We start from the raw sequence: 57671 nt of genomic DNA, 5'->3' as shown, positions 1-57671 counted from the left end.
CACGACCTGGCGGCCTCCACGCTGGCCGCCCGCGTCGCCGCCTCCGCACGGGCCCACCCGTACGCCGTCGTCTCGGCCGGCCTCGGCGTGCTGGAGGGGCCGCTGCACGGCGCGGCGAGCGGCCTGGCGCACCGCATGCTCCAGGAAGCGGTGGATCGAGGCAGCGCGGTCCCCGTGGTCGCCGACCATCTGCGGACCGGGCGGCAGGTGCCCGGCCTGGGCCACCGGCTCTACCGGGGCGAGGACCCCCGGGCGACGCTCCTGTTCGAGCTGCTGGGCCGGGCACCGCAGGCCGCCGGGGCGCTGGCGACCGCCCGCGAGGTGGTGGCCACGGCAGCGCGGCACACCCCGCTGCACGCCAACATCGACCTGGCCCTGGCCGTTCTGTCGGTCTCCCACGGGATGGCGGCGGACGCGGGCGAGACCGTGTTCGCGGTGGCCCGGACCGCGGGCTGGATCGCCCACGCACTGGAGGAGTACGGGGAGCGTCCGCTCCGCATCAGGCCGAGCGGGCAGTACACGGGGCCGCGCCCCCCGCAGCCGCTGCCCACCGCCCCGCAGTAGCCGAGAGCCGTACGCGGTCCGGGTCCCGGCCCCGCAGCCGTACACGGCGCCCCGACCGCCGGTGCCGGACGGCCGCATTTCCGCCCCGCCCCGCCCGACCCTTACCGTTCGTACGATGAACGCCCCACCGAACCCCGGCAGGGGGACCCGCCGGTTCGGCTGGCCCCGGCGGGTCTTCTCCCAGGTCCTGCTGATGCAGCTGGCCATCATCACCGGTGTGACGATCCTGGTCACCGGGCTGTTCCTGGCGCCCCTCAGCGACCAGCTCGACGACCAGGCGATGCGCCGCGCCCTCGCCATCGCCCAGTCCACCGCCGCCCAGCCGGGCATCGTCCGGGACCTGAGCAGCACGGACCCGTCGGACCGCGGGCCCGTCCAGTCGGCCGCGGAACGGGTCAGGCGGGCGACCGGAGCGGAGTACGTCGTCGTCATGGACGGGCGCGGGGTGCGCTGGTCCCATCCCTCGCCCGACCGGATCGGCGCGGTCGTCTCCACCGACCCCGGTGAGGCGCTGCGCGGTCGTGAGGTCATGGAGATCGACAGCGGGACCCTCGGGCGTTCCGCGCGCGGCAAGGTGCCGTTGGTGGACGACTCCGGCGAGGTGATCGGCGCGGTCTCGGTCGGCATCGAGTACGACAGCGTCCGCGCCCGCCTTCTCGAGGCGATTCCGGGGCTGTTCGCGTACGCGGGCGGGGCCCTGGCCGTCGGGGCGCTCGCCGCTTACCTGATCTCGCGTCGTTTGCAGCGGCAGACCCACGACCTGGCGTTCTCCGACATCTCCGCGCTGCTGACCGAGCGCGAGGCCATGTTGCACGGCATCCGGGAAGGGGTCGTCGCCCTGGACGGCGGCGGCCGGGTCCGACTGCTGAACGACGAGGCGCAGCGGCTGCTGGGGCTGGGCCCGGAGGCGGCGGGCAGGCCGCTGGCGGAGGTGCTGGGCGAGGGCCGGACCACGGACGTGCTGTCCGGGCGCGTGGTCGGCGACGACCTGCTGGCGGTGCGCGGCGGCAGGGTCCTGCTGGCCAACCGGATGCCCACGGACGACGGCGGCGCCGTGGTGACGCTGCGCGACCGGACCGAGCTGGAGCACCTGGGCCGCGAGCTCGACTCCACCACGGGGCTGATCGACGCGCTGCGCGCCCAGGACCACGAGCACGCGAACCGGCTGCACACCTTGCTGGGCCTGCTGGAGCTGGAGATGCACGAGGACGCGATGGAGTTCGTCACGGAGGTGGTGGGCGTCCACCGGGCGACGGCCGAGCAGGTCACGGAGAAGGTCCGGGACCCGCTGCTGGCCGCCCTCCTCGTCGGCAAGGCGACGGTCGCCGCCGAGCGCGGCGTCGCACTGCGGCTGACCCCCGGCACCCTGCTGCCGGACCGGGTGGTCGATCCCCGCGGTCTGGTCACCGTGGTCGGCAACCTCGTCGACAACGCCACGGACGCGGCGGCCGGATCGGACGGAGCGCGGATCGAGGTCGAGCTGCGGGCGGAGGACCGTACGGTGGTGCTGGGGGTACGCGACAGCGGCCCCGGCGTGGCCCCGGACCGGCACGAGTCGATCTTCACGGAGGGCTGGTCCACCAAGGACGTCCCGGCCCACGGCAAGCGGGGCCTCGGACTCGCCCTCGTACGGAGGCTCGCGGAGCGCCAGGGAGGCGGGGTCACGGTGTCCGACGCGGACGGCGGCGGTGCGGTGTTCACGGTCGTGCTCCCGGACGCCCTCGCCGAAGCCGAGCCGCACGACGCGGCAGGTCCCGCGCCCGGACGCGCCGCGGACGGACCTTCCGGCGGCCCGCGGTCCTCCACCCATCCGGCCCCGACGGGAGAACAGTGGTGATCCAGGTCCTGATCGTGGACGACGACGTGCGCGTGGCGCAGATCAACGCGGCGTACGTCGCCAAGGTCTCCGGGTTCCGGGTGGCCGCCCTGGCGCACTCGGCCGCCGCCGCCCTGGAGGCCGTCGAGGAGATCCCGGTGGACCTGGTCCTGCTGGACCACTATCTGCCCGACCGCAACGGCCTCGCCGTCGTACAGGAGCTGCGCCGCCTCGGCCGCCGGGTCGATGTGATCATGGTGACGGCCGCGCGGGACGTGGCGACCGTGCAGGACGCGATGCGGCACGGCGCGCTCCAGTACCTGGTCAAGCCCTTCACGTACGCCGGTCTGCGCTCGAAGCTGGAGGCGTACGCGGCCCTGCGGCAGACGCTCGACGGAGGCGGCGAGGCGGAGCAGGCGGAGGTGGACCGGCTCTTCGGCGCGCTGTGGGCGGCGAGCGAACCGACCCTCCCCAAGGGCCACTCCCCCACCACCGCCGAACTGGTCCGCCAGGCACTGCGCGGGGCACAGGGCCCGCTCTCCGCCCAGGAGATCGCGGACAGCGCGGGGATGAGCCGGCAGACGGCACAGCGCTATCTGAAGCTGCTGGAGCGCACGGGCAAGGTCCGGCTGACGCTGCGGTACGGCGAGACGGGCCGCCCGGAACACCGGTACGCCTGGGCCTCGGGCTGAGCCCTTCCTCCGGGGCTCCCGCAGGCCGCTACGCCGCTCCGGCCCCCGTCAGCGCGCGGACCTCGGTCTCCGCGTGCTTGGCCTCGTCGGGTGGTTCGGGCGAGGTGAGCGTACCGATCCAGCCGGCCAGGAAGCCGAGCGGGATGGAGACCAGGCCCGGATTCTCCAGGGGAAACAGCTGGAAGTCGACGCCCGGGAACAGGGACGTCGGGCTGCCCGAGACGACGGGCGAGACCAGCACGAGGACCACTGCGGGGACCAGCCCCCCGTACACCGCCCAGACCGCGCCCCGCGTGGTGAAGCCGCGCCAGAACAGTGAGTACAGCAGGGCCGGAAGGTTGGCCGACGCGGCCACGGCGAAGGCGAGGCCCACCAGGAAGGCGACGTTGAGGTCCTGCGCCAGCAGTCCCAGACCGATCGCGACCACGCCGATCCCGGCGGCGGCGACCCGTGCCACGGTGACCTCCCCGTGCTTCCGGCGGCCGGGGCGGCGGAGCGACGCGTAGAGGTCGTGGGCGACGGAGGCGGAGGAGGCGAGCGTGATGCCCGCGACGACGGCCAGGATGGTGGCGAAGGCGATGGCCGCGACCACGGCGAAGAGAATCGTTCCACCGGTGGAGCCCTCCCCGCCGCCGAGTTCGAGGGCCAGCAGCGGGATCGCGGTGTTGCCCGCCGCGTTCGACGCGCGGACCTCGGCGGAGCCGACGAGGGCGGCGGCGCCGAACCCGAGCACGATCGTCATCAGGTAGAAGCCGCCGATCAGTCCGATGGACCAGACGACGGAACGGCGGGCCGCGCGGGCGGTGGGCACGGTGTAGAAGCGCGACAGGATGTGCGGCAGCCCCGCCGTGCCCAGGACCAGGGCCACGCCCAGGCTGATGAAGTCGAGGCGGGAGGTCAGGTCGCCGCCGTAGCGGAGGCCGGGGGCGAGGAAGTCCTTGCCGTGGCCGCTGCGTTCGGCCGCGGTGGTCAGCAGGTTGTCGACGTTCCCGTGGAAGTCCACCAGGACGAGCACGGTGAGGACCACGGCCCCGGCCATCAGCAGGACGGACTTGACGATCTGGATCCAGGTCGTGGCGCGCATCCCGCCGAACGACACGTAGATCACCATGAGCGCGCCGACCCCGACGATGGTCCAGGACCGGGCGGCGTCGCTCGTACCGCCGAGCAGCAGGGCCACCAGGCTGCCCGCGCCGACCATCTGCGCGACCAGGTACAGCACGGAGACGGTGACGGACGAGGTGCCGAGCGCGGTGCGCACCGGGCGCTCCGCCATCCGCGCGGCGACCACGTCGGCCAGGGTGAACCGGCCGCAGTTGCGCACGAGTTCGGCGACGAACAGCAGGACGACCAGCCAGGCGACGAGGAAGCCGACCGAGTAGAGCATGCCGTCGTAGCCGAAGAGGGCGATCAGCCCGGAGATTCCCAGGAAGGAGGCCGCGGACATGTAGTCGCCGGCGATGGCGAATCCGTTCTCCATGGGCGAGAACAGCCGGCCCCCGGCGTAGAACTCCTCGGCGGAGCCCTGCCGGTCGCGGCCGACCCAGGTCGTGATGAACAGCGTCACCGCGACGAACGCGCTGAACAGCAGCAGGGCGAGGGTCTGGTGGTCGCCTCTCACCGTACGGCCCCTCGCGTCATCTCCTGGGTGTCCCAGCGCAGATCGAGCGCCGCCCGGTCCCTGCGCAGCCGCGCGTGCCGTGCGTACGCCCAGGTGAGCAGGAACGTGGTGAGGAACTGACCGAGCCCCGCCGCCATGGCGACGTTGACCGCCCCGGCGACCGGGCGGGCCATCAGCCCGGGCGCGGTGGTCGCGGCGACGACGTAGGCGAGGTACCAGAGGAGGAAGGCGAGGGCGGCGGGGAACACGAAGCGGCGGTAGCGGCGGCGCACCTCGCGGAAGGCGGCGCTGCCGTGCACCTCGCGGTAGATCTCTGCCGCGCTGGGTACGGGCCGCTCCGCCCCCTTCGCACCGGCCGTCTCGGGTGCCATGGGGGCGCCCGCCCCGTCCTGCTCGCCCCGGCCGGGGGCCGGTACGTCGTCCCACGGGTCGTCGAGCCGCGCGCCCGCGGACATCGGCCCTGCTTCCTTCTCCACCGAACAACTCCCCTGATCCGCCGGCCTCTTTCGGCCGCACGGCCCACCATGGGTGGTTCGGGAAGCCACCGGGCGTGTCATTCGCCCGACTTCACCCCTTCAGGTGACATGAGCCCGGACGGCTGCGCGGTTTCCCGGTTCCGTCCCCGGAAAACGCACCCGGCCCCCGCTCCGGCGGACGGAGGCGGGGGCCGGGCGGACGTACGGGTCGGGAGGACGTACAGGTCGGGACTGCGGGGCCGGTCCTGCGGGATCGGACGGTACGGAGCCGGGCGTGCGGGGTCAGGCGTCGATGCGCGAGCGGTCCAGGGTGGCCGCGGAGCTGGTGATGAACTCCTTGCGGGGGGCGACCTCGTTGCCCATCAGCAGGTCGAAGACCTGCTCGGAGGATTCCAGGTCCCCGATGTTGATGCGCCGCAGCGTGCGGTGGCGGGGGTCCATCGTCGTCTCGGCCAACTGGTCGGCGTCCATCTCGCCGAGGCCCTTGTAACGCTGGATCGACTCCTTGATCCGGACGTTCTTGCGCTGGAACTCCAGGAGGGTCTGGCGCAGCTCGTTGTCGGAGTAGGTGTACACGTACTTGTCCTGGCCCTTCTTGGGCTGGACCAGCTCGATCCGGTGCAGCGGCGGCACCGCGGCGAAGACCCGTCCCGCCTCGACCATCGGGCGCATGTAGCGCTGGAAGAGGGTCAGCAGCAGGGTGCGGATGTGGGAGCCGTCGACGTCGGCGTCGGTCATCATGATGACCTTGCCGTACCGGGCGGCGTCGATGTCGAAGGTCCGCCCGGACCCGGCTCCTATGACCTGGATGATCGCGCCGCACTCGGCGTTCTTCAGCATGTCGGAGACGGAGGACTTCTGGACGTTGAGGATCTTGCCGCGGATCGGCAGCAGCGCCTGGAACTCGCTGTTCCGGGCCAGCTTCGCGGTGCCGAGCGCCGAGTCGCCCTCGACGATGAACAACTCGCTGCGGTCGACGTCGTCGCTGCGGCAGTCGGCTAGCTTGGCGGGCAGCGAGGAGGACTCCAGCGCGGTCTTGCGGCGCTGTGCGTCCTTGTGCTGACGGGCCGCGATCCGGGTGCGGGCGGCGGCCACGGCCTTCTCCAGCACTGCCCTGGCCTGGGCCTTGGCGTCCCGCTTCGTGGAGGTCAGGAACGCCTTGAGCTCCTTGGCGACCACCGCTGCGACGATCCGGTTGGCCGCCGAGGTGCCGAGCACCTCCTTGGTCTGTCCCTCGAACTGCGGCTCCGCGAGCCGTACGGTGACGACGGCGGTGAGCCCTTCGAGCGCGTCGTCCTTGACGACGTCGTCCTCGGCGACGCGCAGCATCTTGGCGGAGCGCAGCGCCTCGTTGACCGTCTTGGTCAGCGAGCGCTCGAACCCGGCGACGTGGGTGCCGCCCTTGGGGGTGGCGATGATGTTCACGAACGACTTGACGGTCGTGTCGTAGCCGGTGCCCCAGCGCAGGGCGATGTCGACGCCGAGTTCGCGGGTGACCTCCGTGGGGGTCATGTGACCGCGGTCGTCGAGGACCGGAACGGTTTCCTTGAAGGTTCCCGTACCGCTCAGCCGCTGGACGTCGCAGACGGCCTTGTCCTGGGCCAGGTACTCGCAGAACTCGCTGATGCCGCCGTCGAAGCGGAACGTCTCCTCCGTCTTGCCCGCGCCGTCGACGCCGCGCTCGTCGCGGACGATGATCGTGAGGCCGGGGACGAGGAAGGCGGTCTGGCGGGCCCGCTGGTAGAGCGTGTCCAGGTTGAGCTTGGCGTCCTTGAGGAAGATCTGCCGGTCCGCCCAGTACCGCACCCGGGTACCGGTACGGGTCTTGGGGACGCGCTTGCCCTTGCGCAGACCGTTGGCCGGATCGAACGGGCTGTCCGGCCCCTGCTCGGTGAACATGCCGGGCACGCCTCGCCGGAAGCTGATGGAGTGGGTCGCGCTGTTCCGGTCGACCTCGACGTCCAGGCGGGCGGAGAGGGCGTTGACGACGGAGGCGCCGACGCCGTGGAGGCCGCCCGAGGCCGCGTAGGAGCCGCCGCCGAACTTGCCGCCGGCGTGCAGCTTGGTCATGACGACCTCGATGCCGGAGAGACCCGTCTTGGGCTCGACGTCGACCGGGATGCCACGGCCGTTGTCCCGGACCTCGACGGAGGCGTCGTCGTGGAGGATGACCTCGATCCGGTCGCAGTACCCGCCCAGGGCCTCGTCGACCGAGTTGTCGATGATCTCCCAGAGGCAGTGCATCAGACCACGGCTGTCGGTGGACCCGATGTACATTCCAGGACGTTTGCGGACCGCCTCCAGCCCCTCGAGGACGAGGAGGTGCCGCGCGGTGTAGTTGGAGCTGTCCCGGTCGCCGCCTGCACCGGTCAGCATCGCGGTGGACGGCACGGACGTTTCGGCGGTCACGCGGTTCGCTCCTCGCTGAATTTCATCTGGGGCCCCCGTGGGTACAGGGCTCGGCTTCGGTTGCCGCTGAGAGCCTACAGAGGCCTGGTAGAGCGGTTGTAACGCCACCCTCGGGGAATCCTCATGCTAGTCGAGCCTCATCCAGGCTCGCATGGATGTTCGATCATTCGTTGGAGTGACGTGCACATCACGTTCCCTTCGACGCATGAACCATTTAGGCTCCGGGCACGTCCTCATGAACAAACCGGCAAGCCGGCCGGCGGGACCCACCCCCCTGACAAGCAATGCGAAACCGTAGCGCTTCCGCATACGGCACATTCGCCGCCAACCGGCAACAGACAGCCACACCGAGAAGAAGTTTCGAAGAAAAGCCACGAGCGGGAACGTTTTCGGCCTGGTTGGATGTTGACCCTGGTACGACAGCTCGTCGAGCTAGAGAAGAGGCGACGTGACTACTGTTCTGACCCCCGCGAGCCCGCTGACCGCGGCTGACCGCTGTGACCGTTGCGGCGCCCAGGCATATCTGCGCGTCGTTCTGATCAGCGGCGGTGAACTGCTCTTCTGCGCCCACCACGGGCGCAAGTTCGAGCCGGAACTCAAGAAGATCGCCGCGGAAATACAGGATGAGACGGATCGGCTCACCGCCGTGCAGACGGCGTCCGCCGACGAGGAACACTGACACCTCGCACCATCCACGACGAGCCAAGGGCCGGTCCAGGACCGGCCGACGGGCGGTTTCCCCACCTCGGGGGCGCCGCCCGTTCTCGTATGCGGGCTCCGGGGGCACGTCCGGCGGGCCTCGGAGCCCGGACGGAGGCCACGGGATCGTGCCGGGCCTGCCGCCGGCCCGGCGCACGGATCCCGGTCGGCTCGGCGGACAGGCTCGTCCTCACGCGGGGCGGTCGCGCAGGCACACCGCCCCGCGTACCGGCCCGTCCCGCCTCAGATGCGGCCCTCGGCCCATCGCAGGGCGGCGGAGATCCGTGTGTACACGCCGGGGCTGCCCGGACGCCCGCAGCCGCTGCCCCAGGACACCAGGCCGATGAGCCGCCCACGGGCCACCAGCGGCCCGCCGCTGTCACCCTGGCACGCGTCCCGGCCACCCGCCGGATCGCCCGCACAGAGCATCGCGGAGGCCCTGTACGTGCCCTCCCGGCCCCCCGGATAGGCCCGCGCGCAGTCGGCGTCGGGGAGGACCCGGACGCGCGCGGAGCGCAGCACGGAGGCGTACGTGCCGCTTCCCGTCGTATCGCCCCAGCCGTAGACGTCCGCGGCGGTCCCCGCCCGGTAGGCGGCGTCCCCTCTCCGTGCCATCGGAATGGTCCCGCCCTTCGGCAGGGCGCGGGCCAGGGTGAGCACCGCGAGGTCGCCGGCGTTGGAGACGGGGTCGTACGCCGGGTTCACCCAGATGGCCCGGACCGGGATCTCCCGGCCGTCGGAATCGCCCAGCCGCTCCCGGCCGGCGATGACGCGCAGGTCCTTCACCCTGCTCACCGGTGAGCCGAGCGCCTCGTCACTCAGACAGTGGGCGGCCGTCAGGACCTTCGTGGGAGCCACGGCGACTCCGCCGCAGAACTGGCCCGAGCGGGCTCCGCCGAACCGGTCCCGGCTCGACAGCGCCACGGCCCAGGGACTGTCCGCCACGGGGGCGGGCCGGCCGCCGACGACGATGCTCTCCGCGACCGCCTCGGAGGGCGAGGCGAGTGGCACGGTCGCGGCTGCGGTCAGGGCGAGCACCCCGGTCAGGGCACGGACGAGGGAACGGGGCATGGAGGCTCCTGACGCTGAGGCGGTAACGTTTCACCCAGCGTGATCCAGCAGATGCGCGTCCACCCCCGAGGACACGCCGGAGGGCCCGGATCCCCTGGGGATTCCGGGCCCTCGGCCGGTGATTCTTCCGCGATCCGGTATGCGCTCCGGACCTCCTCGGTCTAGTCGAGGTAGTCGCGCAGCACCTGGGACCGCGACGGGTGGCGGAGCTTCGACATGGTCTTCGACTCGATCTGACGGATGCGCTCACGCGTCACCCCGTAGACCTTGCCGATCTCGTCGAGCGTCTTCGGCTGGCCGTCGGTGAGGCCGAAGCGCATCGAGACCACACCGGCCTCACGCTCGGAGAGGGTGTCGAGCACCGAGTGCAGCTGCTCCTGGAGGAGCGTGAAGCTGACCGCGTCCGCCGGGACGACGGCCTCGGAGTCCTCGATCAGGTCACCGAACTCGCTGTCGCCGTCCTCGCCGAGCGGGGTGTGCAGCGAGATCGGCTCGCGGCCGTACTTCTGGACCTCGATGACCTTCTCGGGGGTCATGTCGAGCTCCTTGGCCAGCTCCTCCGGGGTGGGCTCGCGGCCCAGGTCCTGGAGCATCTGACGCTGGACGCGCGCGAGCTTGTTGATGACCTCGACCATGTGCACCGGGATACGGATGGTGCGGGCCTGGTCGGCCATGGCGCGGGTGATCGCCTGACGGATCCACCAGGTGGCGTACGTGGAGAACTTGTAGCCCTTGGTGTAGTCGAACTTCTCGACCGCACGGATCAGACCGAGGTTGCCCTCCTGGATCAGGTCCAGGAAGAGCATGCCGCGACCGGTGTAGCGCTTGGCCAGGGAGACCACCAGGCGGAGGTTGGCCTCCAGGAGGTGGTTCTTGGCCCGCCGGCCGTCCTCGGCGATGATCTCCAGCTCGCGCTTGAGCTTCGGCGCGAGCTTGTCGGCGTTGGCCAGCTTGTCCTCGGCGAAGAGGCCGGCCTCGATGCGCTTGGCGAGCTCGACCTCCTGCTCGGCGTTGAGGAGGGGGACCTTGCCGATCTGCTTCAGGTAGTCCTTGACCGGGTCGGCGGTGGCGCCGGCGACGGCGACCTGCTGAGCGGGTGCGTCGTCCTCGTCGTCGTCGGAGAGGACGAAGCCCTTGTTCTCGCCCTCGCCCTCCTCTTCCTCGCCCTTGCCGGCCTTGACTTCCTCGGCCGGCTCGTCGCCGTCGAGCAGTTCGTCGTCCTGCTTGCCGGCCTTCTTGGCGGCGGTCTTCTTGGCCGCCGTCTTCTTCGCGGCGGTCTTCTTGGCGGTGGTCTTCTTGGCCGCCGCCTTCTTGGCGGGCGGGGCCGCGACGGCGTCGTCGGCCACCGCGTCCGCGCTCTCGGCCGCCGGGGCGGCGGAGGCGGCGACGGTCCGGGTCACGGTGGTCTTCGCCGCGACGCTCTTGGTGGCGGTGCGCTTGACCGGGCTCTTCGCTGCGACGCTCTTGCGGGCGCGCTTCGGCGACTCCGCTGCACTGACCATCAGCGTCACACCCTCTTCCTCGAGGATCTGGTTGAGGCTGCGCAGAACGTTCTTCCACTGGGTTGGCGGAATCTGGTCAGCCTCGAAGGCCCGACGCACGTCATCGCCGGCGATCTGCCCATCAGCCTTTCCCCGCTCGATGAGCGCCATCACAGATGCGGACTCGGCGATCTCCGGCGGGAGCGTACGGGATGTGCTGGCCGACACGAACAACCTCTCGGAACAATGGAAACGGCTTCCGGCCCTGCCCTGGAGAGGGCTGGAACCGACGACCGTCGGCTGGGGATGTCGCCGACGGCGCGGGCTTGGTCTCAGAACTGCACAGCGCGCCCCGAGGGCTGCTGTATTCCTTCCGCGACGCTCACCTCTTAAGTCATCGCGCTGCTTCGAGGAGCGTTACGGCCAATCCGCGTGGCCCGAGTCACACCCCATAAGCGACGAACCGCACCAAGGGTGACATCCCTCCACAATTATGCCGCCGGACCGGTGCGGTCCGGCGGCACCGGGCCCACACGCCCGGCCGCGCTCCTCCGTCAGTGCTCGCGCGGCGCGGGAACCACACGCTCGACGTCGGGATGGACGATCAGCAGCTGCCGCATGGCCGCTTCGGCCGCTCCGGCGTCGCCCGACGCCAGGGCGTCGACGATCCGCGCGTGATGGGCCAGCGAACTCTCGCCCGGCCGGTCACAGCCCGTGACGGGGCCGCCGGAGACATGGAGGGCCGCAGAGACGATGCCGGAGAGATGCTCAAGCATCCGGTTGCCCGCCGCCTGGATGAGCAGGGCGTGGAACTCCGCGTCGGCGCGGGAGAAGGTGATCGCGTCCCCCTGCCCCATCGCGTGCCCCATGATCTCCATCATGTCGCCGAGCCGCTGCTGGATGTCGTCCCGGCCGTGCCCGGCCGCGAGGCGGGCGGCGAGCGGTTCGATGGTCCAGCGGAGCTCGGCCAGCTCGCGGCGCTGGTCGTCGCGCTGCGGACCGAAGGCCCGCCATTCGATGATGTCGGGATCCAGCAGATTCCAGTCGCTGACCGGGCGAACCCTCGTCCCCACGTTGGGGCGCGCGCTGACCAGCCCCTTGGCTTCGAGGACGCGCAGGGATTCGCGTACGACGGTGCGGGAGACCTCGAACCGCTGACCGATCTCCTCGGGGACGAGGGGGCGGTCCGCGCCGAGGTCGCCGGAGACGATCATCTGGCCCAACTGCTGGACGAGTTGGCCGTGGAGACCGCGCCCCCGGCTGGCGGACCCCCGCCGGCTCGCCCGCCCCAGCTCGGAGTCGGACCCGCCCCAGGTGCGGGACGCGGCGCGCTCGCCGGCCGGCGTCTCCGTATAGGGGTAGCGGTCGAGTTCGCCCGAGCCGGCCAGGCCGGAATCGGTGGTGCGGGCGGCGGTCATCATGGTGTGCGCAAGGGTACTCACGCATCCTTTGTCGGCGCGGCTCACTCACCCCTTGAGGTCTTTGGTGAAAAGCACACGAAAGGGTGATCGGCGCTCGCTCCGCAATTGACGCCACATCAGCGCAAAACGGTCATTTCTCAGGGAGTTACGACCTCCCGGCCTCGATACGGACGCGCGGCGATCACCAACGCGCCCTTCCGCGAAGGCTGGTGAACACATAAGCGCAGATCAGGGCTGACAACGACAGGGCGAGCGCGGTGCCGACCGGTTGCGCCACCACCCGCGCGACGGCCAGGACCCAGTGGTCCGCCTCCTGCGGCAGCTGCCAGCCGGCCAGTTCGCGCAGTCTCTCCGGGAGCCCGGCGACCGAACGCGCGGAGGGTGCCGCGAAGACCTTTCGCACCAGCGGGACGACGAGCACCGGAACGGCCAGTACCGCGGCGACACCTGCCCCCGCCGCCCGGAAGACACCGGCTGCCAGCAGTCCCGCCCAGGCGCAGCCGACGGTCAGCCCCGCCCAACTCGCGCCCAGAGCTACGGCGTTGGACGGCATCTCGATCAAGTCCGGCCCGTACACCAGCCGGAGGCTCTGCGCTCCGCCGGCCACGGCGAGACCCGCGAGGAGGAGCGCGAAGCCAGCGGTCACGGTGAGCTTGGCCAGCAGCAGCCCAATCCGCCGGGGTACCGTGCCGCGCGCCGCGGCGAGCGCGGGATAGCGGAACTCGTCCCCGAAGGACAGCGCCCCGAGCAGGCCCGCGCCGAGCGCGGCGGGAGGGAGCGGCAGCAGGGCGGGCCACGCGGCGAGAACGCGGGGCAGCGCCGTGCCGTCGGTGCGGGCGAGCAGGACGGACACCATGGCCGACACCAGCAGAACGGCCGCCATGATCACGGTCGTTGTCCTCACGCCGAGCGAGCGCCGCAGTTCGTACCGGAGGGGCCGCAGGGGGCCGCGCGCGGGGCGCACCCGGATCGGGGGCGGCAGTTCGGACAGAGCGACGGCCGATTCGGCCCGCCGCGGACTCCCGCCCTCCGCCGGGTCGGCGGGTCCGGTGTCGCCGATCTCGTCGGCGAGCCGGTGCACGGGGACGCCGTGCCGGTAGGCGGTGTCGCCGATCTCCGCGCAGTCGCTGCCGTACACCGTCAGTCGGCCGCCCGCCTCCTCGACCACCTCGACGGAGCGCTGCGCGGCGCGGGCCTCCCTGGTGACCACGGCCGCCAGCCGGGCCGCGTGCGGGGTGCGGACGGCGACCCTGGCGCGGAGCCGGGTGCGGGCGAAGTCGGTGACGTCCTGGTCGGCGAGGAGGCGGCCGGCGCCGATGGTGACGACCCGGTCGGCGGTGCGGGCCGCCTCCTTGGGATCGTCGGTGGCGTAGAGGACCGTGCCGCCCTGGGCCGCGTGGGCGCGGAGCAGCCCGTGGAGCCAGCTGTTCTCCCGCGGGGAGAGCCCTTCCGCCGGCTGGTCCAGGATCAGCGTGTGCGGGTCTCCGAGCAGGGCGGCGGCAAGACCGAGGCGACGGTCCATCCCGGTCGAGAGGGTGCCCAGACGCTGGTCCCCGAGTCCGGCCAGACCGACGACTTCGAGCACCTCGTCGGCGCGGGAGGCGGGCACGCCGGTGGCGGCGCAGAGCATCCGGAGCTGACCCCGAGCGGTCCGGGAGGGGTGACCCGGTACGTCGCCGAGCAGAACCCCCACTTCCCGCGCCGGGTGGGCGATACGGTGCAGCGGCCTCCCCCGGAAGTAGGCGACGCCCCTGCCGGCGTCCAGTTCGAGCATCAGGCGCAAGGCCGTGGTCTTGCCCGAGCGCGGAGCCCCGAGCAGGGCCGTGACCCGGCCGGGGGGAGCCTCGAAGGTCAGATCGTTGACGGCGGGCGGGGCGTCGCGACGGGGGGTGCTGGTGAGTCCGATGGCCTGGAGCATCGCTTCTCTCGCGTCTCTCGCGGAAGGTGAGACCGCTCGGCGGCATGGGGGTACCGCAGCAACATAACGCGACATTTCCGACTTTTGGTGCAGGGTGGAGCGACAGGCGTACCGCGGGACCGACGCGGTGGAGCGCCCGGAGGCTCAGACCTCGGGTCGCAGCATCGGCGGATTGAGCACCGTCGCGGCCCCGGCACGGAACAACTGCGCGGGGCGTCCGCCCTGGCGCGTGGTCGTGCCCCCGGAAGGCACCAGGAACCCCGGCGTGCCGGTGACCTTGCGGTGGAAGTTGCGGGGGTCGAGCACCACCCCCCACACCGCCTCGTACACCCGGCGCAGCTCGCCGACCGTGAACTCCGGCGGGCAGAACGCCGTGGCCAGCGAGGAGTATTCGATCTTGGAGCGGGCCCGCTCCACTCCGTCGGCCAGAATCCGCGCGTGATCGAAGGCCAGCGGAGCCGCCTGCTCGCCCTCCCGTCCGGTGCCGGGGTGCAGCAGGTCCTCGACCGGTGCCCAGCGGGCACTGTTGGCGTCGCCGCCCGCCCGCGGCGCGGGCAGGTCCGGAGCGAGGGCGAGGTGGGCGACGCTGACCACCCGCATCCGGGGGTCGCGCGCCGGATCGCCGTAGGTGGCCAGCTGCTCCAGGTGTGCGCCGTTGCCCGCGGTCGGCTGCGCCGGATCGTGCGCGCAGAGGCCGGTCTCCTCGACGAGCTCGCGCGCCGCCGCGGACCCCAGATCCTCGTCCATCCTGACGAAGCCGCCGGGCAGCGCCCAGCGCCCCTGGAACGGTGACTCTCCGCGGCGGACGACCAGCGCGCAGAGCGCATGGCGGCGCACCGTGAGCACGACCAGGTCGACGGTGACAGCGAAGGGCGGGAAGGTCGAGGGGTCGTAGGGCGGCATGCCGTGATCATAGTCGTCTGCCTGACGATAAACACTCCCTTGGGCATGCTCGTGATCAGTCCGGGCTCTCCGGCCGGGGACGCGTCGTCACCTGTGCCCTCCTCGCCACGCCACGCCCCCTTCAGGCCCGCCCTCCTCACCGCGCCCCCCTTCAGGCCCGCCCTCCTCACCGCTCCACGCCCCGCCTCCCTTCAGGTCCGGGTCATCGCCGGGTCCTGCCGGTGCGACTGCCGTAACGGCGGGCCTCGCCCGGCCGCCGGGGCGCGGCGGTCCGCGGGCGGAGCGGGCCGGGTGACGCCTTGCCCCGCTCGACGGCCGCGTGCCGGGCAGGCCGCCCGGCACGCCGGCCCCTGCCGGGCAGCGGGCGGACCTTGCGCACGTGCAGCGGGGCGGCGGCCCGATCATCGGTGGAGTCCACCGTGGCCTCCACCGCTTCGGCGCCGGAGCCCGGCTCCTCGCCGGCCGCCTCCCGCAGGCAGCGGCGCAGGGCCTCCGGATCGAGCCCCTCGTTACAGGCCCGATGCAGCAGTTGCGCGAACGTGTAGCCGGGGTCGGCGCGCAGCGCCAGCGACAGGGCGACCCGCGCGCCCGGCTCGTCGCCCGTGGACCAGGAGACCCAGCCCGCCAGAGTGAGGGGCGCGGCGGCGTGCTCCCCGTACGGTCCGACGCAGCGCCGGGCCAGGGTCCGCCACAGCCGCAGGGCCGACTGTGCCTTCGGGCCCTCCATCCAGGCGGCGGCCCTGTCGCGCGTGTCGCGGTCCTGGAGGCCGAGAATGAGGGCTGCGGCCTCGTCGGAACCGATCAGCTGGTCGTCCGCGGCGTCCGCGAGCGCCGGCGGTGCGGGCCGAGCCTTCTCGATACGGTCCATGAGGGTGCGAGCCAGCCGGAGGGTCTCCGCCCCGACCTCCCGCCTGGCCTGCCCGTCGAGGAGCCTCGGCAGCAGCACCGGCCCCGCCCTGTCCAGGGCCTGCTCCTGCGCCGCCACGGCCGCCGGGACCTGCCAGGGCCGCAGCCGGCCCTCCATCTCGCGCAGCGTGCCCCGGACGTGGACGCCCGCATAGGTGGCTGCGGCGGCCATCACCGTGGTGCCCGGCAGGGCCAGGGGCTTTCCCTCCTCGGGACAGCACCGGGTGTCGGGGCAGCAGTAGGACCAGTAACGACCGTCGGAGATGCAGAGCGCTTCGAGGACGGGTACGTCGAGTGCTCCGCACGCCGTGCGCAGGCGTTGCGCGAACGGCCTGAGCCGCTCCATGGTCGACCGGCCGCCCGAACCGTCCGGCGGGTCCTGACAGAGGAAGATCACGATCGCGTCGGGCTTGCCCTCACGGCGCTCGCTCCCCGACACCAGGCACTCCGCGAGCTGGTCGGCGACCGCTCCCCATTCGCCGGGCGACTGCGGAATGCCGAGGCGAAGCCGTCCGCCGAAGCGGCCCCGGCCGCCGTGCAGCGCGACCATCACCACGCTGTCGTCGGGGTGGAATCCCATCAGATACGGGAGGGCGTCGGCGAGGTCGGCGGGGCCGCGCAGGGTGATCTGCTGCTCCCCGGACGGACCGGTGGATTCGTGGTGCTTGTTCATGGCTCGACGGTCCCGCAGCCCGCCGAATCCCGCGACCCCTGTGGATAACGTTATCCACAGGCGGGCGCCGCCGTTCGCGGTTTGTCGTAGCCATCGGGTTGCATGGGGGGATGACCAACGCAGATCGTGCAGCGCTCAGGGCTTCGGCCGACTCCGTCCTCGCCCGCCTGGTGGGCGACCCCACCGGTCGGGCCGTGCTGCGCGAGGACCAGTGGGTGGCCATCGAAGCACTCGTCGCCGACAAGCGCAGGGCTCTGGTCGTGCAGCGCACCGGTTGGGGCAAGTCCGCCGTCTATTTCGTGGCGACCTCGCTGCTCCGCGCACAGGGCAGCGGTCCTACGGTGATCGTCTCGCCGCTGCTGGCCCTGATGCGCAACCAGGTCGCCGCGGCGGCACGGGCCGGGATCAGCGCCCGCACGATCAACTCGTCCAACACGGAGGAGTGGGACAGCGTCCAGGCCGAGGTGGCGGCCGGTGAGGTCGACGTCCTGCTGGTGAGTCCCGAGCGGCTCAACAACCCCGACTTCCGTGACCAGGTCCTGCCGAAGCTGGCGGCGGCGACCGGGCTCCTGGTGGTCGACGAAGCCCACTGCATCTCCGACTGGGGACACGATTTCAGGCCCGACTACCGACGGCTGCGGACGATGCTCGCCGATCTGCCGTCGGGTGTCCCGGTGCTCGCCACCACCGCCACGGCCAACGCCCGTGTGACGGCGGACGTCGCGGAGCAGCTGGGCACCGGTGCGGGCACCGACGCGCTGGTCCTGCGGGGGCCGCTGGACCGGGAGAGTCTGAGCCTGAACGTGCTGCGGCTGCCCGACGCGGCCCACCGGCTGGCCTGGCTGGGTGACCATCTCGGCGAACTTCCTGGCTCCGGGATCATCTACACACTGACCGTGGCGGCCGCCGAGGAGGTCACCGCCTATCTGCGTCAGAACGGCCATACGGTGGCCTCGTACACGGGGCGGACCGAGAACGCCGACCGGCAGCAGGCCGAGGACGACCTGCTGGCGAACCGGGTCAAGGCGCTGGTCGCCACATCGGCGCTGGGCATGGGGTTCGACAAGCCGGACCTCGGCTTCGTCGTGCACCTGGGTTCGCCCTCCTCCCCCATCGCCTACTACCAGCAGGTCGGCCGTGCCGGGCGTGGGGTGGAGCACGCGGAGGTGCTGCTGCTGCCGGGCAAGGAGGACGAGGCGATCTGGCAGTATTTCGCCTCCGTCGCCTTCCCTCCCGAGGAGCAGGTGCGGCGCACCCTGGACGTCCTGGCCCGAGCGGAGCGACCGGTCTCCCTCCCCGCGCTGGAACCCCTGGTCGATCTGCGGCGGACCCGCCTGGAGACGATGCTGAAGGTGCTGGACGTCGACGGTGCGGTGAAGCGGGTCAAGGGCGGCTGGACCGCCACGGGGGCCCCTTGGGTGTACGACGCCGAGCGCTACGCATGGGTGGCCCGGCAGCGGGAGGCCGAGCAACAGGCCATGCGCGACTACGCCTCGACCACGGCGTGCCGGATGGAGTTCCTGCGGCTGCGCCTGGACGACGAGGCGGCCGCCCCGTGCGGGCGCTGCGACAACTGCGCCGGCGCCCGCTTCGACGACAAGGTCTCGACCGCCGCCCTGGACGGAGCGCGCCACGAGCTGGGCCGGCCCGGTGTCGAGGTGGAGCCCCGCAAGATGTGGCCCACCGGACTGCCCGCGGTGGGCGTCGATCTCAAGGGGCGTATCCCCGCGGGCGAACTGTCCTTCGCCGGCCGGGCGCTGGGGCGGCTCTCCGACATCGGCTGGGGCAACCGGCTGCGTCCCCTGCTCGCGGCGCAGGCTCCGGACGGCCCGGTGCCGGACGATGTCGCGGAGGCCGTCGTCACCGTGCTCACGGACTGGGCGAAGGGGCCGGGTGGTTGGGCCTCCGGAACGGCCGACGCGGCTTCGCGGCCGGTCGGTGTGGTGACCGTGGCATCGCGCCGCAGGCCGCGGTTGGTCCAGTCCCTCGGCCATCGCATCTCCGACATCGGCCGGATGCCCTTCCTCGGGACGGTCTCCTACGCGCCGGGCGCCGAGGGGGTACGGATGTCCCGGACCAACAGCGCGCAGCGGGTGCGGGCGCTGCACGAGACTCTGGTCGTGGAGCCGGATCTGGCGGGCGCGTTGGCGTCCGCGGGCGGGCCCGTGCTGCTGGTGGACGATCTGTCGGACACCGGCTGGACCCTGGCCGTGGCGGCGCGGCTGTTGCGCCGGGCCGGAGCACAGGGGGTGTTTCCGCTGGTCCTCGCGGTTCAAGGGTGACGGAAGGAGTCATGCCGGGCGGGTCTGGGCAGGGATATCAGTGTCATTCCGGCTGATTCCCGTCAGCCTCGGCAATTGCTCGTTGCCGCCCGCCGGTAGGCCGGGGAGAATTGGAACTGCCCCCGCGCACTTCCTGATCGGGCCCGGAAGGGCTGTGTCGCGGCGCGCCCTCACTCGACCCTGCCCGCACCGTGGGCGCGTAGCGAAGGGAGGAACGTGACCTTCGGATTCGCCCCGTCCGCAGCCACTTCGCCATCCCCGTCCCCGGTTTCCGCGGACTCCGCCAACCGCCTTGCCCGGATGCTCGAACCGGCGGAGTGGGCCTCGGCGGGCATCCCCCTGCTGCGCAGCCCGCGGGAGGTCGTCGGCGGACTGCACTCACGGCACCGGCCGACGCCGGCCACGGCCGTGGTCGCCGTTCTCGACCATGAGGAACGCCTCACGGCGAGCGCCTCGTTCGCGCGGCGGGCTTCGGTGCCCGCGGACGGCTGGGAGTTCCGCAACGCCCTGCTGGCGCAGCTGCGGCGGGTGATCCCGCACGATCTGCGCCGCCGCACCCCGGTCCGTACGGCCGTCCTTCTGTACTGCCGTGACGGCGACGAGCGGTGGACGGAGGAGGACGGCGCGTGGATGTGGGGCCTCCGGGACGCCTGCACCCTGCACGGGCTGCGCTGCGGCGCCTACATCACGCTGACTCGCGGGGGCTGGCAGGTGCTCGGCGAGGGGAGGGGTGGGCGGCGGCCCAGTTCGCTGTCGGAGCCCGTGCTCCTGGCCGACACCGTCCCCGGCCCTCCGACCGCGCCGACCCGGTCGGGCGGCGGAGCCGTGGAGGCGCTGCGGCGGGCCGCGGCCCGCTGACCCTCCGTCCCCGCCTGCCGGACGACACCGGTCGTCCGCCGGTCGGCCGCCGAACGGGACGGGTGGGCCGCAGGGCGGCGGTGAGTCCTGCGGCGGGCGGCCCACGTTCGGGGCGGCGGTCGCCCGTCGGGGCGGCTTCGCCGTCGGCCGTGAGAACCGGACACGGTCTCTCCGGCCGCCCGTGCGGGCGGCCGGAGAGACCGGCGTGATGGGTTCAGACCCCGGCGCCGAGCGCGGAGTTGATCGTCTGCGGGTCGCCGCAGACGATCAACAGCGCGGCAGCGCGGTCACGGGCGACGGGCAGGGCGTCGGCCACGGTCCGCTGGGCGTCGTCGTTGTTGACCGCGACGACGACCACGGGACGGGGGCGGGCCCGGTCCAGTGCGGAGACGCCGGCGAAGAAGACGTCGTCACCCGCGTCGTGCTGGGCCCAGTAGGCGGCTTCGCCGAAGGACAGCTCATGTGCGGCCCACGGGTGCGGCTCGCCGGTGGTGAGCACGAGGATGTCGCCCGGCGTCCGGCCGGACTCCAACAGCAGATCGACGGCTTCCTCGGCCGCGTCGAGCGCACCGGCCGCAGAGGCGGGGATCAGCTGGATCTGCGGTGCGGAACGATTCTCCGCCGGCTGCGGACGGGCAGGAGCCACGGGGGCCGGGTGGGCGCGCTGCGCCGGGGGCGCGGGACGCGCGGGGCCGGGACCCGGACGGCCGGGTCGCGGGGTGGCCGCTGTACGCGGGCCGGGTACGGGACGGGGGGTCGGCGCAGTACGGCCGGTGGCCGGAGTGACGCGGGGACCCTGGACGCTCTCGGGAATCTGAGGCTCCTCGGAGATCAGAGGCATGACGGTGGTCTGGTGCGGACGCCGGTGTCGACCGGCGTCGGTAGGAGGGGCGCGTGCGCGCGATCAGAATTCGAAGCCGAGCTGGCCCCCGCTTTCGAGTGCGGCCGCCTCGGCGGAAATACGGACCTTCTTCAGGTGCTGCCACCGGGGCAGCGCGTCGAGGTACGCCCAGGAGAGGCGGTGGTGGGCGCTCGGCCCCCGCTCCTCCAGCGCGGCGCGGTGCACGGGCGAGGGATAGCCCGCGTTGGCATCGAAGGCGAAGTGCGCGCAGTCCTCGGAGGCGGCGCCCAGCTCGGCCATCATCCGGTCCCGGTGCACCTTGGCGATCACCGAGGCCGCCGCGACCGCGACGCAGGACTGATCGCCCTTGATCACGGTGCGAACCTTCCAGGGAACGCCCAGGTAGTCGTGTTTGCCGTCGAGGATCACCGCGTCGGGACGTACCGGCAGTCCCTCCAGGGCCCGCACGGCGGCGAGCCGGAGAGCCGCCGTCATGCCGAGGTCGTCGATCTCCTGCGGGGACGCCTCGCCCAGCGCGTAGGCGGTGACCCAGCTCCGCAGCACGGGTTCGAGCTCGGCACGCCGTCGCGGGGTCAACAGCTTGGAATCGGTGAGCCCTTCGGGCGGACGGCGCAGGCCGGTGACCGCCGCGCATACGGTGACGGGTCCGGCCCACGCACCGCGTCCGACCTCGTCGACACCGGCGACGGTCCTGGCACCGGTGGTAGCGCGAAGCGAGCGCTCGACGGTGTGCGTGGGTGGTTCGTACGGCATGGCGCCAGCCAGCGTACGCCGAGAGCCACGGCGGCAACACCCCGGGGGCGCCCTGCGGACCGCGAATCGGCCATCGAGGAGGGCACCGGCCCGACGCAGGCGCTCCGAACCCGCGGGCATGGAGGGCTTGTCGCCGCCGAGAGGCCGGTCGGGTCCGGAGCCCGTGCCGGATCGGGAGAGCACGGCGGGCCGGGGCCGGGGAGCGGCAGCCGGGTCAGAGGCCGGCCGACCGGATCAGGGTCAGTACGGGTCGTAGCCGTCGCCGTGCGGCTCGAAACCGTCGCGGGTCCCGTCCCGGCCCAGGCGGTAGCAGTCGCGCCCGTCGCCCCGCACCGGGCGCTTCTCCAGGATCTCCTGCGCCCGCGCCTCGCCCCAGCTGGTCGCGTACCAGGGGGTGTCGGCGGCGAGGACCTCACGCTGGATGATCCTCAGCGCACAGGAGCGTTGCGGTTCGGGCAGCCGGTCCAGAGCCGGGACGGCATCGGCGGAGAGGTCCTTGAGGTAGTCGATGTCGATGCCGGCCTCCTCACGGGACGCGAAACGCTGGACGTTCTGCTCGGCGATCAGGCTGTCCGGCGAGAGCAGCCCGAAGGCCAGGACCCCGACCGCCGCGCTCGCCGCGACGGCCCGCGGCAGGAACCGGGAGCCGAAGACCCCGGCGGCCAGGATCAGGACCAGCACCACGCCGAGCCAGAGTTCCATCGCGGCGACGGATATCCGCAGCCGGGTCAACCCGTACTCGTCGACGTACAGGTCCATGCGGCGCAGCGCGGAGGCGACCACGACGAGGGTGAGGACGCAGAGGGGGCCGAGGACGGCGCGGACCAGCGTCCGGTCCCGGCTGCCGCCGCGCGGGGCCCAGCGCAGGGCCAGGGCGATCACGAGAAGGGTCAGCAGGGTGGCCCACAGGAGCTGCCAGAAGCCCTGGCGGGCGTACTCGGCGTGGTCGAGCCCCGTCTCGGCCCGCACCCTCTCGTAGCCCCCGAGGAGGACGACGAGCTGGAGGGTGATGAAGACGGCGAAGAGCAGGTTGAGCACGATCAGCGGAAGGGCCCATTCGGCCCGCCCTCGGGGTTTGCCGGGCCGGACGGTGATCCCGTCCCAGCGCACCGGGGCCGCCGCGGCGTACGCGGCGGCGAGCGCTCCGGCCAGACCGAGCGCGAACAGGAAGATCCGCCACGGTGCTTCGCCCACCGGGGCGTCGGGCAGGAGGTCGCCCAGCAACTCGGCGAAGGCCGCGTCCGCGCCGGCGAAGAGCGCGCCGAACACCACCAGCAGCACCAGGGCCACGGCCGCGGTGCGCAGGGCGGCGCCCCAGCGTGCCCGCGAGCCGTCGGCCCGCGCGCGTATTCCCCGTACGCCCCAGATGATGCCGGGGACGACCGAGTCGAACAGGCCGACGGAGCCGATGATCGTCCCCGGCCAGCTACGGCTGCCGTGCAGCGTCAGCGAGCCGAGCGCGAACGCCGACACCATGGCGAGGAAGGTGGGCCAGCCCGCGTCCCGGAGCGCGGGCACGGCGAGCAGGGCGAGCCCTCCCACCGCCCAGGTCGCGGTCCAGGGACGCAGCCGGCGGCCCGCCGAACGCGCGGCGAAGAACGCGGCCAGCGCGGCGGGCACCGCCACGATCAGGAGGTTCGCCCCGATTCCGTCGCCCAGGAAGCAGGCGCTCAGGACGGCCGTGGCCAGGACGGACCAGAGCACGGCGGGTGGGATCAGGGGCGGAACGGGTGGCCGGAGCCGGGCGACCGGGCCGTCGTGCGCGCCGCTCCGGGGGCGGGGAGCGCCTGCGGCGTACTGCCAGGGGTTGGCGGGCCCGCCAACCGGTGTGCCGGTGGTCCCGAGCGTCCCGGTGGGCCCAGGAGCGCCGGTGGCCTCGACCGTGGCTGCGGCCCGGCCCGTTTCCGCAGGGCCGGCGGGGGCCGGGGCCCCGGTGGCGGCCCGGCCGGACTCCGCCGGTTCCGGCGGCCGGGGCGTACCGATCCCCGGTGACGGCTCGGACTTCGGCGGTCCGGAATCCTGGGACGGCTGATCGGACATGGGACCCCTCCCCCACCGGCCCCCGCACGGCCCACAGCCGCACGCCGGGCCCGGTGTCTCGGTCGGCGCTCGCCCTCAAGATCAACCAGGGGCGGCGTGGCCGAAAGAGTAGCCCCGAACTCGCGTTCGCCGACACACAGAGTGATCCTGTGGCAGGACCGTGACAGACCGCCGCCTCTCCGGAGGCCGCGGTCGGCGTCACCGGAGAGCGGAAGACGTCAGCGGTGCGGAAGATCCAGCCACGCGGGCGGTTCCTCCGTCTGCGCGAGCCACGCGGCGGGCGGGGCTCCGGTCTCGCGCGACGCGACGACACCGCCGACGATGGCGCACGTCGTGTCGACGTCGCCGCCCGCCTGCGCCGTGACCCAGAACGCCTCCTCGTAGTCCCCGAGACTCCTCGCGGCCGACCACAGTGCGAACGGCACCGTGTCGTGGGCGCTCGTGCGGCGGCCGTTGCCGAGGACCGCCGCGACCGTTCCCGCGTCCTGGTAGTCCAGCATGTCGCGGGCCCGGCGCAGCCCCGCGCCGACCGCGCTGCGCGGGACGAGCGCGACGACGCCGTCGAGCAGGTCCTCGGGGCTCGGCGGCCCGCCGGGAGCGGCGGCGAGCGACGCGGCGGCGGCCACGGCCATCGCGCCGACGACCGCCTCGCGGTGCTGGTGCGTGGGGTACGAGGAGATCTCGGCCTGATGCGTGGCCTGCTCCGGATCGTCCGCGTACCAGGCGCCGAGGGGGGCGATGCGCATCGCGGAACCGTTGCCCCAGGAGCCCTGGCCGTTGAAGAGCGCGGAGGACAGTTCCCGCCAGTCCCCGCCCTCCCGTACGAGCCGGAGCATCCGGTTGACGGCGGGGCCGTACCCCCGGTCGAAGTCGTGGTGCTCGGCGAAGGAGCGCGCCAGCGCGTCCTGGTCGACACGGCCGTGCGAGGCGAGCACGGCGAGGACCGAGCAGGCCATCTCGGTGTCGTCGGTCCACTGCCAGGGGCCGGGGGGCAGGGCGCGCTGTTTCAGGAGGGGGTAGTTGGCCGGGACGAAGAACTGGGAGCCCAGGGCGTCTCCCACGGACAGCCCACGCAGGCTGGCCAGGGCGCGTTCGAAGCGCCGCTCGGAAGCAGAATCAACGGTCATCGACCAGTCACTCTATCCGGTACGGCCGTACGGCTCGGGGGTGCGCCAGCGCTGGAAGGGCCGGTCGAGGGTGTACCGGCCGTTCTCGCCCAGCAGCAGGGTCCGCGTCTCGCCGTTGCCCGGATTGGAGAGCGACTCGAACTCCGCCACCGACCAGTGGAACCAGCGCATGCAGAACAGCCGCATGGTCAGCCCGTGGGTGACCAGCAGGACGTTCTCCGGGTGGTCCGGCTCCTCGAAGCTGCGGTGCAGGCTCTCCAGGAACGACCCGACCCGGTCGTAGACGTCGGCGCCGGACTCCCCCTGGGCGAACCGGTAGAAGAAGTGCCCGTAGGCGTCGCGGTACGCCTTCTGCAGCCGTACGTCGTCCCGGTCCTGCCAGTTGCCCCAGTCCTGCTCGCGCAGCCGGGGCTCCTCACGCACCCGGACCCGCTCCTGGTCGAGGCCGAAGGAACGGAACGTCTCGTGGGTGCGGCGGTACGGCGAGATGTAGACGCTCACCCGCTCGTCGCCGAACAGGTCCCGCAGGCCCTCACCGGTCTCGCGGGCCTGCCGCAGACCGGTCGGGGTGAGGCGGAGCGCGTGATCGGGCTCCCGCTCGTACACCGTGTCGTCGGCGTTGCCCTCGGACTCGCCGTGCCGGACCAGGACGATGCGCTGAGGTCGTGCCATGGGGCCGAGCCTAGGCCCTGTCGTCGAACAACCGCCTGTCGGCCGGTCAGACCGTCCAGGACGGTTCCAGCTCCACGACGTCCCCGGTCAGCTCGATCACGTCCGTCTCGGTCTGCGCGCGGGCCGCCAGCCGTTCGGCCCCCGCCGCGCGGTACTTGCCGCGCTCGGCGCTCGACTGCCACAGGGACAGCGCCAGGAACTCGTTGCCCGGCGCCTCCGCGAACACGCCGCGCAGCATGCCGGGCGATCCAGCCATCGCGGGGTTCCACACCTGCTGCTGCATCAGGACGAAGTGCTCGGCGCGCTCCTCGTGCACCCTGCTGTGCGCGACCCGCGCGACATCGGCCCCCGCGAAGTGCGGTTCGAAGCCCGTCTTCACGTCGAAGCGGCGCTCGAAAAGCGTGACCCGCATGTCGCGGAACATGCCCGGCCGCCCTCCCGCCAACCGGTCGTGGCCGCGGGCCATGAAGGAGTCGTAGAAGACGCGGTTGTCCCAGAAGGCGAAGACATGGGCGACATCGGGGCGCGTTCGGCTCCACCCGCCGCTCTGCCCTCTGAACCCCGGCTCGCCGACCAGCCCCGCCCGCTCCCGCTGCCCCCGGTCGAAGCCTTTACGGTCCACGACGGAACAGCGAATCCACTTCACCAGCACCGCGCCATCGTACGGCGCGGAACGTGGCGCGCGTCACGATCCCGCGAAGCACTCTCCGGCAGGGGCCTCGGTGCGGTATTCCGCAGACGGAAGCGGACGACCGCGGGGGCGTCGGATGGCCCGAATGCGCCGTCCCGGAACCGGGCAGTTGGTTCCGCGCCCAGTTGCGTACATGATCGGGTGATCGTGTGTCGGGTGATGAGCACGGCCCACGGGCCGTCGGCCGGGAGGGGAGTCCCTTGAGCACTCCGAGCAAGGACATCGAGAAGGTCGAGGTACGGGTCAAATGGGACCCGAGCCCGCACGGGGCTGCCGCCAACGACCTCGACATCATCGCGGCGACCTATCCGGCCGACGAGCCGTACGGCGCCCCCGCCTACCTGGTCCACTTCGACAGCCGCTCCCCGGACGGCACGATCACGCTGAACCGGGACAGCCGGACCGGTCAGGGGTTCGGGTTCGACGAGGTCATGACCATCGAGCTGTACCGGCTGGCCGAGCGGTACGGGCGGGTGGTGATCGGTGTCGCCATTCAGCAGCGCGACGGTCGCAAGACCTTCGGCGACATAGGGAGTACGGCGATGGAGATCGCGGAGGGCTACACGAAGCTGGCCGAGAACGACTTCTCCGGCGTGGCGGGGGCGACCGCCGCGGTCATCGGGGAGTTCACCCGTGACGGTGCGGGGCGGTGGGGGTTCCGGCCGGCCGTGCGCGGCTTCGACGGCGAGCCCGACGCGTTCGCGGCGGAGATGGGCAGCCGGGCCGCCGAAGGGTGACATCGGCCGGTTCCGGACAACTCGGGGTGGCGTGACGAAGGGGACCGGTCAGCCGGCCGGTCCCTTCGTGAACCGCTTCGGCCACGCCTCCCACGGTTCGTACCCGGTCCCGTGTGTGTATCGGTGGCGGTCGCTCACGGCCGGGCCGGGATCCACGGACGGATCACCGGCCGGCCAGGACCCGATGATCGCGCCGTGTAGGTTCCCGCCATGACGGATGACTGGCGCGAGGATCGGATCGGGAGCGCGCTGAGGGGCGAGAACCCCTCTGTGCTGCGACGGCTGGAGGCCGGGTTCGCGGTGATCGGGGACGTCCAGTTCCTTCCGGGGTATTCGGTGCTGTTGGCCGATGATCCGGAGGTGCAACGGCTGTCGGATCTGCCGAGGCCGAAGCGGATGTCCTTCCTCTCCGACATGGATCGTCTCGGGGAAGCGGTCGAACGCGCCTGCCGCAGCCTGGACCGTTCTTTCAGGCGCGTGAATCTGGAGATCCTCGGCAACACCGACACCTTCCTGCATGCCCATGTGTGGCCGCGGTTCGACTGGGAGCCCGGTGAGCTGGTGGGGAAGCCGGTGTGGCTGTATCCGCGTGAGCGGTGGAGTGATGACCGGTTCGCCCTCGGTTCGCAGCACGACGCGCTGCGGCAAGCGATCGGAGCGGAACTGGACGCGTTGTCCCTCACCACGGAGTGACCGGTGTACCGGGACGTGCGGCGGGGAACAGCGGCCCACCACCCGTGGCGAGGCCGGATCGTTGCCTCGGTCACGCGGTGGCCGGCATCAGCGCAGGCCCATGACAGCGGAGAGGGAGCCGACCTTGGGTCGGCTCCCTCTCTCCTGTGCTGGTCAGCGGCCTTGGCAACGGGTGCTCGATGCCGCGGCGGCTGCGATTCCGCTCGTTGTCAGCTGCAACCGCTGGTCGAGCCGCAGCCCTCGCAGATGTAGCAGGAGCCGGCGCGCTGCATCTTGGTCCCGCAGGAGAAGCAGAGCGGGGCGTCGGCGCTGATGCCGAGCTGCATCTCGACCAGTTCCGCCGAGGTGTGCGCCGTCTTCGGGGCCGGCTTCACGGCGGGCTCCGCGGGGTCCGGCACCGCCTTCAGGGGCTCGGACCGGACCGGGGCCGACTGGGCCAGGCTGTCCGTGTCGAGGTCCTCCGACTCGAACGCCGGCTCGTAGCTGCCGGTGTCCAGGTGGCGCTGGCGTTCCTCGGCGGAGTGGATGCCGAGGGCCGAGCGGGTCTCGAAGGGCAGGAAGTCCAGCGCCAGGCGGCGGAAGATGTAGTCGACGATCGACTGCGCCATCCGCACGTCCGGGTCGTCCGTCATGCCGGCCGGCTCGAAGCGCATGTTGGTGAACTTCGAGACGTACGTCTCCAGCGGGACGCCGTACTGCAGGCCCACCGAGACGGCGATGGAGAAGGCGTCCATCATGCCCGCGAGGGTCGAGCCCTGCTTGGACATCTTCAGGAAGACCTCGCCGAGACCGTCGTCCGGGTAGGAGTTGGCGGTCATGTAGCCCTCGGCGCCGCCCACCGTGAAGGAGGTGGTGATGCCGGGGCGGCCCTTCGGGAGGCGCTTGCGGACCGGGCGGTACTCGACGACCTTCTCGACCGCCGTACGGATGGTCTCCTCGGCCTTCGCGGTGACCGCTTCCTTCTCCTTGTCCTTGGTCTTGGCGGAGAGGGGCTGGCCGACCTTGCAGTTGTCGCGGTAGATCGCGAGCGCCTTGACACCCATCTTCCACGCCTCGAAGTAGACCTCCTCGACGTCCTCGACGGTGGCCGTCTCGGGGAGGTTCACCGTCTTGGAGAGCGCGCCGGAGATCCACGGCTGGATGGCCGCCATCATCCGGACGTGGCCCATCGCGGAGATGGAGCGCTCGCCCATGGCGCAGTCGAAGACCTCGTAGTGCTCGGTCTTCAGACCGGGGGCGTCGACCACGTTGCCGTGATCGGCGATGTGGGCGACGATCGCCTCGATCTGCTCGGGCTGGTAGCCGAGGCGACGCAGGGCCTGCGGCACCGTGCCGTTGACGATCTGCATCGAGCCGCCGCCGACCAGCTTCTTGAACTTGACCAGGGCGAGGTCGGGCTCCAGACCGGTGGTGTCGCAGGACATCGCGAGACCGATGGTGCCGGTGGGCGCGATGACCGAGGCCTGCGCGTTGCGGAAGCCGTTCTTCGCGCCGAGCCGGATCACGTCCTGCCAGGCCTCCGTCGCCGCGGCCCAGACCGGGGAGTCGAGGTCGTCGACGTGGACGGCCTTGGCGTTGGCGTCGGCGTGCTGCTTCATGACGCGCTGGTGCGGCTCGGCGTTGCGGGCGTAGCCGTCGTACGGGCCGACGACAGCGGCCAGCTCGGCGGAGCGGCGGTAGGAGGTGCCGGTCATCAGCGAGGTGATGGCGCCGGCCAGGGCGCGGCCGCCGTCGCTGTCGTACGCGTGACCGGTCGCCATCAGGAGGGCCCCGAGGTTGGCGTACCCGATGCCCAGCTGACGGAAGGCGCGGGTGTTCTCGCCGATCTTCTGGGTGGGGAAGTCCGCGAAGCAGATCGAGATGTCCATCGCGGTGATGACCAGCTCGACGACCTTGGCGAAGCGCTCGGACTCGAAGGACTGGTTGCCCAGGCCGTCGTCCTTGAGGAACTTCATCAGGTTCAGCGAGGCGAGGTTGCACGAGGTGTTGTCCAGGTGCATGTACTCGCTGCACGGGTTCGAGCCGTTGATCCGGCCGGACTCCGGGCAGGTGTGCCAGGCGTTGATGGTGTCGTCGTACTGGATGCCGGGGTCGGCGCAGGCCCAGGCGGCCTCGGCCATCTTGCGGAAGAGGGACTTGGCCTCGACCTCCTCGATGACGTCACCGGTCATCCGGGCGCGCAGCCCGAACTTGCCGCCGGCCTCGACCGCCTTCATGAACTCGTCGTTCACGCGGACCGAGTTGTTGGCGTTCTGGTACTGGACGGACGTGATGTCGTCGCCGCCCAGGTCCATGTCGAAGCCCGCGTCGCGCAGGGCGCGGATCTTCTCCTCCTCCTTCACCTTGGTCTCGATGAAGTTCTCGATGTCGGGGTGGTCGACATCGAGGATGACCATCTTGGCCGCGCGGCGGGTGGCGCCGCCCGACTTGATCGTTCCGGCGGACGCGTCGGCGCCGCGCATGAACGAGACCGGGCCGGAGGCGTTGCCGCCGGAGGAGAGGAGTTCCTTGGAGGAGCGGATGCGGGAGAGGTTCAGGCCGGCCCCGGAGCCGCCCTTGAAGATCATGCCCTCTTCCTTGTACCAGTCGAGGATCGACTCCATGGAGTCGTCGACGGCCAGGATGAAGCAGGCGGAGACCTGCTGCGGCTGGGGCGTGCCGACGTTGAACCAGACCGGGGAGTTGAAGCTGAAGACCTGGTGCAGGAGGGCGTACGCCAGCTCGTGCTCGAAGATCTCGGCGTCCGCGGGGGAGGCGAAGTAGCCGTGGCCCTCGCCGGCCTTCCGGTACGTCTTCACGATCCGGTCGATCAGCTGCTTGAGGCCGGTCTCGCGCTGCGGCGTGCCGACCGCGCCGCGGAAGTACTTGCTGGTGACGATGTTGACCGCGTTCACCGACCAGAAGTCGGGGAACTCGACGCCACGCTGCTCGAAGTTGATCGAGCCGTCGCGCCAGTTGGTCATGACGACGTCACGGCGCTCCCACGTCACCTCGTCGTACGGGTGCACGCCGGGGTTGGTGTGGATGCGCTCGATACGCAGACCCTTGCTCGTCTTGGCGCCCTTGGTACGGGAACCTCGTGCCGGGCCGCTCGCCGTCTCTGTCATGCCGCCTCCCATATGTGGGCGAAAACGCCCTGAAGTGCCCGGATCTTCCCAGGGCACAGTGTGTGTCCGATGCTCCGGGCGCCGCACAGGGCGGCCGGAAGCACATCTCATGTCGCCCCGCCGCCGGTCCGCAGAGTTCCGTCTGCGGGCACGGGCGTACCGGGCGGGGTACCGCTCAGTCGGCGGCGATGGCGGGCGCGGGGACCCCGGGGGTCTCTCCGGTCCCGCGGTCCTCCGTGGAAGGGCGCTGCGCACGCAGTTCCACGATGGCGGTCTCGAAGTCCTCCAGGGAATCGAACGCCCGGTAGACCGACGCGAAGCGCAGGTACGCGACGAGGTCGAGTTCCTGCAGGGGGCCGAGGATGGCCAGTCCCACGTCGTGGGTGGTCAGCTCGGCGCTGCCGGTGGCGCGCACCGCCTCCTCGACCCGCTGGCCGAGCTTGGCGAGGGCGTCCTCGGTGACGGGCCGTCCCTGGCATGCCTTGCGGACGCCGGAGATGACCTTGGTGCGGCTGAAGGGCTCGGTCACGCCGCTGCGCTTGACCACCATCAGCGAGCAGGTCTCCACCGTGGTGAAACGGCGGGAGCAGTCGGGGCACTGCCGGCGGCGACGGATCGACGTCCCGTCGTCGGTGGTGCGACTGTCGACGACCCTGCTGTCGGGGTGCCTGCAGAAGGGGCAGTGCATGGCTCCCAACCCTCCTTCACACGCACGACTGAATAGCCTCGTCTGGGCCCTTTCCCAGGCCCTTGGAAGCAGTCCCCAGCATAGGCGATGCTCACGGCACGATTGCACCGAGACCACAACTTCTGGGCGACCGGAGCAATCCAACCACTAGATCTAGGGTCGAGTCGCGTTTTTGGCCCTAGCGCGTGTCGCGCGCCGGACCTCACGCGAAGGCCACTGGAAGGGGCCGCCGGAGGGAGCTCCCGGCCAGGGAAGAGGGTACGGGAAACGCGGGGCCGTCGAGCCGCCGGGGCATCGCCGCGCGGGCCGGACGGGGGACGGCACGCAGGCCGGACGGGGGCGCCGCGCGGGCGGATGAAAGACTGGTGCCGAGAGCCGGGCGATCCACCCCGGAGAGGCCGGACAGGGCCGCCCACGAGGGCGCGCGACGACCGCCGCGGAGTCCGCGCGACCACCCACCGACGACCGTACGGCCCTGCGGGAAGCCGCACGGTGCCCGTCCATCCGCGTTGCTCATACACCTCTCGGCAGCACCACGGCACCCCTTTATTCGTTTTTCACTCGAACGTGTGTTTGGCGCAACCTTTCGAAAGCTACTACCGTTGTCCAGCTAGGGAGACCATTCGAGAGGGGCCGACGTGACCACCACCGCAGACAGCGCCACCATCACCGCCCGGGACCACCGCTCCCAGAGCCGACTTGAGCCGGTGCATGCCATGAATGACGCACTCACGAACACGGACGGGCCCGACCCCGCACGCTCCGGGCGCTCCATGCCCGGCAGGCCGCCCGGCATCCGCGCGGACAGCTCCGGGCTGACGGACCGGCAGCGGCGGGTCATCGAGGTCATCCGCGACTCCGTGCAGCGGCGGGGGTATCCGCCCTCCATGCGGGAGATCGGCCAGGCGGTGGGCCTCTCCAGCACCTCGTCCGTCGCCCACCAGCTCATGGCACTGGAGCGCAAGGGCTTCCTCCGCCGGGACCCGCACCGGCCCCGCGCCTACGAGGTGCGCGGATCGGACCAGCCCAGCACCCAGCCGACCGACACGACCGGCAAGCCCGCCGCGTCCTACGTGCCGCTGGTGGGCCGGATCGCGGCCGGTGGCCCGATCCTCGCCGAGGAGTCCGTCGAGGACGTCTTCCCCCTCCCCCGCCAGCTCGTCGGCGACGGCGAGCTGTTCGTGCTGAAGGTCGTCGGCGACTCGATGATCGAAGCAGCGATCTGCGACGGCGACTGGGTCACCGTCCGTCGCCAGCCGGTCGCGGAGAACGGGGACATCGTCGCCGCCATGCTCGACGGCGAAGCGACGGTCAAGCGCTTCCGCCGGGAGGACGGTCACGTATGGCTGCTCCCGCACAACGCCGCGTACCAGCCGATCCCCGGCGACGAGGCGACCATCCTCGGCAAGGTGGTGGCGGTGCTGCGCCGGGTCTGAGGAGAGCGTCGGTCACGGCTTCCGGCCCCGGAATCTCTGCCTAGGGCGTCGATCACGACGTCGATTCCGGGGCTTTGCCCTGCCCGCTCTCCCTCTCGGGCCGCTCTCCCGCCTCGGCCGCTCCCGTTCTACGCCCCGTCCGCCTTGGCCTTGGCGTCGATGGCGGCCAGGGAGCGGCGCACCTGGTTCCGGTCGGTGGTGTACCAGAAGTCCGGCAGCGAGGCGCGGAGATAGCTTCCGTACCGTGCGGTGGCGAGCCGGGGGTCCAGCACCGCGACGACGCCCTTGTCGCCCGTCGCCCGGACCAGCCGCCCCGCGCCCTGGGCCATCAGCAGGGCCGCGTGCGTCGCCGCCACCGCCATGAAGCCGTTGCCGCCGGCCTCCTCGACCGCCTTCTGCCGTGCGCTCATCAGCGGATCGTCGGGCCGGGGGAACGGGATCCGGTCCATCACCACCAGCTGGCAACTCGGCCCCGGCACGTCGACGCCCTGCCAGAGCGACAGCGTGCCGAAGAGGCAGGTCTCCGGGTCGGCCGCGAAGTTCTTGATCAGCTCGCCGAGCGTCTCCTCGCCCTGGAGCAGGATCGGCTTGCCCAGCCGGCCCCGCAGCTCCTCGGCCGCGGCCTTGGCCGCCCGCATCGAGGAGAACAGCCCCAGCGTGCGACCGCCCGCCGCTTCCACCAGCTCGGCGAGCTCGTCCAGCATGTCCGTACGGGAACCCTCGCGGCCCGGCGTGTTCAGATGCCGGGCGACATAGAGGATGCCCTGCTTCGGGTAGTCGAACGGGGAGCCGACGTCCAGCCCCTTCCACTGCGGGACGTCCTCGCCCGCCGTGCCTTCCGGAGCCAGCCCGAGGGACGCGCCCACCCCGTTGAAATCGCCGCCCAGCTTGAGGGTGGCCGAGGTCAGCACCACGGACCGCTCGGAGAACAGCTTCTCGCGCAGCAGACCCGACACGGAGAGCGGAGCGACCCGGACGGAGGCCCCGAACCGATCGTGCTGCTCGTACCAGACGACGTCGTATTCCGAGCCCTGGGTGATGCGCTCCGCGACCCCGTGGATCGACTCGACCGAGGCGAGGGCCTGCTTGCGGACGGCGTTCTCGTCCTCCACCGACTTGTCCCGCGTGGCGCCGATCGCGGAGATCACCGTACGGGCCGCGTCGCGCAGCGCCATCAGGGCGTACCCGAGGTCCTCGGGCACCTCTTCGAGCCGTCCGGGCAGCGCCAGCTCCATGACCCGCTCGAACCCCTCGGCGGCGGTCATCAGGGCGTCGGCGGCCTTCTCGTTCACCAGCTTCGCCGCACGGCGGACCGCGCGGTTGACCTGGGCCGGGGTCAGCTCGCCGGTGGCGACACCGGTGACCCGCGAGACCAGCTCATGGGCCTCGTCGACGATCAGGACCTCATGGGACGGCAGCACCGGCGCGCCCTCGATGGCGTCGATCGCGAGCAGCGCGTGGTTGGTGACGACCACGTCCGCCAGCTTCGCCCGCTCCCGCGCCGCCTCCGCGAAGCACTCCGCCCCGTACGCGCACTTCGACGCGCCCAGGCACTCGCGTGAGGAGACCGAGACCTGCGCCCACGCCCGGTCCGAGACGCCGGGCGTCAGATCGTCACGGTCACCCGTCTCCGTATCGTCCGACCAGTCCCGCAGGCGCAGCAGGTCCTGCCCCAGCTTGCTGGACGGGGCCGCCGCCTCGAACTGGTCGAACAGCCCCTCCTCCTCGTCCTGCGGGACCCCTTCGTGGAGCCGGTGCAGACAGAGGTAGTTCGACCGCCCCTTGAGCATGGCGAACTGGGGGCGGCGGCGCAGCAGGGGGTGCAGGGACTCGACCGTGCGCGGCAGGTCGCGCTCCACGAGCTGCCGCTGGAGGGCCAGGGTGGCCGTGGCCACGACGACCCGCTCCCCGTGCGCCAGGGCCGGCACCAGGTAGCCGAGCGATTTGCCCGTACCGGTGCCGGCCTGGACGAGCAGATGGGATCGGTCGTCGACGGCCTCGGCGACGGCCTCGGCCATGGTGACCTGGCCGGGCCTTTCCGTACCGCCGACGGCGGCGACGGCGGCGTGCAGGAGCTCGGGGAGGGATGGCTTCGTCATAGCCCGACCACCCTACGGCGCACCACTGACAACGGCGATCACTCCCGGACGCGGACGGAGGGGTGCAAGGGGTTGGGGACGGTGCCGTGGACCGCCGCGTGCGGACGGCCGGCCCGGTCCCGGTAGCCGTCGACGAGCAGGCGGTTGCGGTTCAGGCAGAGGCGCTCGATCTCGGGGGTGAGCATGTCGAACAGCTCGAACCGCTCCTTCAGTTCCGGGAACCGGGCGTGATGGCGGACGATCTCCGCCCGGACGAGTGACCAGAAGGCGTCCTCGGTGACGCCGAGCTGCTCCTCGCACAGCGGTGAGAGGTAGCGGAAGACGCCCACGAAGAGACCGGAGTGGATGAACTGGGTGAGGAAGGCCGGGTGCTCGGTGAGGAGGACGGCGCGCACCTCGTCGGGCATGGTGGCGTGCTCCGGCAGCGGGTGGGCGCTGACGTTCACGTCGTCGACGAAGTCCTTGATGGCGAGGCGTACGGGCACGTCGTTCTCGTCGAAGACCACGATGGCGTTCTCGCCGTGCGGCGAGAAGACGGTGCCGTAGCGGTAGAGGAAGTGCAGCAGGGGCGGCAGGAGGGCGGCGAAGAGCCGCTTCAACCACGTCTCCGGGGCCAGGCCGGAGCGCTCGACCAGCTCCGCGGTGAACGCGCGGCCCGCCGGGTCCGTATGCAGCAGGGAGGCGAGCGTACGGGCGCGTTCGCCCGGGGCGAGGCGGGGCGGCAGCGGCTCCCGCCAGATCGCGCCGAGGATCTCCTTGTACTGGTACGGCACTTCGGGGAGGCGGTCGTACAGCGGGTGCTCGACGGCGACGGAGGCGACCTCGCCCAGCAGGACGACCCGACAGGTGTCGCGGAGGAACGGATCGTCCTCGCACAGCCCCTGGACCCAGGCGGTGACGGCCGGAGCGGCGAGGGTCCGCTCGGTCGGCAGGCCGCGCCAGACCAGGGTGTTGAGGATGGAGAGCGGCAGCTTCACCGTGTGCCGCTCGGGCCGTTCCACGTTGGCGAACGTGCGGATGGACTGCTGCGGGAGGCGGGCGTCGCCGTCCGTGTGCAGCGCGACGATGTCGCCGTCGGCGATGGCCGGGGCGAAGAGCGGCACGATCCACTCGTCCCACTGCCAGGGGTGCACGGGGAGGTAGAGATAGTCCCGCGGGTCGTGCCCCCGGTTCCGCAGAACGTCGGCGAAGGCGTCCCGGACGTCCTGGTCGAGCTCTCCGGCGTACAGCTCCTCGGGGGTGCCGACGCGGCCCACGCCCCGGTACTGCGCGATGCGGTTGCTGACCGCGATCCACGGGAGCCGGAGCGGGGTGCGGGTCTCGGGGGTGAAGCGGTCGGCGTCGGCGGCGGAGAAGCCGAGCCGTCCCTTGCTGGCCACCAGCCAGGGGTGGCCGGTCTGGTGGCCTTCCAGCTCCGCGTAGTCGAGCGCGGCGAGCCGGTCGGCGGTGAGCGCGGTGTGGTCGAGCCGGGCGTCGGCGGAGAGCGTCCGGGTCAGCTCGCGGATCAGGTGGCCCAGGGTCGTGCCGTCGAGGCCGAGGAGGTCGCGGGCCCGGCTGAGGAAGACCAGCGGGTCGCGGAACGGCCGGGTGGCGATCGCCGGGCCGGTGGTGGCGGCGGAGCCGTTGACCGGTGCCGGGGCGGGCGCGTCCGCGGGGGACTGTGCGCCCGCGGGCGGTGGTGCGACGGCGTGCGAGCCCGCCTGCGGCGGCGCGGCGGTGTGCGCGTCGGCGTACGCGCTGATGGGAGCGCTCTCGGCGTGCGCCGCGACGGGGGCGACTCCGGTGTGCGCGGTGACGGGTGTGCTGGGGGCGTGGGCGGCCGGGGGCTGTTCGGTGACCTCGATCGAGTCGGGGTCGACGCGCCAGCTGCCGTACGCGCCGCGCCTGGCCCTGAAGGCGAGCTCTCCCCCGTCGTCGAGGGTCAGCCGGTGGAGCCCGTCGGTCGCGGGCTCGGGGACGGGCTCGATGATCTTCTCGTAGGCGAACTCGCCGAGCATCTTGGCGAGGAGCCGTGCGGCGGCCCGGTCCCATATCTGTCGGTTCAGCTCCGGAGGGCTGAACAGCTGCGGGGACCCGACTGCGTCACGGCTCGCGGGATATATCGGCACGGGGACTCCTCCGGATGGAACCTCTGGGGTTCGAACGGTGTGGAAGGTGCGGCGCGTAGGTCACAGCTGGTCTCGGTACGTTCGGTCGCGGATCATCAGTGCGGCGCGCTTGTCGGGGAGATCCACTTCGGCGGAGAAGCGGAAGCCGGCGCCGAGGAAGGCGGAGACGGACGGGGTGTTGCGCAGGTCGGGTTCGGCGACGACCCGTCCGCACCGCGGAAGGTTGTCCAGGACGAGGTCGGCGACGGCGCGGATGAGGGTGGTGCCCACGCCCCGGCCACGGTTCCGCACGCCTCCGATGAGGAGGTGGATACCGGTGTCGTGCGGCCGGGCCGGGTAGTGGCGGGCGAGCGGGTCGAGGTCGGCGCGGTAGATCTCCCAGTAGCTCATGGGCGTGCCGTCGAGCACCCCGAGACAGGGGATGCTGCGGCCGTCCCCTTCGAGCTGGGGCCTGAGGTGGTCCGCGGTGACGGCTTCCGGTCCGGAGAGTTCCCAGAAGGCCGCCACCGCGGGATCGTTCATCCAGCGGCTGAGGACGGGGAGATCACGCTCGGGCCGGACGGGGAGGAGGGCGAACTCCCCCGCTGTCGTCCGCACGGCCGGCCAGGCGCCCGGGTCGCCCAGCAGCTCGCTCGGGGCGTGGGCGCGGGCCGCTCCGGAGCCGCGTTCCTCGGCGATCACCGCGAGGAGTTCTTCGGTGAGCCGCAGGTCGAGTGTGTCCTCGACACCGGTGCTCCCGCCGTCGGGTGCGGTGCCGGGTTCCGCTGAGGCGTCGGCGGGAGGCATGGTGGCGCTCTCCTCTCTGGACCGGGTTCGGTCGGGGGCGGCTCCGGGGTGGTGCGCTCGGAGTCTGCCCGGTGCGGGTGCTCAGCTGTGCAGCGGGTTGGCGATGGTGACGTACACCGACTGGGTGTCGACCGGTCCGACCAGCTCGTCGAGTCCGTGCAGGCGGGTCAGCAGGTTGGCCTTGCAGCGCAGTTGGCGGTTGTCCAGGAGATACGCGGGCAGGGGCGAGCCCATTTCCGCGGTCTCGGTGAGGAACTGACGCAGCACCGCGAGGAGTTCCCGCTCGTCGGCCAGATGCTGGGATCCGAACGCGCCGATCAGGCCGAGGACGTTGTTGATGCCGAGGTAGTAGGCGAACCGTTCGTCGGTGACCGGGTCGGAGACGAAGGTGTCGCTGACGGCGCCGATGCCGGGGAGCCGCTTGTCGAGCTCGGCGCGGCGGGATTCGCGGAAGTAGTAGCCCTGGTTGTCCCGGTAGCGGCCGCCGACGGGCCAGCCGTCCGGGTCGAGCAGGACGATCGTGTTCTGCTGGTGGGCTTCGAGCGCGACGCCGCCGTGGGCGTCGAGCCAGAGGACGGGGCGCACGACGTGGTGCAGATAGCGCCGGAACCATTCGGCGGAGACGGCGGTGGCGGTGAGGCCGGTGCGCGTGGTCAGGCCGGAGACGACCTCCGCGAGCCGGGAGCGCATGCCGGGGTGTCCGGGCCGGGGGCGCTGGGCCGTGAGCCCGGCGATGCAGGCGGCGTCGTCGCCCGGACCGAAGGGGTTGTGGCGGAGCACGACGTCGAGTCCGGTGACGGGGGCGCCCTCGGGATCGTCGACGGCGAGCCAGGCGGGGTCCCGGACGATGTCGAAGCCGGGGTGCTCCCGCTGCCAGCTCTCGGCCAGGCCGGTCGACAGGAGGCGGTGGACCTCGACGCCCCGGTGCAGCTCCTTGCGGAGGTTCTCGCGGCGGGAGTTGGTGATGCGTACGCCGAGGGAGAGCTTGAGCATCACGCGCGCCGCGGGCCGGTGCACGGTGCGGATGGAGGAGGTGGGGTGCCAGTGCTCGCCGTGCGGACCGAGGTCGTGGAGCAGGCCGGACTCGGCGAGGGCCCGGACCTGGGGGCGGTGGAGCAGGTCGGCGGCCTGCCAGGGGTGCACGGGGACGGCGACGGTGCCGGGGGGTGCGGTCAGCCCTGCGGCGTGCGGGGCGAGCAGATCCTCGGCGGTGGCGGGGCCGTCCTCGGTCCAGGCGGAGTCGGTCGCCGTCAGCGACCGGTCGACGGCGAACCAGTGGAGCGGAAAGGAGCCGTGGAGCTCGGGCGAGTAGCGGCGGGCCTCCGACTCGGAGAGCCCTTCGCGGCTCTTGGGCGTGGGGTGGAGCGGATGGCCGAGCAGCAGCGACTGTTCGGCGGTGAGGAAGAGGTCGGCGTCGGCGGGGTCCGCGGGGCTGCGCCGCCGCAGTTCGACGAAGCCGGCGGTGTGGCGTACGGAGTCGGCCACCCGGGCGACCAGATCGCCCGCGCCGCTCTCGCCGCCTTCGCGGCCGATGAGGACGGCGACGGTGGCGGCGTCGGCGTGCGGGGCGCCGGCGGGGGCGTTCTCCAGGACGGGTGCGCCGAAGCGGTGGGCCCCGGTGGCGGACCAGTAGCGCACGGGCACGAGCAGCGCGGTACCGCTGGCGGGGAAGGCGATGCGGAGGGTGTCGTCCGCGGGCCGGGGCAGGTCGTTCTCGCGGGTCCAGCAGCGCAGGAGGCTCTCCGTGCCGGCCGCGTCGGCGGCCCGCAGCGGGTCGGGGTCGTCGAGCGGGTCGGGGTCCGGGTCCCGGTCGGACGGGGCGCCGAGGTCCGGACGGGGCGCGTACGCAGGGGGGTTGGGGGTACGCGCGGCCTTCTGCCGGGGCACGATCGTCGCCTCGACCGTGCCGGGGGCGGCCGGTCCGTCCTGCCCTCGGTGCTGGGGGGTCCCGTGGCCGTCGGCCTCGGGTGCGGGGGTGGGGTTCACGGCGTTCTTCCTTGTGGGGATTCCGGGTTCAGGTGGTGGACCCGGCGGTGGTCCGACGGTGCGGGGAGCGTTCGGCCGCTGCCAGCGCGTCGGCGAGACGGTCGACGACGGCGTCCGCCTGCTCGTCGGTGAGGGTGAGCGGTGGCAGAAGGCGCACCACCGCGTCGTACCGGCCGCCCAGTTCGACGATGAGGCCGCGCCGCAGGCATTCCTGCTGGACGGCGAGGGCGAGGGCCGGGTCGGGGGGCGGGGCGGGGGTGGCGTCGCCGGCTTCGGCGGGCAGGGGCGCGCGTTCGGGATCCACCAGCTCCAGGCCGATCATCAGTCCGCGCCCCCGTACGTCACCGATTCCCGGGTGATGCGCCCTCAGTTCCCTCAGACGGGCGAGCATCCGGGACCCCAGGACCGCCGCGCGGTCCGCCAGTCGATTCTCCCTGACGTACGCGAGCGTGGCAGCGCCCGCCGCCATGGCGAGCTGGTTGCCACGAAACGTACCCGCGTGCGCGCCCGGCTGCCAAAGGTCCAGTTCAGCGCGGTAGACGATGACGGCGAGGGGCAGGGAGCCGCCGATGGCCTTGGAGAGGACCATGACGTCGGGCACGATGCCGCTGTGCTCGACGGCCCAGAAGGCGCCGGTCCTGCCCACCCCGGTCTGCACCTCGTCGGCGATGAGCGGGATGGACCGGTCCTCGGTGACGGCGCGCATGCGGCGCAGCCAGGCGTCGGGGGCGGGGTTGACGCCGCCCTCGCCCTGGACCGGCTCCACGATCATGCCGGCGGGGGCCGGGACCCCGCCCTTGCGGTCGTCCAGCAGGTGCTCGGTCCACCGGGCGGCGAGCGCGGCCCCGTGCTCGCCGCCGGTCCCGAACGGGCAGCGGTAGTCCTGGGGGAAGGGCAGCCGGGTCACCTGGACGTCGGTCGCGCCTCCGGAGGCCGCCAGGGCCCCGGAGGTCATACCGTGGTACGCGCCGGTGAACGCCAGCAGCCCGGTGCGGCCGGTCGCGGCGCGGACGAGCTTGAACGCGGCCTCCACGGCGTCGGTTCCGGCGGGGCCGCAGAACTGGATGCGGGCGTCGTCGGCGAGGCCGCGCGGCAGGGTGGCGAACAGCTCGGTGGTGAAGGCGTCCTTGACCGGGGTGGCCAGGTCCAGCACGTGCAGGGGCGCGCCGGAGTCGATGACCTTGCGGATCGCTTCGAGCACGACGGGGTGGTTGTGCCCGAGCGCCAGGGTGCCCGCGCCGGAGAGGCAGTCGAGGTAGCGGCGTCCGTCGGCGCCCTCGATGGTGAGCCCGCGGGCGCGCACCGGGACGATCGGCAGGGACCGGGCGTAGGTGCGGGCCGCCGATTCGCGCAGGGTCTGGCGCCGGAGGATGCCCTCGTGCGCGGTCGGCGGCGCCACCGGAGCGGGTTCGGTCACGGACACGGCTCTTGATCCTCCTGCGGTAACGGTTGCGTTGCACGTCGGTACGATGTCGCGCGGACGCGCCGAGGCGGTGAACGCTGTCCTGGTGTCCCCCGTACGTACCAACGACGCCGTTCGCCACGGATCACGGGTGTGCCGGAAGATCCTCGCGGCGACGGAACCGCGGACCTGCCGCGCACCGTCACCATCGGCACCGGCATAGTGGGGGCCGCACAGCGGCGCGGAAGCATCTGCTCCGGCGCCCCAGGCATCCGCAAGGCAGCACGAGTACCGAGTGACGAAGTCCCAGGGGGATCACCAGATGCGACCCATTCGCCCGACCGATACCGCACACCGCGGCAGGCGTGCACGCCGCATGCCCTCCGCCGCGTTCGCGGCGACGGCCGTTGCCGCCGTGCTGGCGCTCACCGCCACCGCGTGCGGCCCCGAGGAGGACGACGCGGGCGGTACGACGCCCAGCGCCTCGGCCGGCCAGTCGTCCGACGGCAAGGTCACCATCCCGGACGATCTGAAGAACCGGCTCAAGGAGCACGGGATCGACCCGGACAAGTGGCGGGACGGCGAGTGGAAGAACTGGGACAAGGACAAGTGGCTCCGTGAGGCCAAGGACTTCGTCAACCCGGTCATCGAGGACCTGTGGGACCCGGACCGGATGCGGGAGGCCGACAAGCCCCCGGAGAACCCGGTCGACAACGACATCTCCGGCGACGACGGTGTGACGGACCCGACGCCGGTGCCCGTCCGGGCCGCCGGTGTCGCGACGCCGTACCACGACAACGCCCCGGAGTCCGGGAAGCTGCTCTTCGACGGTCCGCAGGGGTCGATGGTCTGCTCCGCGACCGTGGTGAAGGACCCGGCGAACCCCGGCAAATCCAACATGGTGTGGACTGCCGGACACTGCGTGCACGCGGGCAAGAAGGGCGGCTGGTACCGCAACATCGCCTTCGTCCCCGCGTACAACAACGACGGCCTGTCCCTGGCCGAGCTGGAGACCGCGTCCAAGGAGAAGATCGCTCCGTACGGCGTGTGGTGGGGCGACTGGGCCCAGACCTCGGAGCAGTGGATCGCCGAGGGCGCGGCGACCGGTGGCCAGGGCGCCCCGTACGACTTCGCGGTGCTGCACGTGACGCCGGAGAAGGGCGCGGGCGGCAAGTCGCTGGAGGAGACCGTCGGTTCGGCCTTGCCGGTCGAGTTCAACGCCCCGGCCGTGCCGCAGATCTCCGGGATGACGGCCACGGGTTACCCGGCCGCGCCGCCGTACGACGGCCAGAAGCTGTTCCAGTGCAAGGACAAGCCGGGCCGGCTCTCCGTCTTCCAGGACCAGCCGACGATGTACCGCATCGGCTGCACGATGACCGGTGGCTCCTCCGGTGGCGGCTGGGTCGCGGCGGGCCGGGACGGCAAGCCCGCACTGGTCTCGAACACCTCGATCGGGCCGGTCACGGCGGGCTGGCTGGCCGGCCCGCGCCTCGGCGAGGAGGCCGAGGGCGTCTACCGCGCGGTGAGTGAGAAGTACGCGGGCCGGTAGGTCCTGGTCAGCGGCCTCCGGCGGGCGACCGCCGGAGGCCGCCGGCGTTCGGCGCCCGGCTGCTCACCGGGTGGTGAGGCAACGGCGAGGGCCCGGCCCGAACTCTTCGGAGAGTTCGGGCCGGGCCCTCGGCTGTCGTACGGTCCCGTGACGTCAGTGCGCGGCGAGGACGAAGGTCTCCAGCTCGGCGGCCAGCTCCTCGTGGACCTGGGCCTTGAGCAGGGTGCCCTCGGCGGTGTGCTCCTCGGAGAGCACCTCGCCCTCGGCGTGCACCCGCGAGACCAGGGCCCCCTGGATGTACGGCACGAGCGCCTCGATCTCGACGGACGGCCGGGGCAGCTCGCTGTCGATGAGCGCCAGCAGCTCGTCCATGCCCTCGCCGGTCCTGGCCGAGACCACGATGGCGTGCTTCTCGTTGCGCAGCAGCCGCTGGACGACCAGGGGATCGGCCGCGTCCGCCTTGTTGATCACGACGATCTCCGGCACGTCCGTCGCGCCGACGTCCCGGATCACCTCGCGCACCGCGGCGAGCTGCTCCTCCGGCACCGGATGGGAGCCGTCCACCACGTGGAGGATGAGATCGGAATCGCCGACCTCTTCCATCGTGGAGCGGAACGCCTCGATGAGGTGGTGCGGCAGATGCCGTACGAACCCGACGGTGTCGGCCAGCGTGTAGACACGGCCGCTCGGCGTCTCGGCCCGGCGGACGGTCGGGTCCAGGGTGGCGAACAGGGCGTTCTCCACCAGGACTCCGGCCCCGGTCAGGCGGTTGAGCAGCGAGGACTTGCCCGCGTTGGTGTATCCGGCGATGGCGACGGAGGGCACCTTGTTGCGCCTGCGCTCCTGCCGCTTGATGTCGCGGCCGGTCTTCATCTCCGCGATCTCCCGGCGCATCTTCGCCATCTTCTCGCGGATCCGGCGCCGGTCCGTCTCGATCTTGGTCTCACCGGGACCACGGGTGGCCATGCCGCCGCCGCCGCTGGAACCGCCGCCGCCCATCTGACGGGAGAGCGACTGGCCCCAGCCGCGCAGCCGCGGCAGCATGTACTGCATCTGCGCCAGCGAAACCTGCGCCTTGCCCTCACGGGACTTGGCGTGCTGGGCGAAGATGTCGAGGATCAGGGCGGTCCGGTCGACCACCTTCACCTTGACGACGTCTTCCAGGTGGATCAGCTGGCCGGGGCTCAGCTCACCGTCGCAGACGACGGTGTCGGCACCGGATTCGAGCACGATGTCGCGCAGCTCCAGCGCCTTGCCCGAGCCGATGTAGGTGGCCGGGTCCGGCTTGTCGCGCCGCTGGTACACCGCGTCCAGCACCTGCGCTCCCGCCGTCTCGGCGAGTGCGGCCAGCTCCGCGAGGGAGATCTCCGCGTCACGCACCGTCCCCGAGGTCCAGACGCCGACCAGCACGACGCGCTCCAGGCGCAGCTGGCGGTACTCGACCTCGGTGACGTCCTCGAGCTCGGTGGAGAGACCGGCCACGCGTCGCAGGGCCGCGCGCTCGGAGCGGTCCAGCTGGTCGCCGTCCCGTGCTCCGTCGATCTTGTGGCTCCAGGCGACGTCCTCTTCCATCAGGGCGTCGGCCCGGCGGGCCTCGGTGAGGCTCTCGGTGGTGTTCTCCGTGGCGCTCTGCGCGTCCTGCGCGTCCTGGGGAAGGGAAGAAGAGGAGGTCATTGGATCCTTACGTCGATAGAAGTCTTTACGTCAGTCACAACGCGTGATCTTCCCGGAAGATTCCCTGCCGGGTCTTCCGGTGCGGTCCGCCGTACCGACGCGTCGATAGTGGCATGGCCCGGCCGGGCCCGTCACGCGGGTTTCGCGCTGGTCCAGTCGGGGTGTCCGGGCATCGGCGGGGTCTTCTTCCCGTACAGCCAGCCGTCGAAGAACGCGGTCAGGTCCCGGCCGGCGATACGGGACGCCAGCCGGGTGAAGTCCGCGGTGGCCGCCGTGGCGTCCCGGTGCGCCCGGACCCAGGTGCGCTCCAGCCGGTCGAAGGCGGACTCGCCGATCTCCTGGCGCAGGGCGTAGAGCACCAGCGCGCTGCCGTCGTACACGACGGGGCGGAACAGGCTCAGCTTCTGCCCCGGCGCCGGGCCGTCCGGGTGCGCCGGAGGGCCGCCGTCCGCGCGCCAGCCGTCGGAGAGCCGGTACGCCTCGCGCATCCGCCGCTCCAGGGTCCCGCCTCCGTTCTCCTCGGCGTACCGGGCCTCGTACCAGCTGGCGTGTCCCTCGTTGAGCCACAGGTCGGACCAGCTCGCGGGCGAGACGCTGTTGCCGAACCACTGGTGGGCCAGCTCGTGGATCATCACCGAGTCGACGTACCACTCGGGGTAGGCGGGCTCCGTGAAGAACGACTTTCCGAACAGCGACAGCGTCTGGGTCTCCAGGGCGAACCCGATGGGGCTGTCGGCGACGAGCACCCCGTACGCCTCGAAGGGGTAGCGGCCGACCTGCTGCTCCATCCACTCCAGCTGGGCCGGTGTCTTCTTCAGCCAGGGTTCCAGCTTCTTCCGGTCGGCCGCCGGGACGACGTCGCGCACCGGCAGCCCGTGCGGGCCGGTGCGGTGGGCGACGGCGGAACTGCCGATGGAGACCTGGGCCAGTTCGGTGGCCATGGGGTGCTGGGTGCGGTACGTCCACGTGGTGGTGGACCCGTGGCGGGTCTTCCCCACGGGCAGGCCGCCCGCGACCGCTGTCAGCTTCTCGGGCGCGGTGATCCGGAAGGTGAAGTACGCCTTGTCGGAGGGGTGGTCGTTGCCGGGGAAGACACGGTGGGCGGCGTCGGCCTGGTTGGCCATGGCGAGGCCGTCGGCGGTGCGTACCCAGCCGCCGTCGTCCCCGGAACCGGTCGGGTCGCTGGTGTGCCGGACGGTGATGTCGAGCGGTACGCCCGGAGGGAGGCGGCGGGGGGCCTGGACGACCAGGTCCTCGTTCTTGCCGGCGAAGTCGGCGGGCCGCCCGTCGACCTCGACGCTCCGGACGGTGCCCCGTGCGAAGTCGAGGTTGATCCGGTCCAGCGGGGCGGTGGTGCGGGCCCTGATCTTCGTGACCGCGTCCAGGGGTTCGGTGTTGCTGCCGTGGTAGGTGAGGGCGATGTCGTACGCGAGGACGTCGTAGCCGGGGTTGCCCAGCTCGGGGAAGAGCCGGTCACCGATGCCCAGGGGCTCGGGGGCGGGCAGGGCGGCGGCGACGAGCGTGGCCGAGGCGGTCGCCAGGAGGGCGGCGCGCAGGCGGCGGGTCAGGAGCGGCATGGACTACCGCTATCAGCGCGGTGCCGCCCGGCCGGGGAGCCGCGCGCCGCACCACCCGAACGAGGACGGGCGGTGGCCGCCCGCGAGGGCGTGCCCGTACCGGCGCCGGGCTGCCGCGGGAACGCCCGGCAGGCTCCGCTGGGGCGCTTCCGGGAGGCTCCGGCACCTTCCGGAAGCCGTCCGGAAGGTGCCGGACGGGCCGAGGCCGGGTCCGGGGCCGTTGTCCGGGGAGGGCCGTATCAGCCGGTGGGGGCCGGGTGCTGGGCGCGGCTGACGTCGTAGACCCCGGCGACGTCGCGCATGGCGCGCATCAGGGCGGGCAGGCCCGCCGCGTCGGGGAGCTGGAGGGTGTAGGTGTGGCGCACCCGCTGCTCGCTGGGCGGTTCGACCGTGGCGGAGACGATCGCGGCCTCGGCGGTGGCGATGGCCTCGGTGAGGTCGGCGAGGAGATGGGGGCGACCGAAGGACTCGGCGACGAGCGTGACGCGGCAGCCCGCGCCGGATTCCCGGCCTCCGGACTCCTCCCAGCGTGCCCCGACCGGGGTGCGGCCGATCTCCCGCATGGCGGCGACGGCCGGGCACTCGCGGCGGTGGACGGTGACCGCGCCGCCCCGGACGGTGAAGCCGGTCAGCTCGTCGGGGGGCACCGGTGTACAGCAGCCGGCCAGGCGCACCGGCGCGTCCGGGTCCTCGACGACGACGCCCGTGGTGCGGGGGCCGGACCGGGTGCGGGCCGGTGCGGCGGCGCCGGGGGCCTCGCCCGCCGGGACGGCGGAAGCGGGGCGGCCGGGTCCGGGTGCGCCGGGTTCGGCCGCGTCCACGGTCTCCGGGTCGGGCTTCGCCTCGTCGGGGTGGCCGGTGAGCCAGCCGGTGATCGCGATCCGGGCGGCAGGGGTGCGGGCGTGGTCGAGCCAGTCGGGAGAGGGCCCGGAGGCGGTGTCCTGCGCGAGCAGCAGCTGCACGGTGTCACCGTCGCCGAGGACGGTGCTCAGGGTGGCCAGGCGGCCGTTGATCCGCGCGCCGATGGAGGTGTGGGCCCGGTCGCCGTACTGCGCGTAGGCGGCGTCGACGCAGGTGGCCCCGGCGGGCAGCCCGAGCGTGCCGCCGTCGGTGCGGAAGACGGTGATCTCACGGTCCTGGGCGAGATCGTCACGGAGGGTGGCCCAGAAGGTGTCGGGGTCGGTGGCGGACTCCTGCCAGTCCAGCAGCCGGGAGAGCCAGCCGGGCCGGGTCGGGTCGGCGCGCTCGTCGGAGGGCTCGGTCTGCGGGGAGGCATGGTCATGGGCGTACGGATTGCCCAGGGCGACGACGCCCGCCTCGGCGACCTTGTGCATCCGGTGGGTACGGATGAGGACTTCGGCGACCGCGCCCTCGGGCCCGACGACGGCGGTGTGCAGCGACTGGTACAGGTTGAACTTGGGGGCGGCGATGAAATCCTTGAACTCGGAGATCACCGGGGTGAAGCAGGTGTGGAGTTCACCGAGGACGGCGTAGCAGTCGGCGTCCTCCCCGACGAGGACGAGGAGGCGGCCGAAGTCGGTGCCGCGCAGTTCCCCGCGTTTCCTGCGGACCCGGTGCACGGAGACGAAGTGGCGTGGCCTGATGAGGACTTCGGCGCTGATGCCCGCCTCGCGCAGGGTGCGCCGTACGTCGTCCGCGATCGTTTCGAGGGGGGCGTCCCGGTCCGCCGCGGCGATCAGGGAGCGCGTCTCCTCGTACGCATCGGGGTGCAGGATCGCGAAGACCAGGTCCTCCAGCTCGGTCTTGAGCGCCTGCACGCCGAGCCGTTCCGCGAGCGGGATGAGGACGTCACGGGTGACCTTGGCGATCCTGGCCTGCTTCTCGGGACGCATCACGCCGAGCGTGCGCATGTTGTGCAGCCGGTCCGCGAGCTTGATCGACATGACCCGGACGTCGTTGCCGGTGGCGACGAGCATCTTGCGGAAGGTCTCCGGCTCCGCGGCGGCCCCGTAGTCGACCTTCTCCAGCTTCGTCACGCCGTCGACGAGATAGCAGACCTCGTCCCCGAACTGCTCGCGCACCTGATCGAGCGTCACCTCGGTGTCCTCCACGGTGTCGTGGAGGAGGGAGGCGGTGAGGGTGGTGGTCTCGGCACCCAGCTCGGCGAGGATCAGCGTGACGGCCAGTGGGTGGGTGATGTAGGGCTCGCCGCTCTTGCGCATCTGGCCGCGGTGGGAGGTCTCCGCGAGGACGTAGGCCCGGCGCAGGGTGCTCAGGTCGGCGTCGGGATGGTGGGCGCGGTGCGCCTCCGCGACATGGCCGATGGCGTCGGGCAGCCGGTCGCGGGAGACCGGCCCGCGCAGCGCCACCCGGCCCAGTCTGCGGAGATCGATCCGGGGGCGGCTCCGCCTGCGAAGGGGGGCGCCCGGATCGGCGGCCTCTGCACTCATGGGCACCTCCGGCGACGTCGACCGGCGCTGGGCGGGGCGGATTGCCCCTCGGGGCCGGTGCTTGATGCTACCGACCCCACCACGTGGCGCAGTCCAGCTCTCGCCCAGCGTGAAACGGATCACCCATTCGAGCGAAGCTCTGCGCGGTCACCGTTTCGACTGAGCCATTCCTCAGAAGGTTTCGAGCCACGCGGGGTCGATGAAGCCCTCCGCGACGATCACGGCGGGCCCGGTCATGTCGATCGCGCCGTCGGGGTGCTCCGTGATGACGAGGGTGCCGCCGGGCAGGTCCACCCGGTAGGTGACGGGGAGGCCGGTCACCGCGGGGTCGGCGCCGTCCCGGCGGGCGGCCGCGACGGCGACCGCGCAGGCGCCGGTGCCGCATGAGCGGGTCTCGCCGGAGCCCCGCTCGTGGACGCGCAGGGCGACGTGGCGCGGGCCCCGGTCGACGACGAACTCCACGTTGACACCCTCGGGGTAGACGCCCTCGGGACTGACGGGCGGGGCCGTGTACAGATCGCCCGCGTGGTCCAGGTCGTCGACGAAGGCGACCGCGTGCGGGTTGCCCATGTTGACGTTCCGGGTGGGCCAACTGCGGTCGCCCACGCGGACGGTGGCGCTTTCCTCGGGCAGCAGGGCGCGCCCCATGGAGACGGTGACGTCGCCGTTCTTGGCGAGGTGGACACGCTTGAGGCCGCCCCTGGTGGCGACGGTGAGGTCGCCCTCCTCCACGAGGCCGGCGCGCTGGAGGTGGTGGGCGAAGACGCGGACGCCGTTGCCGCACATCTCGGCGATCGAGCCGTCCGCGTTGCGGTAGTCCATGAACCACTCGGCCGCATCCGCCATGTGCCGCGCCTCCGGGTGCGCGGCGGACCGTACGACGTGCAGCAGCCCGTCCCCGCCGATCCCGGCCCGGCGGTCGCAGAGCCGGGCGACCACGTCGGCGGGCAGCGTGAGGGCGTTGTCGGGGTCCGGGACGATCACGAAGTCGTTCTCGGTGCCATGACCCTTGAGGAAGGCGATCTGCGAGGTGCTCACAGGTCAACTGTACGAGGCGGCTCCGACAACCGGCACGAGCGGGCCCGGCGGCACTCCGGGGCGGGGCGCGCGCGTCTCGTACGAGCGGTCCGTGCGTCCGGGGCCCCTGCGGTACGGGCGTGGCGCGGCGACCGGTCCGGGGCCGTCAGCGCAAGCGTGCGACGCGCCACACGGCGAGGGCGACCAGAGCGAGGCCGGTCACCGCGTACAGCGCGATCACCCGCCAGTCGGGACGTTCGCCCGAGCCACGGGCGGGCAGCCCGGGCCAGGTGTGGCCGACGCGGCGGGCCGCCATCATGCCCCAGCCGGCCGCACAGCAGCTGATCAGGAGCCCCAGCATGGCGACGATGGCCCCGCCGTCGCCGAACTCGAAGGCGAGGGGGAAGGCGAACATCAGCGAGCCGACCGCGGCCAGCACGACGATGGGGGCGAGCTGCCAGATCCGCAGCTTGCGGGTGGGCCGCAGCTCGACCTCGACCTCGGGGGCCACGTCCTGCTCGTCGGGCCCGTCCGGGCTCAGTCGTCCCGCGGTCTCCCGCGGCGACGGCACGTCGTGCTCCGTGTCGCGCTGTTCCGTGTCGCGAGGGCCGGCCTCCATCACCACGCGCCCTCCCAACTCGGACTCCACCTGTGGATCGATGTTTGATGATGGCACGAGCGCGGGCGCCGAATTGACGGCCGGAGCTTCCCGATGCCATCACGTGATCAGGCTGTGACCGCTCGTTCGACCAACGCCAGCGCCCGCTGCGGGAGTTCCTCCCGGTCACGGTCTCCCCCGCCGAGCCAGACGACACGCGTGTCACGGCGGAACCACGAGTCCTGACGGCGGGCGAAGCGCTTGGTGGCGCGCACCGTCCCGGTCCGCGCCTCCTCCTCGGTGCACTCCCCCGCGAGCGCCGCGAGAACCTGCTGGTAGCCGAGGGCGCGGGACGCCGTGAGGCCCTCGCGCAGCCCGGCCCCCTCCAGGGCGCGGACCTCGTCCACGAGTCCCGCCTCCCACATCCGGTCGACGCGCCGGGCGATGCGCTCGTCGAGTTCGGGGCGGTCCACGTCGACGCCGATCTGCACGGCGTCGTAGACCGGCTCCTCGCCGGGCAGATTGGCGGTGAAGGGCTTGCCGGTGATCTCGATCACTTCGAGTGCGCGGACGATGCGGCGGCCGTTGCCCGGCAGGATGGCGCCGGCGGCGTCGGGATCGGCGGCGGCGAGCCGGGCGTGCAGGGCCGCCGGGCCGCGCTCGGTCAGTTCCGCTTCGAGACGGGCGCGGATCCCGGGGTCCGTGCCGGGGAACTCCAGGGCGTCGATGGCGCCCTTCACGTACAGCCCGGAGCCGCCGACCAGGATGGGCGTGCGCCCCTCGGCGAGCAGCCGGTCGATCTCCGCGCGGGCCAGCCGCTGGTACTCGGCGACGCTGGCGGCCTCGGTGACGTCCCAGATGTCCAGCAGCCGGTGCGGCACCCCGTCGCGCTCGGGGAGGGTCAGCTTGGCGGTGCCGATGTCCATCCCCCGGTAGAGCTGCATGGAGTCGGCGTTGATGACCTCTCCGTCGAGCCGCTGGGCGAGGAAGACCCCCAGATCCGACTTTCCGGCCGCGGTGGGGCCGACGACGGTGATGACACGGGGGGCGGGGGTGCGAGGGGTCACCGGAACAGTCTCCCAAACACCCCGCGCACTCCGGACACGGCGGTGCCCCGGAGTGGGCGCGGGGACGCGGACGAGGAGGGCGACACCCGGGGCGTTCCCGAAAAGCACTGAAGGAGGTGTAAAAACGGCAGGAACGGACAGGTGACTGAACAGGGGGCAGGAGAACGCTCCCGCGCGCACACGTCCTCACTGCACGGAAGGTGACCCAATGGGGTTCCTGGACAACCTGAAGGCCAAGCTGGGACCGGCCAAGGAGAAGGTCGGCGACCTCGCGCAGCAGCACGGGGGCAAGATCGAGCAGGGCCTCGACAAGGCCGCGCGCACGGTCGACCAGAAGACCAAGGGCAAGTACAGCGACAAGATCGACACGGGTACGCGCAAGGCCAAGGAGGCCGTGGACAAGCTGGGCCGGAAGGACGGCGGCGCTCCGGGCACGCCCGGCCCGCACGGCACTCCGGGTACTCCCGGCCACACCCCGCCCCCGCCGCCGCCCGCGCCCTGACCCGGTGCCACCTTCCTGACGCGGTCGTCAGGTCCCGGAGGCGGGTGCGGAGCCGAGTGCTCCGCACCCGCCTCCGGTCCGTTCAGGACCAGGCGGCGACGGTGTAGCCCACGCCGTACGGGGCGTCCTCGTACAGCAGGCGTCCCGAGAGCCCGGCGTTCCGGGCGGCGCCGCCGAGAAGCTGCCAGGGGGCCCGGCCGGCTGCCTTGAGTTCGTGGGCGAGCGACACGTCGAGCGCCGCGAGGGCGTCGAGGTCCGCGGAGCCGAGCGCCTCGGTGGCGCGGGCGTCGAATCCGGCGGCCCGCTCGTCGAGGTAACCGGGCGCCTTGAGCGTGCGGCAGGCGCTTCCGTCGCCCATCACGAGCAGCGCGACCCGCTCCGCACGCCGGGCCAGGACCTCTCCGGCCGCGGCGCAATCCTCCGCGGCGGCGGCCTCGGGGAGCGCGAGTCCCTCGACGGGCGATCCCGTCCAGCGGGCCCGGTCCAGCAGCCACGCACCGACCGTGAGGGACTGCGGCAGCGGCCTGCCCGGTGTGAAGGCCGCCTCGGGCACCTGGCCGAGCGTCACCTCGAGATCCACGCCGACGCTCCGGAAGCTGCCGCGCGTCCCCGGCGGGAAGGGCCCGACGGAGAGGCTCCCGCCCGGCCCGGACGAGGTCCGACCGGGTCCCACGACGACCAGCAGGTCCGGGCGCGAGGCGGCGAGGACGCCCACGGCGTCGAAGCACGCGTCCCGCGCGGCGTCGAGTTCGGGGGCGGCCCCGGCGGCGACCTCGGGCACCAGGAGCGGCGGACAGGGGCACACGGCGGCGGCGACAAGCATGCCGGTCAGCGTACTTGCCGGTCTCCGTCGACCGCCCGCGAGCCGTCTGCGGAGGGCCTGTCCGAACGCCGGAGAACCGGAACCGCACGGGCCGTCCTGTCGGGGGCGGCCCGTGCGAGCGGTCCGCGGGGTGTCAGCCGATGCCGCAGGCCGGAGCCGGGGCGGCCGGGAGCGGGTCGGGGGCGCCGATGCCGGGAAGTCCGAGCATCACCCCGGCCGGCTCGGCGGCGGCCCCGGCGGTGCGCTTCTCCCAGGCGTCGCCGGCACGGGTGGACCGTACGGAGAGCGGCGTGCCCTCGGCGAGGAGGTGGTGGGGGGCCGCGTAGGTGATCTCGACGGTCACCACGTCACCGGGGCGGACGGCCTGCTCGGGCTGGGTGAAGTGGACCAGGCGGTTGTCGGGGGCACGGCCGGAGAGGCGCTGCGTGGCGCCGTCCTTGCGGCCCTCGCCCTCCGCGACCATGACGTCCAGGGTGCGGCCGACCTGCTTCTTGTTCTCGTCCCAGGAGATCTGCTCCTGGAGGGCGGACAGCCGCATGTACCGCTCCTGGACGACCTCCTTGGGGATCTGGCCGTCCATCTCGGCGGCGGGGGTGCCGGGGCGCTTGGAGTACTGGAAGGTGAACGCGTTGGCGAACCGGGCCTCGCGGACCGCGTGCATCGTCTGCTCGAAGTCCTCCTCGGTCTCGCCGGGGAAGCCCACGATGATGTCGGTGGAGATGGCGGCGTCCGGCATCGCGGCGCGCACCTTCTCGATGATCCCCAGGAAGCGCTCCTGCCGGTAGGAGCGGCGCATCGCCTTCAGGACCCGGTCCGAGCCGGACTGCATCGGCATGTGGAGCTGCGGCATCACGTTGGGCGTCTCGGCCATGGCGGCGATGACGTCGTCGGTGAAGTCGCGGGGGTGCGGCGAGGTGAAGCGGACGCGCTCCAGGCCCTCGATCTTCCCGCAGGCGCGCAGCAGCTTGGAGAACGCCTCGCGGTCGCCGATGTCGGAGCCGTACGCGTTCACGTTCTGGCCGAGCAGGGTGATCTCGGAGACGCCCTCGGCGACCAGGGCCTCGATCTCGGCCAGGATGTCGCCGGTGCGGCGGTCCTTCTCCTTGCCGCGCAGCGCCGGGACGATGCAGAACGTACAGGTGTTGTTGCAGCCGACCGAGATGGAGACCCACGCCGCGTAGGCGGACTCACGGCGGGTGGGCAGCGTGGAGGGGAACGCCTCCAGGGACTCGGCGATCTCGATCTGCGCCTCCTCCTGGACGCGGGCGCGCTCCAGGAGGACCGGCAGCTTGCCGATGTTGTGTGTGCCGAAGACGACGTCGACCCAGGGGGCCCGCTTGACGATGGTGTCGCGGTCCTTCTGCGCGAGACAGCCGCCGACGGCGATCTGCATGCCGGGGCGCTTGGTCTTCATGGGCGCGAGACGGCCGAGGTTCCCGTACAGCTTGTTGTCGGCGTTCTCCCGCACCGCGCAGGTGTTGAAGACGACGACATCGGCGTCACCGTCGGAGCCTTCGGGGGCGCGGACGTAGCCGGCGCCCTCCAGGAGGCCCGACAGCCGTTCGGAGTCGTGGACGTTCATCTGGCACCCGTAGGTGCGTACCTCGTAGCTCTTCTGGACGTCCACTGCTTCGCTCCGGTTGCCGCTGCTCATGGGACAAGGGTAGGCGGTTGCCGGGCGGCGCCCTTCCCGTCCCCTTCGGCAGGCGTTCTCACCGGCCCGCCCCTGCCCCGGCCGCTGTGGGCCGGGCCTCACGGGGAAACCTGGTCAGGGGGCCGGTGAGCTGGCAGGATCGCGCGCATGTTCCGCGCTCCGTCCCGATTCGACCGCCGGCGCACCCTGCGGGCGGTCGCCGTCCTCGCGGTGGTGCTCGGGCTGCTCGCCTGGTGGTTGCGGCCCGACGGGGACGACGGGGGCCCGCGCGGTTCCCTCACCTTCTCCACCGGGGTGCCCAGCGGTGTCTACCAGCGGTACGGGGAACGGCTGGAGGGCGCGCTCGCCAAGGACATGCCGCAGGTGTCCATACAGCTGCGGACCAGTGAGGGTTCGCAGCAGAACCTGGCCAGGGTGGCGACGGGCGAGGCGGACTTCACCATCGCCACCGCCGACGCCGTGGCGACCTATCTGCGCGACGGACGGCCCGGCGCCCAGCGGCTGCGCGGCTGCGTCCGGCTGTACGACGACTACGTGCAGCTCGTCGTCCCCCGCGACTCCGACGTCCGTACGGTCGCCGATCTGCGGGGCAAGCGGGTCGGCGTCGGCCAGGAGGGCTCCGGGGTACGGCTGGTGGCGGACCGGCTGCTGACGGCGGCGGGGCTCGACCCGGCCGACGACATCACACCGGTGCCGGTGGGCATCGACACCATGCCGGTCCGGCTGACCCAGGGCCGGCTCGACGCCTTCTTCTGGTCGGGCGGGCTGCCCACGGCGGCCGTGCAGGAGCTGTCGCGGCGCTTCGAGGTCCGGCTGGTGCCGATGGAGGCCGCACTGGTCGCGAAGTTGCAGGCGGCGACGGGGCCCACCCGGTTCTACCGGTCGGCCATGATGCCCGCCGACGCCTATCCGGAGGCGCAGCAGGGGCAGTCGGTGCCCACGGTCGCGGTCGCCAACCTGCTCGTCACGACGGACCGGACGGACGCGGCCATGACCGAGGCGTTCACCCGGACGGTGATCAACAGCCGGGACCGGATCGGCCGCGAGGTCCACGCTGCGCAGCTGGTGGACCTGCGGACGGCGATCTACACCGACCCGCTGGACGTGCACGACGGGGCCAAGGACTACTACCGCTCGGTGAAGCCGTGACGGCCGCCACCGCTGTGACCGCCCCGCTGCCGTGACCGCCGTCGCGCCGTGTCCGCCGCTACCGGGCCCGGTGTCCGCTCAGGCCGGGCCCGGCAGGTCGCGGGGGACCGAGACCGTCACCCGCAGACCGTGCGGCTCGTGGTGCTCGTAGGCGATCGAGCCGCCGCCCGCCGCGAGCAGCACCCGCGAGATGGAGAGGCCGAGGCCCGATCCGCTGATGTTCTGGTGGCGGGTGCTGCGCCAGAAGCGGTCGCCGACGCGTTCCAGCTCCGCCTCCGTGAGACCGGGTCCCCGGTCGGCGACCACGACGGTCGCCTCGGCGGCCCCGCTGGCGACGGTGACGGTCACCTCCTCGCCGGCCGGGGTGAACTTCAGGGCGTTGTCGATGACCGCGTCCAGGGCGCTGGAGAGTGCGATCGGGTCGGCCCAGGCGGTGGCCGCCGGGACCCCGTCCAGGGCGAGCCGCACCTCCTTCCGCTCCGCCATCGGACGCCAGGAGGCGACCCGCTCGGCGGTGAGCGGGACGATGTCGATGAGCTGGAGGTCGGCCTCGGCGTGCTCGGCCAGCGCGAGGTCGAGGAGGTCGTCGAGGACCCGCGCCAGCCGCTTGCCCTCGGTGCGCACGGCGGCGATCTCCTCGCTGCCCTCGGGCAGTTCCAGGGCGAGCAGCTCGATGCGCAGCAGCAGGGCGGCCAGCGGGTTGCGCAGCTGGTGCGAGGCGTCGGCGACGAAGGCGCGCTGCTGCTCCAGCACGTCCTCGACGTTGTCCGCCATCTCGTTGAAGGAGCGCGCGAGGCGTCTCAGCTCCGGCGGCCCGGCCGACGCGGCCACGCGGGAGCGCATCCGGCCGCCGGCGATGTCGTGGGTGGCCGCGTCCAGGGTGCGTACGGGCAGCAGGACCCAGCCGGTGAGCCGTACGGCCGCGCCGACGGCCACCAGCAGGGCCAGCACCTCGCCGAGGCCGATGAAGAGCCAGGTCCGCAGGGTGCGGGAGCGCATCTCGCCGGTGGGCGAGTCGATGACGACCACGGCGACCACGTCACCGTCGCGCACCACGGGCGAGGCGACGACGACGCGCCCGTCGTGCCAGGGCCAGACCTGCGGCGGATCGTGCGAGCGGCGGCCGAGCAGCGCCTCGGCGAACGCCGTGCGCCCCTCCCCTTCGGCGGGCAGGGCCCAGGAGCCGGGGGCCTTGGCCAGGGCCCGGTCGTCGCGGAAGAAGACGCCGGCCCGTATGTCGTACACCGAGGCGTAGACCTCCAGGTCGGTCTGGAGGGTGCGGCGCCGCTCCTCACTGTCCGGGGAGGTGTCCGTGATCGCCTGGGCGAGGCCGGCGAACCGCGCGGTGTCGTCGATCCGGTCGATCACCAGGCGCTGCTGCTCGGCCGCCGCCACGCTCACCGCGAGCGGGAAGCCGAGGGTGAGCAGCATGGCGGCCATCAGGACGATGAGCAGCGGAAGGAGGCGGGAGCGCACCGGGAGACGTACCGCCGGTCACGCGGACGGGGCGACGAGCCGGTAGCCGACGCCCCGCACGGTCTCGATCAGGGCGGGCAGCCGCAGTTTGGAGCGCAGGGAGGCGACGTGGACCTCCAGGGTGCGTCCGGTCCCCTCCCAGCTGGTGCGCCAGACCTCACTGATGATCTGTTCGCGGCGGAAGACCACGCCGGGGCGCTGGGCGAGGAGGGCGAGCAGGTCGAACTCCTTGCGGGTGAGCTGGACCTCCTCTCCGTCCACGCTGACGCGGCGGGTCGGCAGCTCGATGGTGACGGGCCCGAGGCGCAGGGCGGCGGCGGGGGTCGGCGCGGTGTCCTCGCCGCTGGTGGTGCGCCGGGCGACCGCGTGGATACGGGCGAGCAGTTCGCCGGTGTCGTACGGCTTGGTGACGTAGTCGTCGGCGCCCAGGTTGAGTCCGTGGATGCGCGAGCGGACGTCGGCGCGGGCGGTGACCATGATGACGGGGGTCGCGGTGCGCTTGCGGATCTTCCCGCACACCTCGTAGCCGTCCTGGTCGGGCAGGCCGAGGTCGAGGAGGATCACCCCGAAGGGCTCCTTCTCGGCGGGCAGCAGCGCGCGCAGGGCCTCCTCGCCGTTGCGGGCGTGCACGATCCGGAATCCGTGCCGGGCGAGCACGGCGGACAGGGCGGCCGCGACATGGTCGTCGTCCTCGACGAGCAGCAGTCTCATGGACCTCCTTCCTCTCCCGTGTCTCCGGGCACCGTACGGCTCTCGGGTGCGTCCGCGTCGGCGAGGCGTCCGGATCGCCGGCGCACCGGACACCGTCGCACCGCGTCACCGGGTGGAGCCCGACCACGGGCCCGCGTCCCACGGGCGCGTACGCGGGTGGCTCTTCCCGTTCATCGGCGCTTCATGTCTTCCTCGCTCAAGGCATCCACGCCGATGAGCGGCACACCCGTCAAGGCCCTGCCGGTCACAGCAGGGTTTCCGTTACGCACCCGGTACGCCCCCGGAGCGGGGTGCGACGTCCCGTTCACACGGAGTGTCCGGTTGCCGCCGGATCGTTATGCTCAATTTCCGCTCAGATGTAATGACGTTGATCGCACTGCGTCATTACTGTCCTTGTTCAACCGAGGAGGACGGAGCAAGAAGCCGATGAGCGGAGTTTCAGTGACCAAGGCCGCCGAGGATGCCGCGCCCGAGGCGAACGATCTG

45 protein-coding genes (2 of these 45 cut by a window edge) are annotated in these 57671 nt (G+C 72.3%); 13 read left to right on the top strand and 32 right to left on the bottom strand.

The window, feature by feature from the left end; all coding sequences use genetic code 11:
• From QFZ71_RS24195 to QFZ71_RS24185, 3 genes are all read left to right on the top strand, one after another.
• Positions 1–564: the 3' portion of a citrate synthase gene (locus QFZ71_RS24195; protein ID WP_307670263.1), read on the top strand. The gene continues 696 nt to the left of window position 1, outside the view; 564 of the gene's 1260 nt are visible here — the last part of the coding sequence; the start codon falls outside the window, past its left edge; it ends in the stop codon at positions 562–564.
• Between the two features lie 115 nt (positions 565–679).
• Complete coding sequence (locus QFZ71_RS24190; RefSeq protein WP_307670262.1) at positions 680–2401, top strand: sensor histidine kinase; 1722 nt, start codon at positions 680–682, stop codon at positions 2399–2401.
• Entirely contained in the window at positions 2398–3072 is a 675-nt protein-coding gene (locus QFZ71_RS24185; RefSeq protein ID WP_307670261.1) for a response regulator, read from the top strand. Before QFZ71_RS24190 ends, QFZ71_RS24185 begins: the two co-directional genes overlap by 4 nt.
• 28 nt (positions 3073–3100) lie before the next feature.
• On the opposite strand, the gene QFZ71_RS24180 is transcribed toward QFZ71_RS24185, so the two are convergent.
• The 3 genes from QFZ71_RS24180 to QFZ71_RS24170 all read right to left on the bottom strand — a co-directional run bounded on the left by QFZ71_RS24180 (position 3101) and on the right by QFZ71_RS24170 (position 7578).
• Positions 3101–4693: a cation acetate symporter gene (locus tag QFZ71_RS24180; RefSeq protein ID WP_307670260.1), complete on the bottom strand. Its 1593-nt coding sequence runs from the start codon at positions 4691–4693 to the stop codon at positions 3101–3103.
• Positions 4690–5169 carry a DUF485 domain-containing protein gene (locus QFZ71_RS24175; protein ID WP_373465145.1) on the bottom strand — a complete coding sequence of 160 codons (480 nt, stop codon included), beginning with the start codon at positions 5167–5169 and terminating at the stop codon, positions 4690–4692. The genes QFZ71_RS24180 and QFZ71_RS24175 overlap by 4 nt, the downstream gene beginning before the upstream one ends.
• A 282-nt stretch (positions 5170–5451) precedes the next feature.
• Positions 5452–7578 (bottom strand): type IIA DNA topoisomerase subunit B, encoded by a 2127-nt coding sequence (locus QFZ71_RS24170; RefSeq protein WP_307670259.1) that lies wholly within the window; start codon positions 7576–7578, stop codon positions 5452–5454.
• Between the two features lie 448 nt (positions 7579–8026).
• Between QFZ71_RS24170 and QFZ71_RS24165 the strand changes: the two genes are divergently transcribed.
• Positions 8027–8257 carry a hypothetical protein gene (locus QFZ71_RS24165; protein WP_228988688.1) on the top strand — a complete coding sequence of 77 codons (231 nt, stop codon included), beginning with the start codon at positions 8027–8029 and terminating at the stop codon, positions 8255–8257.
• Positions 8258–8520: 263 nt separating this feature from the next.
• On the opposite strand, the gene QFZ71_RS24160 is transcribed toward QFZ71_RS24165, so the two are convergent.
• The 6 genes from QFZ71_RS24160 to QFZ71_RS24135 form a co-directional block, all read right to left on the bottom strand.
• On the bottom strand, positions 8521–9348 hold the full coding sequence (locus QFZ71_RS24160; RefSeq protein WP_307670258.1) for a trypsin-like serine protease: 828 nt from the start codon (positions 9346–9348) through the stop codon (positions 8521–8523).
• Between the two features lie 161 nt (positions 9349–9509).
• Positions 9510–11057, bottom strand: a complete 1548-nt coding sequence (locus QFZ71_RS24155; RefSeq protein ID WP_307670257.1) for an RNA polymerase sigma factor — start codon at positions 11055–11057, stop codon at positions 9510–9512.
• Positions 11058–11383: 326 nt separating this feature from the next.
• On the bottom strand, positions 11384–12271 hold the full coding sequence (locus QFZ71_RS24150; RefSeq protein ID WP_307670256.1) for a FadR/GntR family transcriptional regulator: 888 nt from the start codon (positions 12269–12271) through the stop codon (positions 11384–11386).
• Positions 12272–12431: 160 nt separating this feature from the next.
• Positions 12432–14168 (bottom strand): ATP-binding cassette domain-containing protein, encoded by a 1737-nt coding sequence (locus QFZ71_RS24145; RefSeq protein WP_307670255.1) that lies wholly within the window; start codon positions 14166–14168, stop codon positions 12432–12434.
• 144 nt (positions 14169–14312) lie between these two features.
• Positions 14313–15071, bottom strand: a complete 759-nt coding sequence (locus tag QFZ71_RS24140) for an NUDIX domain-containing protein (protein ID WP_307670254.1) — start codon at positions 15069–15071, stop codon at positions 14313–14315.
• A gap of 202 nt (positions 15072–15273) precedes the next feature.
• Positions 15274–16650 (bottom strand): DUF4192 domain-containing protein, encoded by a 1377-nt coding sequence (locus QFZ71_RS24135; protein WP_307670253.1) that lies wholly within the window; start codon positions 16648–16650, stop codon positions 15274–15276.
• A gap of 110 nt (positions 16651–16760) precedes the next feature.
• Between QFZ71_RS24135 and QFZ71_RS24130 the strand changes: the two genes are divergently transcribed.
• A complete protein-coding gene (locus QFZ71_RS24130; protein WP_307670252.1) occupies positions 16761–18932 on the top strand; it encodes a RecQ family ATP-dependent DNA helicase in 2172 nt (723 codons plus the stop codon).
• A 216-nt stretch (positions 18933–19148) separates the two neighbouring features.
• Positions 19149–19790: a hypothetical protein gene (locus QFZ71_RS24125; RefSeq protein WP_307670251.1), complete on the top strand. Its 642-nt coding sequence runs from the start codon at positions 19149–19151 to the stop codon at positions 19788–19790.
• 214 nt (positions 19791–20004) lie between these two features.
• Here the strand turns inward: QFZ71_RS24125 and QFZ71_RS24120 are convergent, their stop codons facing one another.
• The 6 genes from QFZ71_RS24120 to QFZ71_RS24095 form a co-directional block, all read right to left on the bottom strand.
• Entirely contained in the window at positions 20005–20631 is a 627-nt protein-coding gene (locus QFZ71_RS24120; protein ID WP_307670250.1) for a hypothetical protein, read from the bottom strand.
• Positions 20632–20694: 63 nt separating this feature from the next.
• Complete coding sequence (locus QFZ71_RS24115; RefSeq protein ID WP_307670249.1) at positions 20695–21405, bottom strand: ribonuclease HII; 711 nt, start codon at positions 21403–21405, stop codon at positions 20695–20697.
• Positions 21406–21645: 240 nt separating this feature from the next.
• Positions 21646–23445, bottom strand: a complete 1800-nt coding sequence (locus QFZ71_RS24110; protein ID WP_307670248.1) for a DUF4153 domain-containing protein — start codon at positions 23443–23445, stop codon at positions 21646–21648.
• A gap of 218 nt (positions 23446–23663) precedes the next feature.
• Positions 23664–24572, bottom strand: coding sequence for an ADP-ribosylglycohydrolase family protein (locus tag QFZ71_RS24105; RefSeq protein WP_307670247.1), 909 nt, complete (start codon positions 24570–24572; stop codon positions 23664–23666).
• Positions 24573–24584: 12 nt separating this feature from the next.
• Entirely contained in the window at positions 24585–25244 is a 660-nt protein-coding gene (locus QFZ71_RS24100) for a histidine phosphatase family protein (RefSeq protein WP_307670246.1), read from the bottom strand.
• 46 nt (positions 25245–25290) lie between these two features.
• On the bottom strand, positions 25291–25896 hold the full coding sequence (locus QFZ71_RS24095) for a DUF4937 domain-containing protein (RefSeq protein ID WP_307670245.1): 606 nt from the start codon (positions 25894–25896) through the stop codon (positions 25291–25293).
• 239 nt (positions 25897–26135) lie between these two features.
• Here QFZ71_RS24095 and QFZ71_RS24090 point away from each other — a divergent pair, with 239 nt between their 5' ends.
• Entirely contained in the window at positions 26136–26672 is a 537-nt protein-coding gene (locus QFZ71_RS24090; protein WP_307670244.1) for a TerD family protein, read from the top strand.
• A 210-nt stretch (positions 26673–26882) separates the two neighbouring features.
• Positions 26883–27365 carry an HIT family protein gene (locus tag QFZ71_RS24085; protein ID WP_307670243.1) on the top strand — a complete coding sequence of 161 codons (483 nt, stop codon included), beginning with the start codon at positions 26883–26885 and terminating at the stop codon, positions 27363–27365.
• Between the two features lie 209 nt (positions 27366–27574).
• Here the strand turns inward: QFZ71_RS24085 and QFZ71_RS24080 are convergent, their stop codons facing one another.
• On the bottom strand, positions 27575–30472 hold the full coding sequence (locus tag QFZ71_RS24080; RefSeq protein WP_307670242.1) for a vitamin B12-dependent ribonucleotide reductase: 2898 nt from the start codon (positions 30470–30472) through the stop codon (positions 27575–27577).
• 175 nt (positions 30473–30647) lie between these two features.
• Positions 30648–31160 (bottom strand): transcriptional regulator NrdR, encoded by a 513-nt coding sequence (gene nrdR / locus QFZ71_RS24075; protein ID WP_307670241.1) that lies wholly within the window; start codon positions 31158–31160, stop codon positions 30648–30650.
• A 638-nt stretch (positions 31161–31798) separates the two neighbouring features.
• On the opposite strand from nrdR, the gene lexA reads away from it, so the two are divergent.
• Entirely contained in the window at positions 31799–32596 is a 798-nt protein-coding gene (gene lexA, locus QFZ71_RS24070; RefSeq protein ID WP_307670240.1) for a transcriptional repressor LexA, read from the top strand.
• A gap of 128 nt (positions 32597–32724) precedes the next feature.
• Here lexA and QFZ71_RS24065 read toward each other — a convergent pair whose 3' ends face one another.
• The 5 genes from QFZ71_RS24065 to QFZ71_RS24045 form a co-directional block, all read right to left on the bottom strand.
• Positions 32725–34695: an ATP-dependent DNA helicase gene (locus tag QFZ71_RS24065; protein WP_307670239.1), complete on the bottom strand. Its 1971-nt coding sequence runs from the start codon at positions 34693–34695 to the stop codon at positions 32725–32727.
• Between the two features lie 38 nt (positions 34696–34733).
• Positions 34734–36803 carry an IucA/IucC family siderophore biosynthesis protein gene (locus QFZ71_RS24060; RefSeq protein ID WP_307670238.1) on the bottom strand — a complete coding sequence of 690 codons (2070 nt, stop codon included), beginning with the start codon at positions 36801–36803 and terminating at the stop codon, positions 34734–34736.
• A 60-nt stretch (positions 36804–36863) separates the two neighbouring features.
• Entirely contained in the window at positions 36864–37589 is a 726-nt protein-coding gene (locus QFZ71_RS24055) for a GNAT family N-acetyltransferase (protein ID WP_307670237.1), read from the bottom strand.
• Positions 37590–37670: 81 nt separating this feature from the next.
• Positions 37671–39575: an IucA/IucC family siderophore biosynthesis protein gene (locus tag QFZ71_RS24050; protein WP_307670236.1), complete on the bottom strand. Its 1905-nt coding sequence runs from the start codon at positions 39573–39575 to the stop codon at positions 37671–37673.
• A 28-nt stretch (positions 39576–39603) separates the two neighbouring features.
• Positions 39604–40998, bottom strand: a complete 1395-nt coding sequence (locus QFZ71_RS24045; protein WP_307670235.1) for a diaminobutyrate--2-oxoglutarate transaminase family protein — start codon at positions 40996–40998, stop codon at positions 39604–39606.
• Positions 40999–41353: 355 nt separating this feature from the next.
• Here QFZ71_RS24045 and QFZ71_RS24040 point away from each other — a divergent pair, with 355 nt between their 5' ends.
• Positions 41354–42526 (top strand): serine protease, encoded by a 1173-nt coding sequence (locus QFZ71_RS24040; RefSeq protein WP_307670234.1) that lies wholly within the window; start codon positions 41354–41356, stop codon positions 42524–42526.
• 153 nt (positions 42527–42679) lie between these two features.
• Here QFZ71_RS24040 and hflX read toward each other — a convergent pair whose 3' ends face one another.
• From hflX to miaA, 6 genes are all read right to left on the bottom strand, one after another.
• A complete protein-coding gene (gene hflX, locus QFZ71_RS24035) occupies positions 42680–44200 on the bottom strand; it encodes a GTPase HflX (protein ID WP_307670233.1) in 1521 nt (506 codons plus the stop codon).
• Between the two features lie 131 nt (positions 44201–44331).
• Complete coding sequence (locus QFZ71_RS24030; RefSeq protein WP_307670232.1) at positions 44332–45777, bottom strand: M1 family metallopeptidase; 1446 nt, start codon at positions 45775–45777, stop codon at positions 44332–44334.
• A gap of 239 nt (positions 45778–46016) precedes the next feature.
• The gene (locus QFZ71_RS24025; RefSeq protein WP_307670231.1) at positions 46017–48188 is read right to left on the bottom strand and encodes a bifunctional (p)ppGpp synthetase/guanosine-3',5'-bis(diphosphate) 3'-pyrophosphohydrolase; all 2172 of its coding nucleotides are present in this window, start codon (positions 48186–48188) and stop codon (positions 46017–46019) included.
• 171 nt (positions 48189–48359) lie between these two features.
• Positions 48360–49226 (bottom strand): diaminopimelate epimerase, encoded by an 867-nt coding sequence (gene dapF, locus QFZ71_RS24020; RefSeq protein ID WP_307670230.1) that lies wholly within the window; start codon positions 49224–49226, stop codon positions 48360–48362.
• Positions 49227–49371: 145 nt separating this feature from the next.
• Positions 49372–49824 (bottom strand): hypothetical protein, encoded by a 453-nt coding sequence (locus QFZ71_RS24015; RefSeq protein ID WP_307670229.1) that lies wholly within the window; start codon positions 49822–49824, stop codon positions 49372–49374.
• Between the two features lie 107 nt (positions 49825–49931).
• Positions 49932–50870 carry a tRNA (adenosine(37)-N6)-dimethylallyltransferase MiaA gene (gene miaA, locus QFZ71_RS24010; protein WP_307670228.1) on the bottom strand — a complete coding sequence of 313 codons (939 nt, stop codon included), beginning with the start codon at positions 50868–50870 and terminating at the stop codon, positions 49932–49934.
• A 208-nt stretch (positions 50871–51078) separates the two neighbouring features.
• On the opposite strand from miaA, the gene QFZ71_RS24005 reads away from it, so the two are divergent.
• Positions 51079–51372 (top strand): antitoxin, encoded by a 294-nt coding sequence (locus QFZ71_RS24005; protein ID WP_307670227.1) that lies wholly within the window; start codon positions 51079–51081, stop codon positions 51370–51372.
• 82 nt (positions 51373–51454) lie between these two features.
• On the opposite strand, the gene QFZ71_RS24000 is transcribed toward QFZ71_RS24005, so the two are convergent.
• Both QFZ71_RS24000 and miaB read right to left on the bottom strand, forming a co-directional pair.
• Complete coding sequence (locus tag QFZ71_RS24000; RefSeq protein ID WP_307670226.1) at positions 51455–52195, bottom strand: class III extradiol dioxygenase subunit B-like domain-containing protein; 741 nt, start codon at positions 52193–52195, stop codon at positions 51455–51457.
• A 133-nt stretch (positions 52196–52328) separates the two neighbouring features.
• The gene (gene miaB / locus QFZ71_RS23995) at positions 52329–53849 is read right to left on the bottom strand and encodes a tRNA (N6-isopentenyl adenosine(37)-C2)-methylthiotransferase MiaB (RefSeq protein ID WP_307670225.1); all 1521 of its coding nucleotides are present in this window, start codon (positions 53847–53849) and stop codon (positions 52329–52331) included.
• Between the two features lie 147 nt (positions 53850–53996).
• On the opposite strand from miaB, the gene QFZ71_RS23990 reads away from it, so the two are divergent.
• Positions 53997–54998: a TAXI family TRAP transporter solute-binding subunit gene (locus tag QFZ71_RS23990; RefSeq protein WP_307670224.1), complete on the top strand. Its 1002-nt coding sequence runs from the start codon at positions 53997–53999 to the stop codon at positions 54996–54998.
• Between the two features lie 78 nt (positions 54999–55076).
• Here the strand turns inward: QFZ71_RS23990 and QFZ71_RS23985 are convergent, their stop codons facing one another.
• Positions 55077–56474: a HAMP domain-containing sensor histidine kinase gene (locus QFZ71_RS23985; RefSeq protein WP_307670223.1), complete on the bottom strand. Its 1398-nt coding sequence runs from the start codon at positions 56472–56474 to the stop codon at positions 55077–55079.
• A gap of 18 nt (positions 56475–56492) precedes the next feature.
• Positions 56493–57185, bottom strand: a complete 693-nt coding sequence (locus tag QFZ71_RS23980) for a response regulator transcription factor (RefSeq protein ID WP_307670222.1) — start codon at positions 57183–57185, stop codon at positions 56493–56495.
• A 426-nt stretch (positions 57186–57611) separates the two neighbouring features.
• On the opposite strand from QFZ71_RS23980, the gene QFZ71_RS23975 reads away from it, so the two are divergent.
• A protein-coding gene (locus QFZ71_RS23975; protein ID WP_073767533.1) for an amino acid ABC transporter ATP-binding protein crosses the window boundary here: on the top strand, positions 57612–57671 show its 5' end (the start). 726 nt of this gene lie beyond the right edge of the window; only the first 60 of its 786 coding nucleotides appear in the window; its start codon is at positions 57612–57614; the stop codon falls past the right edge of the window.

The organism is Streptomyces sp. V2I9, assembly GCF_030817475.1.
Classification (GTDB): Bacteria; Actinomycetota; Actinomycetes; order Streptomycetales; family Streptomycetaceae; genus Streptomyces.
This window is presented reverse-complemented; position numbering and strand designations above follow the sequence as displayed.

What these genes read in the sequence shown, in the direction of transcription:
- QFZ71_RS23990 (WP_307670224.1), top strand. Translation starts at nt 53,997, where the DNA reads ATGTTCCGCGCTCCGTCCCGATTCGACCGCCGGCGCACCCTGCGGGCG.
- QFZ71_RS24190 (WP_307670262.1), top strand. Translation starts at nt 680, where the DNA reads ATGAACGCCCCACCGAACCCCGGCAGGGGGACCCGCCGGTTCGGCTGG.
- QFZ71_RS24005 (WP_307670227.1), top strand. Translation starts at nt 51,079, where the DNA reads ATGGGGTTCCTGGACAACCTGAAGGCCAAGCTGGGACCGGCCAAGGAG.
- QFZ71_RS24040 (WP_307670234.1), top strand. Translation starts at nt 41,354, where the DNA reads ATGCCCTCCGCCGCGTTCGCGGCGACGGCCGTTGCCGCCGTGCTGGCG.
- QFZ71_RS24110 (WP_307670248.1), bottom strand. Translation starts at nt 23,445, where the DNA reads ATGTCCGATCAGCCGTCCCAGGATTCCGGACCGCCGAAGTCCGAGCCG.
- QFZ71_RS24145 (WP_307670255.1), bottom strand. Translation starts at nt 14,168, where the DNA reads ATGCTCCAGGCCATCGGACTCACCAGCACCCCCCGTCGCGACGCCCCG.
- QFZ71_RS24100 (WP_307670246.1), bottom strand. Translation starts at nt 25,244, where the DNA reads ATGGCACGACCTCAGCGCATCGTCCTGGTCCGGCACGGCGAGTCCGAG.
- QFZ71_RS24000 (WP_307670226.1), bottom strand. Translation starts at nt 52,195, where the DNA reads ATGCTTGTCGCCGCCGCCGTGTGCCCCTGTCCGCCGCTCCTGGTGCCC.
- QFZ71_RS24055 (WP_307670237.1), bottom strand. Translation starts at nt 37,589, where the DNA reads ATGCCTCCCGCCGACGCCTCAGCGGAACCCGGCACCGCACCCGACGGC.
- QFZ71_RS24080 (WP_307670242.1), bottom strand. Translation starts at nt 30,472, where the DNA reads ATGACAGAGACGGCGAGCGGCCCGGCACGAGGTTCCCGTACCAAGGGC.
- QFZ71_RS24105 (WP_307670247.1), bottom strand. Translation starts at nt 24,572, where the DNA reads ATGACCGTTGATTCTGCTTCCGAGCGGCGCTTCGAACGCGCCCTGGCC.
- QFZ71_RS24135 (WP_307670253.1), bottom strand. Translation starts at nt 16,650, where the DNA reads ATGAACAAGCACCACGAATCCACCGGTCCGTCCGGGGAGCAGCAGATC.
- QFZ71_RS24030 (WP_307670232.1), bottom strand. Translation starts at nt 45,777, where the DNA reads ATGCCGCTCCTGACCCGCCGCCTGCGCGCCGCCCTCCTGGCGACCGCC.
- QFZ71_RS24130 (WP_307670252.1), top strand. Translation starts at nt 16,761, where the DNA reads ATGACCAACGCAGATCGTGCAGCGCTCAGGGCTTCGGCCGACTCCGTC.
- miaB (WP_307670225.1), bottom strand. Translation starts at nt 53,849, where the DNA reads ATGAGCAGCGGCAACCGGAGCGAAGCAGTGGACGTCCAGAAGAGCTAC.
- QFZ71_RS24140 (WP_307670254.1), bottom strand. Translation starts at nt 15,071, where the DNA reads ATGCCGCCCTACGACCCCTCGACCTTCCCGCCCTTCGCTGTCACCGTC.
- QFZ71_RS24015 (WP_307670229.1), bottom strand. Translation starts at nt 49,824, where the DNA reads ATGGAGGCCGGCCCTCGCGACACGGAACAGCGCGACACGGAGCACGAC.
- QFZ71_RS24160 (WP_307670258.1), bottom strand. Translation starts at nt 9,348, where the DNA reads ATGCCCCGTTCCCTCGTCCGTGCCCTGACCGGGGTGCTCGCCCTGACC.
- QFZ71_RS24115 (WP_307670249.1), bottom strand. Translation starts at nt 21,405, where the DNA reads ATGCCGTACGAACCACCCACGCACACCGTCGAGCGCTCGCTTCGCGCT.
- QFZ71_RS24120 (WP_307670250.1), bottom strand. Translation starts at nt 20,631, where the DNA reads ATGCCTCTGATCTCCGAGGAGCCTCAGATTCCCGAGAGCGTCCAGGGT.
- QFZ71_RS24085 (WP_307670243.1), top strand. Translation starts at nt 26,883, where the DNA reads ATGACGGATGACTGGCGCGAGGATCGGATCGGGAGCGCGCTGAGGGGC.
- QFZ71_RS24025 (WP_307670231.1), bottom strand. Translation starts at nt 48,188, where the DNA reads ATGAGTGCAGAGGCCGCCGATCCGGGCGCCCCCCTTCGCAGGCGGAGC.
- QFZ71_RS23980 (WP_307670222.1), bottom strand. Translation starts at nt 57,185, where the DNA reads ATGAGACTGCTGCTCGTCGAGGACGACGACCATGTCGCGGCCGCCCTG.
- hflX (WP_307670233.1), bottom strand. Translation starts at nt 44,200, where the DNA reads ATGACCTCCTCTTCTTCCCTTCCCCAGGACGCGCAGGACGCGCAGAGC.
- QFZ71_RS24065 (WP_307670239.1), bottom strand. Translation starts at nt 34,695, where the DNA reads ATGACGAAGCCATCCCTCCCCGAGCTCCTGCACGCCGCCGTCGCCGCC.
- nrdR (WP_307670241.1), bottom strand. Translation starts at nt 31,160, where the DNA reads ATGCACTGCCCCTTCTGCAGGCACCCCGACAGCAGGGTCGTCGACAGT.